Annotated in this window: 45 protein-coding genes, 10 tRNA genes, 1 pseudogene and 1 other annotated feature (1 of these 57 running past the window's edge); of the genes and pseudogenes, 16 read left to right on the forward strand and 40 right to left on the reverse strand. The window is 40.1% G+C overall.

The window, feature by feature from the left end:
• Nucleotides 1–94: 94 nt before the first annotated feature.
• From JOC76_RS24915 to JOC76_RS24965, 11 genes are all read right to left on the reverse strand, one after another.
• Nucleotides 95–168, reverse strand: a tRNA-Gly gene (locus tag JOC76_RS24915).
• A gap of 19 nt (nucleotides 169–187) precedes the next feature.
• Nucleotides 188–264 (reverse strand) — tRNA-Pro (locus tag JOC76_RS24920).
• A gap of 7 nt (nucleotides 265–271) precedes the next feature.
• Nucleotides 272–348: transfer RNA gene (locus JOC76_RS24925), tRNA-Arg, on the reverse strand.
• Nucleotides 349–406: 58 nt separating this feature from the next.
• Nucleotides 407–492: transfer RNA gene (locus tag JOC76_RS24930), tRNA-Leu, on the reverse strand.
• A 60-nt stretch (nucleotides 493–552) separates the two neighbouring features.
• Nucleotides 553–637 (reverse strand) — tRNA-Leu (locus JOC76_RS24935).
• Nucleotides 638–651: 14 nt separating this feature from the next.
• Nucleotides 652–727, reverse strand: a tRNA-Lys gene (locus JOC76_RS24940).
• A gap of 153 nt (nucleotides 728–880) precedes the next feature.
• Nucleotides 881–955 (reverse strand) — tRNA-Gln (locus JOC76_RS24945).
• Nucleotides 956–1,012: 57 nt separating this feature from the next.
• Nucleotides 1,013–1,084: transfer RNA gene (locus tag JOC76_RS24950), tRNA-Glu, on the reverse strand.
• 11 nt (nucleotides 1,085–1,095) lie between these two features.
• Nucleotides 1,096–1,186: transfer RNA gene (locus JOC76_RS24955), tRNA-Ser, on the reverse strand.
• 7 nt (nucleotides 1,187–1,193) lie between these two features.
• Nucleotides 1,194–1,268 (reverse strand) — tRNA-Asn (locus JOC76_RS24960).
• A 122-nt stretch (nucleotides 1,269–1,390) separates the two neighbouring features.
• A complete protein-coding gene (locus JOC76_RS24965) occupies nucleotides 1,391–1,861 on the reverse strand; it encodes a SprT family protein (RefSeq protein WP_205181516.1) in 471 nt (156 codons plus the stop codon).
• Nucleotides 1,862–1,959: 98 nt separating this feature from the next.
• Here JOC76_RS24965 and cmpA point away from each other — a divergent pair, with 98 nt between their 5' ends.
• Nucleotides 1,960–2,073, forward strand: coding sequence for a cortex morphogenetic protein CmpA (cmpA, locus tag JOC76_RS24970; protein ID WP_007083554.1), 114 nt, complete (start codon nucleotides 1,960–1,962; stop codon nucleotides 2,071–2,073).
• Between the two features lie 65 nt (nucleotides 2,074–2,138).
• Here cmpA and JOC76_RS24975 read toward each other — a convergent pair whose 3' ends face one another.
• The 6 genes from JOC76_RS24975 to acpS all read right to left on the reverse strand — a co-directional run bounded on the left by JOC76_RS24975 (nucleotide 2,139) and on the right by acpS (nucleotide 8,871).
• A complete protein-coding gene (locus JOC76_RS24975) occupies nucleotides 2,139–4,310 on the reverse strand; it encodes a Tex family protein (protein WP_307784771.1) in 2,172 nt (723 codons plus the stop codon).
• Between the two features lie 350 nt (nucleotides 4,311–4,660).
• The gene (gene ndoA / locus JOC76_RS24980) at nucleotides 4,661–5,011 is read right to left on the reverse strand and encodes a type II toxin-antitoxin system endoribonuclease NdoA (protein ID WP_007083556.1); all 351 of its coding nucleotides are present in this window, start codon (nucleotides 5,009–5,011) and stop codon (nucleotides 4,661–4,663) included.
• A 4-nt stretch (nucleotides 5,012–5,015) separates the two neighbouring features.
• The gene (locus JOC76_RS24985) at nucleotides 5,016–5,297 is read right to left on the reverse strand and encodes a CopG family ribbon-helix-helix protein (protein WP_098531723.1); all 282 of its coding nucleotides are present in this window, start codon (nucleotides 5,295–5,297) and stop codon (nucleotides 5,016–5,018) included.
• Nucleotides 5,298–5,567: 270 nt separating this feature from the next.
• Nucleotides 5,568–6,731 (reverse strand): alanine racemase, encoded by a 1,164-nt coding sequence (alr, locus tag JOC76_RS24990; protein WP_205181519.1) that lies wholly within the window; start codon nucleotides 6,729–6,731, stop codon nucleotides 5,568–5,570.
• A gap of 157 nt (nucleotides 6,732–6,888) precedes the next feature.
• Nucleotides 6,889–7,908: a LolA family protein gene (locus tag JOC76_RS24995; RefSeq protein ID WP_205181521.1), complete on the reverse strand. Its 1,020-nt coding sequence runs from the start codon at nucleotides 7,906–7,908 to the stop codon at nucleotides 6,889–6,891.
• 615 nt (nucleotides 7,909–8,523) lie between these two features.
• Nucleotides 8,524–8,871: a holo-ACP synthase gene (gene acpS, locus JOC76_RS25000; RefSeq protein WP_205181523.1), complete on the reverse strand. Its 348-nt coding sequence runs from the start codon at nucleotides 8,869–8,871 to the stop codon at nucleotides 8,524–8,526.
• Nucleotides 8,872–9,161: 290 nt separating this feature from the next.
• Between acpS and JOC76_RS25005 the strand changes: the two genes are divergently transcribed.
• The 6 genes from JOC76_RS25005 to menC all read left to right on the forward strand — a co-directional run bounded on the left by JOC76_RS25005 (nucleotide 9,162) and on the right by menC (nucleotide 15,690).
• Nucleotides 9,162–9,686, forward strand: a complete 525-nt coding sequence (locus tag JOC76_RS25005) for a rhomboid family intramembrane serine protease (RefSeq protein WP_239557961.1) — start codon at nucleotides 9,162–9,164, stop codon at nucleotides 9,684–9,686.
• A gap of 248 nt (nucleotides 9,687–9,934) precedes the next feature.
• Nucleotides 9,935–10,759, forward strand: coding sequence for a MurR/RpiR family transcriptional regulator (locus tag JOC76_RS25010; protein WP_239557962.1), 825 nt, complete (start codon nucleotides 9,935–9,937; stop codon nucleotides 10,757–10,759).
• 26 nt (nucleotides 10,760–10,785) lie between these two features.
• Complete coding sequence (locus JOC76_RS25015; RefSeq protein ID WP_205181527.1) at nucleotides 10,786–11,919, forward strand: amidohydrolase; 1,134 nt, start codon at nucleotides 10,786–10,788, stop codon at nucleotides 11,917–11,919.
• 25 nt (nucleotides 11,920–11,944) lie between these two features.
• Nucleotides 11,945–13,426, forward strand: coding sequence for an amino acid permease (locus JOC76_RS25020; protein WP_205181528.1), 1,482 nt, complete (start codon nucleotides 11,945–11,947; stop codon nucleotides 13,424–13,426).
• Nucleotides 13,427–13,733: 307 nt separating this feature from the next.
• Nucleotides 13,734–14,588 carry a GNAT family N-acetyltransferase gene (locus JOC76_RS25025; protein WP_205181573.1) on the forward strand — a complete coding sequence of 285 codons (855 nt, stop codon included), beginning with the start codon at nucleotides 13,734–13,736 and terminating at the stop codon, nucleotides 14,586–14,588.
• Nucleotides 14,578–15,690, forward strand: coding sequence for an o-succinylbenzoate synthase (menC, locus tag JOC76_RS25030; RefSeq protein ID WP_205181530.1), 1,113 nt, complete (start codon nucleotides 14,578–14,580; stop codon nucleotides 15,688–15,690). Before JOC76_RS25025 ends, menC begins: the two co-directional genes overlap by 11 nt.
• Before the next feature lie 1,350 nt (nucleotides 15,691–17,040).
• Here the strand turns inward: menC and uvsE are convergent.
• On the reverse strand, nucleotides 17,041–18,003 hold the full coding sequence (uvsE, locus tag JOC76_RS25035; RefSeq protein WP_205181574.1) for a UV DNA damage repair endonuclease UvsE: 963 nt from the start codon (nucleotides 18,001–18,003) through the stop codon (nucleotides 17,041–17,043).
• A gap of 122 nt (nucleotides 18,004–18,125) precedes the next feature.
• On the opposite strand from uvsE, the gene JOC76_RS30620 reads away from it, so the two are divergent.
• Nucleotides 18,126–18,257 carry a hypothetical protein gene (locus tag JOC76_RS30620; RefSeq protein WP_275591412.1) on the forward strand — a complete coding sequence of 44 codons (132 nt, stop codon included), beginning with the start codon at nucleotides 18,126–18,128 and terminating at the stop codon, nucleotides 18,255–18,257.
• 94 nt (nucleotides 18,258–18,351) lie between these two features.
• Here JOC76_RS30620 and cshA read toward each other — a convergent pair whose 3' ends face one another.
• From cshA to JOC76_RS25060, 5 genes are all read right to left on the reverse strand, one after another.
• Nucleotides 18,352–19,848 carry a degradosome RNA helicase CshA gene (gene cshA, locus JOC76_RS25040; protein WP_205181532.1) on the reverse strand — a complete coding sequence of 499 codons (1,497 nt, stop codon included), beginning with the start codon at nucleotides 19,846–19,848 and terminating at the stop codon, nucleotides 18,352–18,354.
• 218 nt (nucleotides 19,849–20,066) lie between these two features.
• On the reverse strand, nucleotides 20,067–20,765 hold the full coding sequence (locus tag JOC76_RS25045; RefSeq protein ID WP_205181533.1) for an alpha/beta hydrolase: 699 nt from the start codon (nucleotides 20,763–20,765) through the stop codon (nucleotides 20,067–20,069).
• A 21-nt stretch (nucleotides 20,766–20,786) separates the two neighbouring features.
• Nucleotides 20,787–22,166, reverse strand: coding sequence for a UDP-N-acetylmuramoyl-tripeptide--D-alanyl-D-alanine ligase (locus JOC76_RS25050; protein ID WP_205181535.1), 1,380 nt, complete (start codon nucleotides 22,164–22,166; stop codon nucleotides 20,787–20,789).
• A gap of 91 nt (nucleotides 22,167–22,257) precedes the next feature.
• Complete coding sequence (locus JOC76_RS25055) at nucleotides 22,258–23,337, reverse strand: D-alanine--D-alanine ligase (protein WP_205181537.1); 1,080 nt, start codon at nucleotides 23,335–23,337, stop codon at nucleotides 22,258–22,260.
• A 261-nt stretch (nucleotides 23,338–23,598) separates the two neighbouring features.
• Nucleotides 23,599–24,375 (reverse strand): hypothetical protein, encoded by a 777-nt coding sequence (locus tag JOC76_RS25060; protein WP_205181539.1) that lies wholly within the window; start codon nucleotides 24,373–24,375, stop codon nucleotides 23,599–23,601.
• 232 nt (nucleotides 24,376–24,607) lie between these two features.
• Here JOC76_RS25060 and mgtE point away from each other — a divergent pair, with 232 nt between their 5' ends.
• Both mgtE and uptA read left to right on the forward strand, forming a co-directional pair.
• Entirely contained in the window at nucleotides 24,608–25,966 is a 1,359-nt protein-coding gene (gene mgtE, locus JOC76_RS25065; protein WP_205181547.1) for a magnesium transporter, read from the forward strand.
• Nucleotides 25,967–26,177: 211 nt separating this feature from the next.
• Nucleotides 26,178–26,774, forward strand: coding sequence for an undecaprenyl phosphate transporter UptA (uptA, locus tag JOC76_RS25070; RefSeq protein ID WP_205181575.1), 597 nt, complete (start codon nucleotides 26,178–26,180; stop codon nucleotides 26,772–26,774).
• A 28-nt stretch (nucleotides 26,775–26,802) separates the two neighbouring features.
• Here the strand turns inward: uptA and kimA are convergent, their stop codons facing one another.
• The 3 genes from kimA to argS all read right to left on the reverse strand — a co-directional run bounded on the left by kimA (nucleotide 26,803) and on the right by argS (nucleotide 31,214).
• Nucleotides 26,803–28,629, reverse strand: coding sequence for a potassium transporter KimA (gene kimA / locus JOC76_RS25075; protein WP_205181548.1), 1,827 nt, complete (start codon nucleotides 28,627–28,629; stop codon nucleotides 26,803–26,805).
• A gap of 348 nt (nucleotides 28,630–28,977) precedes the next feature.
• Nucleotides 28,978–29,445: a DinB family protein gene (locus tag JOC76_RS25080; protein WP_205181549.1), complete on the reverse strand. Its 468-nt coding sequence runs from the start codon at nucleotides 29,443–29,445 to the stop codon at nucleotides 28,978–28,980.
• Between the two features lie 74 nt (nucleotides 29,446–29,519).
• Nucleotides 29,520–31,214, reverse strand: a complete 1,695-nt coding sequence (argS, locus tag JOC76_RS25085) for an arginine--tRNA ligase (protein ID WP_205181550.1) — start codon at nucleotides 31,212–31,214, stop codon at nucleotides 29,520–29,522.
• Between the two features lie 243 nt (nucleotides 31,215–31,457).
• Nucleotides 31,458–31,671, reverse strand: a binding site (T-box leader).
• A gap of 100 nt (nucleotides 31,672–31,771) precedes the next feature.
• Between argS and JOC76_RS25090 the strand changes: the two genes are divergently transcribed.
• Nucleotides 31,772–32,026, forward strand: coding sequence for an alpha/beta-type small acid-soluble spore protein (locus tag JOC76_RS25090; protein ID WP_205181551.1), 255 nt, complete (start codon nucleotides 31,772–31,774; stop codon nucleotides 32,024–32,026).
• A gap of 101 nt (nucleotides 32,027–32,127) precedes the next feature.
• Nucleotides 32,128–32,436, forward strand: a complete 309-nt coding sequence (locus tag JOC76_RS25095; protein WP_205181552.1) for a hypothetical protein — start codon at nucleotides 32,128–32,130, stop codon at nucleotides 32,434–32,436.
• Between the two features lie 67 nt (nucleotides 32,437–32,503).
• On the opposite strand, the gene JOC76_RS25100 is transcribed toward JOC76_RS25095, so the two are convergent.
• Nucleotides 32,504–33,067, reverse strand: coding sequence for a TetR/AcrR family transcriptional regulator (locus tag JOC76_RS25100; RefSeq protein WP_205181553.1), 564 nt, complete (start codon nucleotides 33,065–33,067; stop codon nucleotides 32,504–32,506).
• Nucleotides 33,068–33,327: 260 nt separating this feature from the next.
• On the opposite strand from JOC76_RS25100, the gene JOC76_RS25105 reads away from it, so the two are divergent.
• Nucleotides 33,328–34,179 carry a nuclease-related domain-containing protein gene (locus JOC76_RS25105; RefSeq protein ID WP_307784772.1) on the forward strand — a complete coding sequence of 284 codons (852 nt, stop codon included), beginning with the start codon at nucleotides 33,328–33,330 and terminating at the stop codon, nucleotides 34,177–34,179.
• A gap of 289 nt (nucleotides 34,180–34,468) precedes the next feature.
• On the opposite strand, the pseudogene JOC76_RS25110 reads toward JOC76_RS25105, so the two are convergent.
• Nucleotides 34,469–35,627 (reverse strand): annotated as a pseudogene (locus JOC76_RS25110) (IS3 family transposase).
• 645 nt (nucleotides 35,628–36,272) lie between these two features.
• On the opposite strand from JOC76_RS25110, the gene JOC76_RS25120 reads away from it, so the two are divergent.
• Entirely contained in the window at nucleotides 36,273–37,514 is a 1,242-nt protein-coding gene (locus JOC76_RS25120; protein WP_205181556.1) for an aminopeptidase, read from the forward strand.
• Nucleotides 37,515–37,706: 192 nt separating this feature from the next.
• Here the strand turns inward: JOC76_RS25120 and JOC76_RS25125 are convergent, their stop codons facing one another.
• From JOC76_RS25125 to JOC76_RS25150, 6 genes are all read right to left on the reverse strand, one after another.
• Nucleotides 37,707–38,849 (reverse strand): mannitol-1-phosphate 5-dehydrogenase, encoded by a 1,143-nt coding sequence (locus JOC76_RS25125; RefSeq protein ID WP_205181557.1) that lies wholly within the window; start codon nucleotides 38,847–38,849, stop codon nucleotides 37,707–37,709.
• Between the two features lie 5 nt (nucleotides 38,850–38,854).
• A complete protein-coding gene (locus JOC76_RS25130) occupies nucleotides 38,855–40,948 on the reverse strand; it encodes a BglG family transcription antiterminator (protein ID WP_205181558.1) in 2,094 nt (697 codons plus the stop codon).
• A gap of 133 nt (nucleotides 40,949–41,081) precedes the next feature.
• Nucleotides 41,082–43,004: a PTS mannitol transporter subunit IICBA gene (locus JOC76_RS25135; RefSeq protein ID WP_205181559.1), complete on the reverse strand. Its 1,923-nt coding sequence runs from the start codon at nucleotides 43,002–43,004 to the stop codon at nucleotides 41,082–41,084.
• Nucleotides 43,005–43,221: 217 nt separating this feature from the next.
• Entirely contained in the window at nucleotides 43,222–43,659 is a 438-nt protein-coding gene (locus JOC76_RS25140; RefSeq protein WP_205181560.1) for a PTS mannitol transporter subunit IIA, read from the reverse strand.
• Nucleotides 43,660–43,661: 2 nt separating this feature from the next.
• Complete coding sequence (locus JOC76_RS25145; protein ID WP_205181561.1) at nucleotides 43,662–45,782, reverse strand: BglG family transcription antiterminator; 2,121 nt, start codon at nucleotides 45,780–45,782, stop codon at nucleotides 43,662–43,664.
• 523 nt (nucleotides 45,783–46,305) lie between these two features.
• Nucleotides 46,306–47,760, reverse strand: coding sequence for a PTS mannitol transporter subunit IIBC (locus JOC76_RS25150; protein ID WP_275591413.1), 1,455 nt, complete (start codon nucleotides 47,758–47,760; stop codon nucleotides 46,306–46,308).
• Nucleotides 47,761–48,060: 300 nt separating this feature from the next.
• Between JOC76_RS25150 and JOC76_RS25155 the strand changes: the two genes are divergently transcribed.
• Together JOC76_RS25155 and JOC76_RS25160 are read left to right on the forward strand one after the other, a co-directional pair.
• The gene (locus JOC76_RS25155) at nucleotides 48,061–48,636 is read left to right on the forward strand and encodes a TetR/AcrR family transcriptional regulator (protein ID WP_205181562.1); all 576 of its coding nucleotides are present in this window, start codon (nucleotides 48,061–48,063) and stop codon (nucleotides 48,634–48,636) included.
• 107 nt (nucleotides 48,637–48,743) lie between these two features.
• Nucleotides 48,744–50,852 (forward strand): MMPL family transporter, encoded by a 2,109-nt coding sequence (locus JOC76_RS25160; protein ID WP_205181563.1) that lies wholly within the window; start codon nucleotides 48,744–48,746, stop codon nucleotides 50,850–50,852.
• A gap of 77 nt (nucleotides 50,853–50,929) precedes the next feature.
• Here JOC76_RS25160 and glmS read toward each other — a convergent pair whose 3' ends face one another.
• The 6 genes from glmS to sigW all read right to left on the reverse strand — a co-directional run.
• Nucleotides 50,930–52,732: a glutamine--fructose-6-phosphate transaminase (isomerizing) gene (gene glmS / locus JOC76_RS25165; RefSeq protein WP_205181564.1), complete on the reverse strand. Its 1,803-nt coding sequence runs from the start codon at nucleotides 52,730–52,732 to the stop codon at nucleotides 50,930–50,932.
• A gap of 456 nt (nucleotides 52,733–53,188) precedes the next feature.
• Nucleotides 53,189–54,538: a phosphoglucosamine mutase gene (glmM, locus tag JOC76_RS25170; protein WP_205181565.1), complete on the reverse strand. Its 1,350-nt coding sequence runs from the start codon at nucleotides 54,536–54,538 to the stop codon at nucleotides 53,189–53,191.
• A gap of 39 nt (nucleotides 54,539–54,577) precedes the next feature.
• Nucleotides 54,578–55,837 carry a CdaR family protein gene (locus JOC76_RS25175; protein ID WP_205181566.1) on the reverse strand — a complete coding sequence of 420 codons (1,260 nt, stop codon included), beginning with the start codon at nucleotides 55,835–55,837 and terminating at the stop codon, nucleotides 54,578–54,580.
• On the reverse strand, nucleotides 55,830–56,657 hold the full coding sequence (cdaA, locus tag JOC76_RS25180) for a diadenylate cyclase CdaA (protein ID WP_205181567.1): 828 nt from the start codon (nucleotides 56,655–56,657) through the stop codon (nucleotides 55,830–55,832). The genes JOC76_RS25175 and cdaA overlap by 8 nt, the downstream gene beginning before the upstream one ends.
• Before the next feature lie 145 nt (nucleotides 56,658–56,802).
• Entirely contained in the window at nucleotides 56,803–57,411 is a 609-nt protein-coding gene (locus tag JOC76_RS25185) for an anti-sigma factor family protein (protein ID WP_205181568.1), read from the reverse strand.
• Nucleotides 57,412–57,427: 16 nt separating this feature from the next.
• Nucleotides 57,428–57,671, reverse strand: the 3' end of a protein-coding gene (gene sigW / locus JOC76_RS25190; RefSeq protein WP_205181569.1) for an RNA polymerase sigma factor SigW. The gene runs 320 nt beyond the window's last position; 244 of the gene's 564 nt are visible here — the last part of the coding sequence; the start codon falls outside the window, past its right edge; the stop codon is at nucleotides 57,428–57,430.

Here is a 57,671-nt window from a genome sequence, read left to right on the forward strand (position 1 = left end):
TGATTAGCTCATTTTGTTACGTTGGCTTCATTTCATAAGAAATGAATATTATTGTTTGTTGACGTTTTTGTTTGTTTAGTTTTCAAAGAACAATTGGAGCGGGTGATGGGAATCGAACCCACTACATCAGCTTGGAAGGCTGAGGTTTTACCAGTAAACTACACCCGCATAATATATGAAATTGAAATGGTCGGGAAGACAGGATTCGAACCTGCGACCCCTTGGTCCCAAACCAAGTGCTCTACCAAGCTGAGCTACTTCCCGTTATATATGGCGCGCCCGAAAGGAGTCGAACCCATAACCTTCTGATCCGTAGTCAGACGCTCTATCCAATTGAGCTACGGGCGCTTATCGAATGCAACTTTTAAAGTATATCAAAACCATTTTGGTTTGTCAAGAACTTTTTTGGTGCGGCCGAGAGGACTTGAACCTCCACGGGGTTGCCCCCACTAGGCCCTCAACCTAGCGCGTCTGCCATTCCGCCACGACCGCATGAATTAACAACAAAATTAATAATAACATCTTACATCGTTTGAATCAAGAGGAATTTATTGGTGCGGGTGAAGGGAGTCGAACCCCCACGCCTTGCGGCGCCAGATCCTAAGTCTGGTGCGTCTGCCAATTCCGCCACACCCGCATATTATAATCGAATGGTGAGCCATGAAGGACTCGAACCTTCGACCCTCTGATTAAAAGTCAGATGCTCTACCGACTGAGCTAATGGCTCGTAAGAGAATTGTTACCTAAACTTTATGTTTCGCCGGATGCCCACACCTCAGTAAGCTTATTCAAGCAGCAGCTCGGCGTGTGCCCTGACGCTGTTTCGTTGAAGCTTATTCGTTCGTGCTCTACCGACTGAGCTAATGGCTCATTTAAAAAATGGCTGGGCTAGCTGGATTTGAACCAACGCATGTCGCAGTCAAAGTGCGATGCCTTACCGCTTGGCTATAGCCCAATGTGATTTATTAGAGTAAGAAACAGGAAATGAATCAACGTCACTCCCCGTCCCTGATGACCCCTACGGGATTCGAACCCGTGTTACCGCCGTGAAAGGGCGGTGTCTTAACCGCTTGACCAAGGGGCCAAATATTTATATGGCGGAGAAGGAGGGATTTGAACCCTCGCGCCGGTCACCCGACCTACACCCTTAGCAGGGGCGCCTCTTCAGCCTCTTGAGTACTTCCCCATATAAATGGCTCCGCAGGTAGGACTCGAACCTACGACCGATCGGTTAACAGCCGATAGCTCTACCACTGAGCTACTGCGGAATAATCATTAATAATGCTTGTCTCTAAGACGTTTGCCCTGTCGACTCTTTACATTATAAAGACTTACAACTATAAAGTCAACATTATTTTTACATAAAAATTATAACCAAATTATGACTCCTTTATAATTCAATCTCTTTTATTTTTTTTAGTCTTCCCCTGCACTTCCCGCACACATACCTAGAAGTATTAATACTCCTCTTTCTTTGATAGGTCTGCTGACAGTCTGTGCATTGATATAGAAGAATTCTTGCCACTTTTCTTTTTGCTTTTCTTTCAGGCAGCTGATTGCAAAAACGGGGAGCGCCTACTCTCTTCAATAAAAGTTTAAAGTCCTGATCCTTGTGTTGATATCCTTTACCTTCTAGATGCAGATGATAATGGCAGAGTTCATGCTTAATGATGCCGATTAATTCTGTTTCACCAAGTTGTTCTAAATATTTTTTATTGATTTCAATATTATGGGTGCCTAAAAGATATCTTCCCCCTGTTGACCTTAGTCTGGGATTAAACACAGCTGTATGTTTAAACGGCCTACCAAAGAATTCAACAGAGATCTTTTCTACTAAAAATTGAAGTTCACGCTGCTCCATTTTTACTATTCCCCACTTTCTAACGAACGTGACAACCTATTATAGCATATATTGTATATACCTTTATTGATTGATGTACTTTTCGGGAGGTTTTCACTATGCCAACTTGGTTGCAAAACCAAATGAAAAGGGCTTTCTATGAGAAGGACCGCTATCAGATTAAGCTGTTAAACCAGTGCTGGTTTTTTTACAGAAAAAAACACTGCTCCTAAAAGCAGTGTCCCCTATTATTTTAGCGTCTCGCCCGAGTCCTCCTCGGGCAAGGTGCTTCCAATTCCTAGGATGGGGGCAGCATGGTCAAGGCTACACGGCCCTTTTTCATATCAACAGAGTCCACCCAAACGGTCACAACATCCCCTACGGAGACAATGTCCAATGGATGTTTCACAAAACGATTGCTAAGCTTAGAAATATGAACAAGCCCATCTTGCTTCACGCCAATATCCACAAATGCACCAAAGTCAACTACATTTCGGACTGTTCCTTGGAGTTCCATTCCAGCCTTTAAATCTTCTAACTTTAAGACATCTTTTTTCAAAAGGGGGCGAGGCAAATCGTCACGCGGATCTCTTTCAGGTCTTACTAGGGCATCAATAATATCCTTTAAGGTTAATTCCCCAATGGAGAGTTCCTCAGAAACAGATTTTAAATTAAGTCCTCCTAGCGCCGTTTTCAATTCTTCGGATCCTAAATCATTCACCGTCAAACCAAGACTTGTTAATAGCTTTTTCACTTCATCATAGTTTTCCGGATGAATCCCGGTCCGATCAAGAGGCTGCTTACCATCTAGCACACGTAGGAAACCGATGGCTTGTTCAAAGGTTTTTGCTCCCAGACGCGGAACCTTCTTTAATTCAGCTCTGCTCGTAAACTTTCCTTCTTCCTCTCGTTTTTTAACAATGTTATTGGCAGCTGTTTTGTTTAATCCTGCGACATACTGAAGCAGCGAAGAAGAGGCGGTATTCACATTAACCCCTACTCGGTTAACAGCTGTTTCTACTACGAAATGCAGTGATTCTGAAAGCTGCTTCTGGGAAACGTCATGCTGATATTGACCCACCCCTACTGATTTTGGATCGATTTTCACCAATTCAGCTAACGGATCCTGTAGGCGTCGCGCAATCGAAACGGCACTTCTTTCTTCCACCTGGAAATTTGGAAACTCTTCTCTAGCGAGGTCCGAAGCAGAGTAGACACTAGCACCTGCCTCATTGACGATTAAGTAAAAGATTTCTTCCTTCATTTCTTTTAGAATATCGGCGACAAATTGTTCGGTTTCCCTTGAAGCCGTCCCATTTCCGATTGCCGCCATTTCCACTTTATACTCACGCAGGATGTTAATAAACTTCTCACGTGCTTCCTTCGTTTTAGAAACAGGCGGGTGCGGATAAATGACATCAATCTTTAATACCTTCCCTGTTTCGTCAACGACTGCCAATTTACAGCCTGTCCGATATGCCGGGTCCACACCAATAACCACTTTCCCTTTTAACGGGGGCTGCAAAAGCAAATTACGCAGGTTTTCTGAAAATATATGTATCGCCTGCTCTTCCGCCTTCTCGGTTAACTCAGCACGAATTTCCCGCTCAATCGAAGGCTGAATCAATCGTTTATAACCGTCCTCAATCGCCTCTTGTACGAATGGGGCTGCCGGGGAATGCTGCGCACGTATCCATTTCCTTGATAGATAAGCCGTTATTAAATCAGCGTTCATCTTAATCGAAACACGTAATATATCTTCTTTTTCACCTCGGTTTAAAGCAAGAATCCGATGGGGAACTATTTTATTTACAGGCTCTTCATATTCATAGTACATTTCATAAACATTTTTCTCATCTTTTTCTGCATCTTTTACCGCTGATCCAACCGTGCCAGATTTAAACGTTTCTTTACGAATCCATTTGCGTCCCTCGGCATCATCAGATACCATTTCAGCGATGATGTCCTTGGCACCTGCAATAGCATCCTCAATGGTAAGGACTTGTTTTTCTTCCGATAGGAATTCTTTTGCCTTTTGTTCGATAGAATCTTTCGGAAAAGTCATCAACCAATCTGCAAAGGGTTCTAAACCTTTTTCTTTCGCCACAGTGGCCTTGGTTCTTCTTTTCTGTTTATACGGTCGGTAGAGGTCTTCTACCTCTTGGAGTTTTTCAGCCTTCGTAATAGCTTTACTTAGGTCATCGGTTAATTTCCCTTGTTCTTCTATGATACGGAGTACTTCTTCTTTCCTTTGCTCAAGGTTTTGGATGTACTGCCATCTTTCTAAGATCGACCGAATCTGAACTTCATCAAGGGCACCCGTCATTTCTTTTCGATAGCGGGCAATAAACGGAACCGTGTTTCCCTCATCCAGTAATGAAATAACACTTTTTACTTGTTTATAGGCGATTGAAAGCTCTGCTGCAATTTTGCCTAAGAGCTGATCATCTTTTACAGCTGTATCATTCACTAAGCAATCCTCCATCCTTTTTTCATTTCATTTTATCAAATTAAACTAAAGGTTTCATCCAAAGACCCTGTTATACTTGAATGTTGATTTCCGCTGCAGTCGCTCAGCAAACCCGCGGGCGTGCCGGGGAGCCTCCTCGACGCTGAAGCGTCTGCGAGGTCTCCCCTGCCCCGTACTCCCGCAGGAGTCGAGCGCCTTCCGCTCCAATCAACATTCTTAGAAAATCAACAATTACCTTTATCACAGTAATACAAAAAGAAAAGCAAGCTAGGAATAGCTTGCTTTTTAGCAGAAAATGAAGAGGCAGGATATGTATGAAAAAACGCTCTTTTAAAAGAGCGTGCTTTAAACTAGAATTCGATGAGACCTAAACTTACCTGTAGGGCTTCATCCACTTTTTCCATCATTTCGTCATCGAGATGGGTGATTTTATCGGTTAACCGCTGCTTATCTATTGTACGAATTTGCTCTAGCAGAATGACCGAGTCACGTTCAAATCCGTAGCGCTTCGCATCAATTTCGACATGAGTAGGAAGCTTTGCTTTTTGAATTTGAGCTGTAATCGCTGCAACAATCACGGTGGGACTAAACCGATTCCCGATGTCGTTTTGGATGACAAGTACAGGTCGGACGCCGCCTTGTTCAGAACCAACAACTGGGGATAGGTCCGCAAAATAAACGTCACCACGCTTGACAATCAAAGGATTATCCTCCGCTTACAAGACGTTCAACTGTGTGTTCTGCCTCATATTCTGCTAAAAATGCTTCTGATGCAATCCTAAGATTAATCTTTGCCATTTCCATGTATCCACGTCTCATCGACTCGCGAATTTGTCTCTTTTTCCGTTCGCGTAAATACATTTTTGTTGCTTGGTAAATGAACTCACTCCGGTTTACATTTTCCTGTTTAACGAAGCCATCTAACTCCGTTAAAAGATGTTGCGGTAACTTTACTAAGATTTCCGTAGTTGCGCCAGTTTCAGACACAAACATACACCTCCACCATCACTACACACCATTTTTATCTAACCAGAATTACATTCTGATGCTTAAATTTAACTGCACTTCTGTTTACGCCCCTCGTATTCATCCGCGAGTTTTAAATTTAATATCTGTACCATATTTAATAATAACACTAATCAAGCCCAATTCATAGACTAAATATAATTCTACTGTATTATAAGCCAATAAAAGATGCTTTTATGCACAATTTACCGCAATATCATAAATATGTGCAAATTTCTTTATTTACTCCTGTTAATTGTGAAGAAGGCCATTTTTTACTTCGACAATTTTACCATCTTTTTTATAAATGCGTGGAACACGATTGGCAATCATACAGGGAACTTCATAATTGATCGTTTCAAGTTTTGCCGCTACCTCATTAACAGAAATGAATTGATCTCCTTGCCCGCCCATTAACGTGACAATGGTTCCCACGGGTAAATTAGAAGGTAAACGTACCATACACTGGTCCATACAAATCCTTCCGACGATTGGTGCACGTTGTCCATCCACTAACACTTCTTGACCCTGGAGCTTCCGAATCCATCCATCAGCATAGCCAATTGGAAGAGTGCCAATCCATTCACCCTCTTTGCCTTCATAGGTCGCTCCATAGCTAACCTTATCCCCTTTATTTAGCTGCTTCACATGGACAAGCCTTGTTTTTAGTGAAATAGCCTCTTTCAAAGGAAATGGAATTTCTTTTTCCATTGCAAGAGAAGGTGTTAATCCATACATGGCGATACCAAGCCTGACAGCATTAAAATAGGCATTAGGAAATCTAATGGCAGCAGCACTGTTACTCGTATGGATATATTTAGGCCGTTTGGTTAAAACCTTTAATAAATCCTCAAATAAGGCTAATTGCTGTTGGAAGTAACGAATATCTAATTCGTCAGCCGTAGCAAAATGAGTAAAGATTCCTTCAAAAATAAACCGTGGATCGGCTAAAATAAATTGTTCCACGGTTGATAATTCCTCGCCGCTGCGAACACCAATTCTCCCCATCCCCGTATCAACTTTGATGTGAAGGGGAACTTTGTCACCTTCTGCTAGATGTGTTTGGGCTTCTTGAAGCCATTCCTTCTGAAAGACTGTTAGGGTTATCTTAAACTTGGCGGCAATTTGAACATCTTCAGGCCTTGTTGCGCCTAAAACCAAAATAGGAGCTTGAATTCCTTTTTGCCTTAACGCTATCGCTTCATCCATAAAAGCTACCGCAAGATAGCTTGCTCCAGCTGATAGAGCCGTTTGGGCCACTTCCACATCCCCATGACCGTAAGCATTCGCTTTGACGACCGCCATAATCTCGACGTGTTCTGATAAATGTTTTTTTACAGCCGCAACATTTTCAGCAATACAATCCAAATCCACTTCTGCCCAAGTATCTCGATAAAAAGAACCTTGCATTACCATCGTTCCACTTCCTAATTAAATTACATTTTTATATTGTACCACAAAATTATATTATGATTTTTTTACGTCCGGCGAACCCTATACAAAAATATGATACTACTTTTTCCGCTTACATACCAAAAAAACAGGCACAGGGCCTGTTTTTTAAATTTCATTATTATTTTACAGAATCACCTTGAACGGATTTGGCTATTTCAACCATTTCATTCTTAGTCAGTTTTTTTGAGGCAATCATATAATCAATACCGCCTTGTGACCAAGACAATGAATGATCATTAAGCGCCCCAATCGTTGCACCTAAATCCACGATATCCCCTTCCATAAGGGCTGGAGTGGCCGAAGCAACTTTAGCCGCTACTTTTTCCTGAACAAGTGTAAAAGGTTTTTTACCGTCATAAGTAAGAACAACTCGCTTACCATCTTCAATCTTTACCGTCTTTTCTTCCAGCAGCTTGGTTCCTTTTAACTCATATGTTGGGTACATGACGGAGAAAGATTGATCTTTGCTCTTTCCTTCGGCCATTGCAGGCAGGTTTAGCTGAGCCCGAGTCATATTCTTTTTCATATCAAAATCAGCGTTATTTAAATCAGCATTAAACTTCACCTTCGAAAACTCAACGGTCACAAGGGTGTTACGATCTGGATCCATCACTTTTACTACAGCAGGCGATAAATCACTTTTATTCAACTTAATTTCTTGAAATGGAAGCATACTATTGTTTTGATACCGTGTCTTCGTTTCAAAAATATAATAGTCTTTTGTGGATGTAAACTTAGCTTCTTTATCCGCCACAATATCCTTTATTAAGGATTCATACAAATAAGCCTGGCTGCTATTTTGCGGCCAATCACTTTGGAAGCGGAAGCTCTTATTTAATGCCGGTGTAAGAACAAAGACGCCTTCTTTATTTCTTAAGATCATCTGGCTTTGGTCTTTTTCAGCATTTTTTAAATTAACGCGGTAAAACGTAGGATCTTTATGCCAGATTTCAACGTTGTAAACCTGCGAATCCGAACCCATTTTTAGCGTCATTTTCGCATTCACTTTATAGCTTGTTAAATCGCTCTGCTTACTCCTTAATTCTTTTACCACATCATCTTGTGATTTAGAACCACAGGCAGCTAGTACGAAAATAACCATTAGCCCAGTCAGTAGCAAGAAAAACTTTTTCCTCATTCCTTCAACCCCTTCTTGTCTCATTTCATATGATTATCAAAGAAGAGAAAGGCAGGAATCAGGCCTTATAAACCATAGCTGACCTTGTCTCTCCTATTTCCCTATGAATATATGAGACAACCATGGGGATTATTCTTCCAAAGAGCAAAATTGAAAATGAAGCACATTAACTAAGAGTTGCAACTAAAAAATTAAAATGTGTCAGAAAGTATCCAACCCTTTCGTGACTTTTCTTGCCTTATCCGAGAGTAGCGCATTCTCATCCACGAGTATTCGCACCTCATCCGCGAGTTACCAACCCTTTCGTGACTTTTCTTGCCTTATCCGAGAGTAGCTCATTCTCATCCGCGAGTATCCGCACCCCATCCGAGAGTTACCAACCCTTTCGTGACTTTTCTCGCCTTATCCGAGAGTAGCTCATTCTCATCCGCGAGTATCCGCACCTCATCCGCGAGTTACCAACCCTTTCGTGACTTTTCTCACCTTATCCGAGAGTAGCTCATTCTCATCCGAGAGTATCCGCACCTCATTCGAGAGTACCGCATATTCATCCGTGAATATCCACACCTCATCCGAGAGTAACTTCTCCTTAAGATTCTTAATTCAAGCCAGCATCTAATACTCAATCACTACCTGTGCAACAGCGTATTCCCTACTATGAGAGATAGACAAATGTGCTTGAACATCAGGTTTTGTAAAGAAGGGTTTTCCAGACAGATCGATTTCAATTTCAATATCTAAAAAGGATAGCTCTGTTCCAATTCCAGTACCAAATGCCTTGGAAAAGGCTTCTTTTGCAGCAAATCTCCCCGCTAAAAACTCCACTTTTCTCGCATCCGATAAATCTTCAAACATGTTCTTTTCATTTTCAGTTAAAATTCGGTCAACTAACTTTCTTTGCCTGCTGATGATTTCCCGAACTCTTTTCAGCTCTATAATATCAATGCCAATTCCTTTAATCATGGTTTATCATCCTTCTATTTAATTTACAATTTGCATAATAGTGTACAAGACCACAAAACGGTTTAAGCTATAACGGAAAGGGGGTTTTGTCCATTTTTACAAGAACGGAAAGCTTTCGTGAATTTATCTTCTACTATCCGATGGTCTCTCTGATCGTATCGATACACATCATATTATATCTTTTAACCATTCTTCCCATATTCCCAAACAACTGGTTCTTCGTCAATTTTTCGGGAGTTAATCTTTATATAATGGAAGGAGAAGTTTGGAGACTGATTACCCCAACATTTATGCATAGCGGTTTTTCTCATATGCTGTTTAATAGTTTTTCCCTCATTCTATTTGGTCCAGCGCTGGAACGGATGCTCGGAAGCGGCAAATTTTTATTCGTTTACCTCTTCTCTGGTATTATTGCCAATCTGGCCACATTACTGTTAGAGCCGTTAACCTATACACATGTTGGATCAAGCGGGGCGATCTTTGGGCTTTTTGGCTATTATATTGCGATTATTATTTTTAGGAAGAAAATGATGTCGCAGCAAAATGCGCAAATTATTCTTATTCTCAGTGCAGTCAGCATCATCATGACCTTCCTGCAGCCAAATATCAATATTATCGCCCATTTGTTTGGGTTACTAGGAGGCTTACTATTAGGAGCGATCCCCTATTTTACTAAAAAGGATCTATCTGATTCAATCCACACCACCGCCTCTTGGGCCAGCAGCCAAAGGAAAAATATCTCCTTCCAATCCCCGGTTAAGGTGCTGATTTGGGCGATGATTATTATCTTGGCTATTCTAGGTTTTTGGAAATAAGTTAAGTGACAGGGAGTAAACCACTTCATTCGGGCTGCTCCCTGTTTTTCTATTAGGAAAAAAGTTTCTTTACCTACAATATATCCCATCCTAGGCATAAAAAAATATCGATAAATCATCTTTAAATTCATATTTATTTATGATAATGTATAAAAATGAAAAGTATTCACTGCACCATTTGAACAAAGTGAAGGATTTCCTTCTTTTTCGGAAGGGTTGATTATATGGAACATCTTCCTTTTAAACAATTGGTTAAGGATCAATTTAAAGGACTATCGACGGGGCAAAAAAAGGTTGCGAACTACCTCATGGAAAACTTAGATAAGGCAGCCTTCCAAACGGCCTTTCAAATTGGAAAGCAGGCATCAGTCAGCGAAACAACTGTTATTCGCCTTTCCTATGCATTAGGTTTTCAAAGCTTTAGTCAAATGCAGGAGCGTATTCAACGGCAAATGTTATTACAGAACCAAGCCGCCGCATCATCTGCTGATTTGCTTCCATCCAGTGACCAACATGTTTTTAAAAAGGTAATAGAAAACCAGGTTGATATCCTAAGAAATTTATTAGATTCTGCTAACATCCAAGAGATTTGGAAGGCTGTTGATGTATTAATCCAAGCAGACCAAATCTTAATTTCCGGTCATCGGATTTCACATGCAGCAGCTTATTGGTTTTCTTACATGCTGAGTACGATCCGAAACCAAGTAAATCTAAGTTCTACATCAGGTGATTTTTTCGAAAAGTTTTGTAATCTGACGAAACAATCTGTCGTGGTTGTTTTCTCTTTTCCCCGTTATTCCCATGAAACAATAAAGATTGCGGAATGTGCTGTGGAAAATGGGATTACCTTGATTTCCATAACCGACCGTCTTCTCTCTCCTGTTGGCAGGATTTCTGACATTGTCCTTACGACAGAGGAAAATGCTGAAACCGGCACAAATTCCATTGCATCGGTGATTAGTTTATTAGACTTAGTTATCGAAGGAATTCAACAGAAAGATAAGGAACGCATATCAGCATACCAACAAAAACTTGAACAGCTTTATTCAACCTTTCAAGTTTTTAATGAATAGATTTGTAGTTTAAGAGGTGAACATGGATGAATCCACTAGAATTCATCGATCAACATAAAGATGACTTACTAAAAACCTACCAAGACCTTCACGCCCTGGCAGAGCCAAGCTGGGAGGAAGAAAAAACATCCGGCTACATAGCAGAAAAGCTACAAACAGCTGGTTTCAAAGTTAAAAGGTATAAGGGCCATTATGGGATAACGGCAGAAATCCCTGGAATTTCCGATCAAATCATAGCACTGCGGGCGGATATGGATGCATTGGTCCAAGAAGTGAACGGTGTGGTTAGACCTAATCATTCATGTGGTCATGATGGACACAGTACGATGGTCCTTTATACAGCACTGGCATTAGCTGAAAGTGGTCTAAAGCCAAAGCATACATTGAGATTTATTTTTCAGCCTGCTGAAGAAAAAGGAGAAGGCGCGCTAAAAATGATGGAGGATGGTGCACTGGAGAATGTCAGCTTGTTGTTTGGCACTCATGTACGGCCAGTTAGTGAACTTCCATATATGAAAGCCTCTCCTGTAATTATCCATGGGGCAGCTGGGACGATTCGGGGCATCATAAAAGGACGACAAGCACATGCAGCCCGGCCAAACGAGGGAATCAATGTGATTGAGGCAGCATCCCTTTTGGTACAAGCTTTAAAAGAAATTGAATTGCAAACAGAAGTTCCCTACTCGATTAAGATGACACAACTGACAACAGAAAACGATTCAACAAATGTCATTCCTGAAACAGCGCATTTTGCTCTCGATGTAAGGGCACAATCTAATGAAGTAATGAACGAGCTAAAAACTAGCGCTATGGCCGCAATGAACTTGGCCGCGGAACAAACAGGAGCATCCTTCACCTGGTCTATGGAGGCATTTGTTCCTGCCGCAGTACAAAACGAACGTGCGATGGAAATGGCACAAAGGGCGATTTGTGAGATCCTCGGCAAAGAAAATGCCGTTCCGGTCTGTATCTCTCAAGGCGCTGAAGATTTCCATTTTTACACCGCTAAAAATCCAGGTCTAGCCGCTACCATGATTGGTTTGGGCTGTGGATTAACGCCCGGATTACATCATCCGGAAATGAAGTTCAAACTAGATGCGTTGATTTATGGAACAAAAATTTTAACTCAAACCTTGTTAACAGCATTGCAAGATATATAAAAAACAATTAGGAGAGTTGTTTGTAATGGAAAATACAGCACGTAAAATAGATACCACCATTGAGCAGACTAAAGCCCAAGAACCATTAGAAAGAAAGCTAAAGACAAGACACTTATCAATGATTGCCATAGGCGGAACAATCGGTACTGGATTATTTTTAGCAAGTGGCGCCACCATTGCGGATGCGGGCCCTGGCGGAGCTCTTGCTGCCTACTTAATCGCAGGTATTATGGTTTATTTTATTATGACAAGCTTAGGTGAAATGTCAGCATTTATTCCTATCACAGGCTCGTTCAGCACGTACTCTGACCGATTTGTCGATCCTGCTTTAGGTTTCGCGGTTGGCTGGAATTACTGGTATAACAACGCCATTATTGTCGCGCTTGAGCTATCAGCTTCCTCCTTGATTATGAAATATTGGTTTCCGCATGTTCCAGGAATAATCTGGAGTGCAATTTTCCTTGTCTTAATTTTCGCCTTAAATATTTTATCGGTAAAAGGCTATGGAGAATCGGAATTTTGGTTTTCCATTATTAAAGTAGCTACAATCATTATTTTTATTGTATTAGGTCTTTTAATGATTTTCGGAATTATGAAGGGTCATACAGGTGGATTCGACAACTTTACAAAGGGTGAAGCACCATTTAAAGGCGGCTTCTTGTCGATCTTGAGTGTCTTTATGATTGTAGGATTTGCATTCCAAGGTACGGAACTTGTCGGGGTTGCCGCCGGTGAAAGTGAAAATCCTGAAAAAAATATGCCTAAAGCCATTAAACAAATCTTCTGGAGAATTTTATTATTCTACGTTTTAGCGATTTTTGTCATTGGCTGTTTAGTAAGTTATAAAGATCCATTATTATTAAGCACAGATGTGAAAGATGTAGCCGTAAGTCCATTTACACTTGTTTTTAAAAATGCTGGTCTTGCTTTTGCAGCAGCCTTAATGAATACCGTTATTCTTACAGCTGTACTCTCTGCAGGAAACTCTGCCCTATATGCTGCTTCCCGTGTGTTATGGGTACTTGCTAAAGAAGGAAAAGCTCCTGCTTTCTTAAAGAAAGTAAGTAAAAAAGGTCTGCCAACGAATGCTTTGTTATTATCAACCTTGATTGGTATGTTATGCTTCTTAACCTCCCTGTTTGGTGATGGTACCGTTTATGGCTGGTTATTAAATGCTTCCGGTTTAGCAGGATTTTTATCATGGTTAGGTATTTCTATTTCTCACTACCGCTTCCGTAAGGCGTATGTTGCACAAGGAAGAAGTTTAGCGGACCTACCATACGTTGCAAAATGGTTCCCACTAGGACCAATCATTGCAATTGTTTTATGCTTAGTAGCTGTCTTTGGACAAAATTTTGGCGCCTTCTTTGGTCCAAAAATTGATTGGTATGGTGCATTGGTTTCCTATATCGGCCTGCCACTCTTCCTATTAGCTTATTTTGGCTACAAGGTTGTGAAAAAGACCAAACTGGTTGCCTTACAAGACGTGGATTTCAGCCGCGAATAGTATAAGAAAAGCGCAAGGTGCTTAGATTTCGGCGACAAGCACAAGACGAGCCCGCCGAAAGGTTGTTCTTTAACCTTTTGGTCGGATTGACTTAAATGTGGAGGCGACTGCCCTGGGACTCTAGACTAAGACGTACTCTGCAAGAAGGCGCTCTTTGCCTTCTTCAGGGGGTGGCTTAGGCTTTGAGTCCCAAGGAGCCGCAACTGGATACGCTTGTGACCTCGAGCCGATGGCGCCTGGAGCTGGACAATTCTCGAAGTCGAAATTTATACTTTCTTATTTCTTAAAAAAGGGGGAATTGACATTGATGACAAAAGAAATTGAAATTCGTTCCCTATATACGATTGAAGAGCTAGAAGATGTACGCAGACTCGAAAGTAAAATTTGGGGTGAGTCTGACTCCATCCCCACACACCAAACCATTACCGCCGTCAAAAACGGCGGTTTAGTGCTTGGTGCCTTTTACGAGGGACAGCTAATTGCGTTTCAATATAGCTTCCCTGGTTTTAACGGTCAGTCCGTCTACCTATGCTCTCATATATTAGGAACAGATGAACAATATCGCAATAAAGGGATCGGCGAAAAGCTAAAACAGGCTCAGCGCGACGAGGCGCTAAAGCTTGGTTACTCCCTTATTACTTGGACATATGATCCACTTGAAAGTATTAATGGCTATTTAAATATTGGGAAACTTGGGGGTGTAGTCTCCACTTATCTTCCAAACTGTTACGGGGAGATGGAAGACTTATTAAACAGCGGACTCCCTACAGATCGCTTTCTTGTGGAATGGCATATTCGTCATGGACAGCCTAGTGATCCTTTTGGAAACAAATATGATGAAGACTTTTGTTTAGCAAACTCACTTTTACAGTGGTCTATCAATGATAAAGGGCTTCCTGTTGTATTGCCTCTTACATATGAAGGTTTACAAAATGATAACCGTATTTTTGTACCGATTCCTAAAAACTTCCGGACGATTCGAGAAACGAATTTGGAATTGGCCACTGACTGGCGCATGCAAACACGGCAAGTTTTTACAGAAAAGTTTGCGGAAGGATGGCAGGTCGGCGGTTTTAAAAAAATCAGCAATCCGGATATTCCGGTAAATTTCTATATTCTTACTAGATGTGCACTTAAGGGAGATTTTTGTAATGAAGATTAAACAAGTCATTTTAAGGCATCTGAAGCTTGATTTACTCCATCCTTTTACAACAAGCTTTGGAACCGAATATGATAAGGACTTTATTTTGGTAGAAGTAAAAAATGAGGACGGGCTTTCTGGATGGGCAGAATCGGTTGCGATGCTCGACCCCCTTTATAATGAAGAAACAGTTAAAACCAATTGGCATATCCTAGAGGACTATTTAATTCCGATTGTCTTAAAAAATGAAATCCAGCATCCTGATGAACTTTTTGAAAAATTCTTTGCCCATTTGCGCGGAAATTATATGGCGAAAGCAGCCATTGAAGGTGCGGTTTGGGACTTATATGCCAAAGAACATAATCTCTCTCTATCTGCTGCTCTTGGCGGCGAACGGTCTAAAATTGATGTTGGCGTCAGCATTGGAATTAAGGACTCCATAGAAGAAACGGTGGAAACGATTGGCGAACGCCTTTCGGAGGGCTATAAGCGGGTTAAATTGAAAATCAGGCCGGGCTGGGATGTCGAGTTAATTGACCGCGTTCGGCAGGCATATCCTGATATCCCGTTGATGGCTGATGCTAATTCAGCCTATACCCTCGATGACATGGACCGATTGGTCGCTTTAGATGATTATAATTTGATGATGATTGAACAGCCTTTAGCTCATAACGATATTATTGATCACGCTGACTTGCAGGCTAGGATGAAAACGGCTATTTGTTTAGATGAGAGTATCCATTCTGTTGAGGATGCACGCAAGGCACTAAAGCTTGGCAGCTGTAAAATCATTAATATCAAGATTGGTCGTGTTGGCGGGTTAACGGAAGCGCGGAAACTGCATGACTTTTGCCAGGCTAATGATATCCCTGTTTGGTGTGGGGGGATGCTTGAATCTGGCGTCGGTCGTGCCCACAATATTGCGATTACCTCTCTGCCAAACTTTACTCTGCCAGGTGACACGGCTGCTTCTTCGCTTTATTGGGCGGAGGATATTATTGAGCCAGCGGTAACAGTTGAGAACGGGATGATTACGATTCCGACTACGCCAGGGATTGGTTATGAGGTTAGTTTAGAAAAGGTTAATAAGTATACGATTTATAGTCGGACTTATCGTGGTTAAGTTTAGCGCCCTTCATAATGTTATGGAGGGCGCTTTTTTTTGAGTTGTGTCTGCCAGGGGTGCCTCTCTTAGAGCTTATTGAGGACAGTTTGATTCAAGATTTTGATGGAAGTGTCTTCTATTGGGCTTCTTGAAGACAAAATTCTGCTAGATTCCGGTGAAACTGTCTTCTATTGAGCTTCTTGAAGACAAGATTCAACGAGTTTCCAGGCAAACTGTCCTCTATCAGGCTTCTTGAAGACAAAATTCTGCTAGATTCCGGTGAAACTGTCTTCTATTGAAGTCAAGTCCACTAAATTGTGTAAAAGTGTCTACAATGATTATCAACTATTAAGAACAACTTAGTGTAGTGAACTATAATTTACTTTGGAAAGCTCTGCGTGATTTTTGGCTTGAGCTGTCCGAACCTGGCTTAACTTTGGAAAGCTCTGCGTGATTTTTGGCTTGAGCTGTCCGAACTTGGCTAGACTTCGGACTACTCCGCGTGATCTCTAGCTTGAGCTGTCCGAACTTGGCTAGACTTCGGACTACTCCGCGTGATCTCTAGCTTGAGCTGTCCGAACTTGGCTAGACTTCGGACTACTCCGCGTGATTTTTGGCCTGAGCTGTCCGAACTCGGCTTAACTTCGAACAGTTCCACGTGATTGTTGGCTTGAGCTGTCCGAACCTGGCTTAACTTCGGACAGCTCTACTTAATTTCTGCCTTGAGCTGTCCGAACTTGGCTAGACTTCGGACTACTCCGCGTGATCTCTAGCTTGAGCTGTCCGAACTTGGCTAGACTTCGGACAGTTCCGCGTGATTTTTGGCTTGAGCTGTCCGAACTCGGCTTAACTTCGGACAGTTCCACGTGATTGTTGGCTTGAGCTGTCCGAACCTGGCTTAACTTCGGACAGCTCTGCGTAATTTCTGCCTTGAGCTGTCCGAACTTGGTTTAACTTCGGACAGTTCCGCGTGATTTTTGGCTTGAGCTGTCCGAACCTGGCTTAACTTTGGACAGCTCTGCGTAATTTCTGCCTTGAGCTGTCCGAACTTGGCTAGACTTCGGACTACTCCGCGTGATCTCTAGCTTGAGCTGTCCGAACTTGGCTAGACTTCGGACTACTCCGCGTGATCTCTAGCTTGAGCTGTCCGAACTTGGCTAGACTTCGGACTACTCCGTGTGATTTCTGCCTTGAGCTGTCCGAACCTCTATTGAGCTTATTGAAGACAAAATTCACCGAGTTTCCAGGCAAACTGTCCTCTATCAGGTTTCTTGAGGACAAAATTCAGCTAGTATCCAGACAATCCGTCCTCTATAAAGCCTCCTGAGGACATCTCCATTTCAGATACAGATGAAACTGTCTTCCCCCCTACTCCACTAAAAAATTAGTCCGATCCAGCCACTTCAATCCACTCCGCCCCTTCAAATCCGCAACCAACTGAAAAAGCGCTGCGTCCTTTTGCTTTGCTTCAATCATGCAATGAATTTCCGGCACGGTCCCCTTAACTTCATTTAAAAACCTGATAAACATCTCGGGATCAACATTATCAGCATGTGCCCGAAACTCCTTCTCCGAACGAGGACTAGAAATATGCATTTTTACAGGAAGGGAAGAATGACTCCAAGTAGCCACAACCCGCTCCCATTCAGCTACCCAATCTTCTTCTTCATGGTTCGCCAAATGGTGATGATAATCAAACACCATCGGAATCCCCAACTTCTCACAAAGATACAACGCCTCCTTAACTGTAAAGGTCGTATCATCGTTTTCCAGCATAATCATTTTTTGAATATCCGGCTTAATAAAACCCCAATTGTGAATAAACTGTTCCAATGCTTTTTCCTTATCATCATATCCCCCGCCCACATGCAGAACACAGCGATGCTCGGGATTGACCTCCATCCCCTTCAAAAGAGCCTCATGCATTGCAAGGGTCTTAAGGGAGTTTTTTAAAATATCCTTATCCAATGAATTCAACACCACAAAGTGGTCTGGATGGAAATCAACTCGCATTGGATGGTCCTTTAAAAATTCAGCCAGCTTCCCAAGTCCTTCCCTTAGCGGTTTGATATAGTTCCAATCCTGTAACTCCTCGTGATTGGCAAGGGGGATTAGTCGCGAGCTAAATCGAAAAAATTGAATATCATTGCCCACATTATGCTTTAATAGCCGCAAACAATTCTCTATATTAGATTGGGCAATTCTCTCTAATTTACGAATGGCTGCTTCACGGTCTTTAATCTTTGAAAATTGGGCATATGTCATGGTTTGAGAGGGAGATGCCTGCTGCAGTTCGACACTCATAGCCACATATCCGAGTTTCACAATCATATCTTCCACCCCTGCTTTAGTCGATATGATTATTTTCACCCTCTCCGTACTAATCCACTACAACTTATTTTCACTTTTATGGGTAAATCTAATAAAAAGTGCTGTGAAGGGAGTGAAACACCATGCCCTTTTTCTCAAAGGAAAAAAAGCAAAACAATGATGCTGCTGCACAGGTTTTTATAGGAGGAGATTTTGATGCTCGCTATAAATGGCTTAAGCAATCTGCAGAAGGCTGTAGACCATCGAGGGGCTAGGCATCGAGCTAGACAATTCTCAAAGTTAAAATTTTTATACTTTCTTATCTCATGAGAAAAAAGAGCAAGGACCAGGTCCTTGCTCTTCTTACATTTATTGATGATTATAACTTCTTGGCTTAGACGTCTTACCGCCGCCAGTTCTCTTTTCACCGCTTCTAGGCTTTACAGGCGCCTTTTTACGGTTGCGGTCGTATGACCCTCTTGAGTCATCTCTTCTTCTGCGTTCGCCACGGTCAAATTGTTTTCTCTCACGTTTTTGTGGCAGTGGAGCCTCTTCCGTTAATTTAACAGGAGTAGTATCTGGCTCTTTCGTTAACATCTTTAACACTGCAGCTACAACCGTTGAAGCATCATTGGCTTCAAGTAATTCCTCTGCCGCAGCTTTATAATAATGAAGGTTGTTGGATTCAATTGTTTGAGTAATTTTATCTACTACCGCACGTTGTTGACCTTCCAAAGCCTCATCTAATGTAGGAGCTTTCATGCGTTCCATCTTCCGTTTGGTTGTTTTTTCAACAACAGCAAGATAAGATTTTTCACGTGGTGTAATGAACGTCATCGCTACACCCGTTTTTCCAGCACGACCTGTACGGCCGATACGGTGAACATAGCTCTCTGGATCTTGCGGAATATCAAAGTTATACACATGTGTTACACCAGAAATATCAAGGCCCCTTGCCGCAACGTCCGTTGCAACAAGCACATCAATGGTACCTTCTTTAAATTTGCGAAGGACTTGAAGACGTTTCGCTTGGCTTAAATCGCCATGAATACCCTCTGCTGTATAGCCTCTTAAGTTTAACGCCTCAGATAATTCATCCACACGGCGCTTTGTCCGGCCAAAAATAATCGCAAGTTCTGGCGATTGAATATCCAGTAGTCTTGTTAAGACATCAAATTTATTTCTTTCTTGTACTTCAAGGTAATATTGTTCAATCAAAGGAACGGTCATTTCTTTCGCTTTTACACGAACAATTTGCGGTTCCTTCATGAACTTTTCAGCCATTCTTTGAATAGGTGCCGGCATTGTCGCTGAGAACAATAACGTCTGACGCTCAGCAGGTGTAGAAGCAAGAATGGATTCAATATCTTCAATGAATCCCATGTTCAACATTTCATCCGCTTCATCTAGAATTACCGTATTAACGGTATCAAGGCGCATCGTTCTGCGATTAATATGGTCTAGAACACGTCCAGGCGTACCAACAATAATATGTGGAGCTTTCTTTAATGAGCGAATTTGGCGGCTAATATCTTGACCACCATAAATTGGCAGCACGCGAACTCTTTTTCCCGCCCCAATTTTGTATAGTTCTTCCGAAACCTGAATCGCTAATTCACGGGTTGGAGCAATAATAATCCCTTGGATAGCATCCACTTTTGTATCAACTTTTTCCACCAATGGAATTCCAAAGGCAGCTGTTTTACCAGTTCCTGTTTGAGCTTGCCCGATCAAATCAATACCTTTTAGCCCTAACGGAATTGTTTCTGATTGAATTGGTGTAGCTTCCTCAAATCCCATTTTGAGGACAGCTTTTAAAGTGGCCGAACTAAGGCCTAAGTCTTCAAACTTTGTCAATGTGTTCATTCTCCTTCATTTATATAAAAATATTTGGCAGATAAGTGCTGAATATACCAACATACGCATCAAAAATGCTGTAATTACTACTTCTTTATTTTACCAAAAAAAAGACATTCTCCAAAAGAGTATGCCTTCAATCATCGTTCTTTAGACACGTTGATGAATATCATACCACTGTTACTAGTATTTTGCAATAAGGACGTCTTTTAAACCGTTGAAAAGCCTTAAACCTGCTTTTTCTCATTTAAAAAGGCCAACACTTGAGAAAATAATGTGTCTCGTTCCTCACAGTGGCAAATAAGATGCTTGGAGTGTTTGAAAAGGGCGAGTTTTTTTTGTTTGGCACTTATGGTATGGAATAGATATTCAGCGCTCTTAAGCGGCACAATCCCGTCACATTCCCCTTGTGCAATGAAGGTTGGCACGTTTACCTGATGCAAGAGAGGTTTAATAAAAGTAACTAGTCTACGGAACTGTAATGTAGCCGCAAAAGGTGTTTCTTTTATTTTTCTTTTATAACGGAGAAATAATTCATTATCCTGTAAGTTTCCTCGGAGGGAATCTTTAATCATTTCTTTTATATCTATTGTTAATTGTTTCGGATTTAGATAAAAAGCCGCTGCACTTAAGAGTATCAGCTTCTCTACCGGATAATTGGCGGCAAGGTAGCTGGCAATCATACCGCCCATTGAAAAACCAACTACATATACCTTATCACAGGTAGTGATTAGATGTGTTAATTCAGCTTCGGCATGATCAATCCACTCTTGATACTGCACTCCCTTTAAGGAGCCGGGAACACCATGTCCCGGCAATGTTGGAACACGAATGCTCCAGTCCGTTCGTTCTTTTAGATACTTGGCGAGTGGCTCTACTTCATAAGGGGCACCCGTGAAGCCATGGATAAGTAAGCAGCCAATCATTTTCTCACCTGCCCAGTTTCATTACTTTTTTTGCAACGATTGCACAATTTCTTCTAATCTCATGCCGCGTGAAGCTTTAACCAGAACAAGCGTCGATTTATCTACATATTTCTTTAAATGGTCAATTAATTGGAGTTTATCTTTAAAAGCAAACACTTTATGACTGCCTAAAGCCTGATTCGCTCCTCTAGCAATATGTTCGCCCAGCTCTCCATATGTGAACAAATAATCAATTTTTTCTGGATTAAGCGCTGTTCCTATCTGCAAATGGTATTGTTCTTCCTCTGGACCAAGTTCAAGCATGTCCCCAAGCACGAGAATCTTTCGTTTATATCCTTGCAGATTGGACACCAACTCAATGGCCGCCATCATGGACGTAGGGCTGGCATTATAAGCATCATTGATGATTTTTTCACCCTGTTTTCCTTCCACAAGCTCCATTCTCATATTCGTAAGCTTAACTTGAGCCAGACCGGCATTCATTTGTTCATATGGAATTGAGAAATAATGGGCAATCAGCATCGCTGCCAGGGCATTTAAAATATTATGGGTTCCAAGGACGGGCAATTCAAATACCGTTTCGGAAGCATTAATTTTAAACGAGTTTCCTTGCTCAATTTGAGTAATATCTTTAGGATAAAGATGATTCGTGTTCGTTCGCCCAAAAGTTTGGATATTTATATTTCCTTTATATTCATATATCCGCTCCATTAATAACGGCTCATCACCGTGAAGAACAGCAAGTCCTCCTTCTCGAAGCCCCTGAAGAATCTCTAGTTTGGCTTCCGCTATCCCTTCCCTCGAACCGAGGTCAAGTAAGTGGGACTCCCCGATATTGGTAATCACAACAGCATCTGGACAGGCTAATTTTGTTAAAAAGGCAATTTCCCCTCGTCCGCTCATTCCCATCTCAAGCACGGCGATTTGTGTGTCTTCACTTAACCCTAATACAGTCAATGGAAGTCCGAGATGGTTGTTATAATTCCCTTCGGTTTTTTGAACCTTATATTGAGTGGATAATAATCCAGCCGTCATATCTTTTGTCGTAGTCTTGCCGTTACTTCCGGTAATCCCCACCACTTTAACCGATAATTCTTGGCGATATTTGCGAGCCAACTCCTGCAAGGCAACAAGGCAGTCCTCGACAATTATAATCGGTAAGCCTTCGGGCGGGTTTGGAACATCCTTTTGCCATAGAGAAGCTGCTGCTCCTTTTTTGATGGCATCTTCCACATATTTATGTCCATCAACTTGTTCACCTTTAAAGGGTACAAATAAGTTTCCTGGCTGAATCTTCCTTGAGTCAATGGTCACCCCTTCAATGACAACATCCGCAAAAGGGGTAATGTCATTTATGGCGGAGGCCATATCTGAAATCTGTTTCAAAGAGCGCTTGATCAATTAAAATACCCTCCTTTTTCTCTTTATAAATCTACCCACTTTTCTTAAATAGAAACGGACACGGCTTTAAGCCGTGTCTTAAGGTCTTTTATTAAAACGTATACTTAATTTGCTGTTTCTCGGCATGTCTTTCTTGTGCAAGCTGAACAAGACGTTCAATCAGCTGTGGATACTCCAAGCCAGAATGCTTCCATAATAATGGGAACATACTGAAAGGGGTGAAACCAGGCATTGTATTGACTTCATTGATTAATAGCTTGCCATCCTTTGTTAAAAAGAAGTCAGCACGGACAAGACCCGAACAGTCCAGCGCCTTAAAGGCATCTACAGCCATTTCCTTCATTTCCGCATATTCCTCTTCCGAAATATCTGCTGGGATAATCAGTCCTGTATCCCCATCTTCATATTTCGCTTTGTAGTCATAAAAATCCTTCTTTGGAACGATTTCACCTACTACCGAACATTCCGGCTCATCATTACCAAGGACGGCAATTTCAACCTCACGGGCAACCACACCTTCTTCAATAATCACTTTGCGGTCAAATTGGAAGGCTTCCACAAAAGCGGCATCTAGTTCCGCGCGATTCGAACATTTGCTAATCCCGACACTGGAGCCAAGGTTAGCCGGTTTCACAAAGCACGGGTAGCCAAGTTGCTCTTCAACACGGGTATAGGCCTCTTCCTTTGCCTTTGCCCACTCGCTCTTAATAAAAGAAACATAGTTTACCTGTGACAGACCTGCTTGTGCAAAAATATTTTTCATCAGCACTTTATCCATTCCTGCGGCTGAAGCCAATACACCATTCCCAACATACGGCAAATTCAGCAGCTCTAATAAGCCTTGGACGGTTCCATCTTCACCGTTTGGTCCGTGTAATAATGGAAAAATTACATCAAGCGGAGCAGATTCTTGCTGGCCGCTCTGAAAAAGTGCAGGTGCCAATGATAACGGAGATAAGGCTTCTGCATTGGTAAATTCAAGTGCTTGAACATTTTCAACTGGCTCGAGTAACTGCGGTCCCTTAATCCATTGTCCTTCAACATTTATGTAAATAGGATAGATTTCAAATTTTTCAAGGTCTAAAGCTCGGATAACAGCAAGAGCTGTTTGTAAGGAAACTTTGTGCTCAGCTGACTTTCCCCCATATAATAAACCTAATTTTGTTTTCATTTATATTCCTCCAAATTCTCTTTCACGTTTTATTTTAACATTTTATTAATTAAGAAAGGAAATGTAGCAGACATGTTTTTAAATGTTTTTTCTCATTCCTTATTTTATGATACCTAATGCTTGCTTCAATACCATCTACTCTTATTTTGTTACAATTTCTATCTACCCGGCTATTTAGAAGTATATACGGAACAAATATGTAAACAATGGTCTTTTTTTCCTAATAAAAAACAGTCCTTGAGTTAGGACTGTTTTTCTAGCTTATATGACATTGAGTTTCCACTCTTTGGTTCTTTTATCAAAGATTAGTTTTGCATGGTAGGGCTTGTTGGAGATTTGTTCGTATTCTTCGTACATATCATCCATATTATCAAAATCGCCCATCACCCAGATCGGAATATCCAGTCGTGTCCGTTGATGCTCGGCATCCCTTAATGAAATACAAATTCCCTCTTTAATAAACGGTGTCAATGAGAGTAAGATCTCTTTATTAACCTGCGGATAGGCCCTTTTTTTCCTAAGTCCAAGGATGGATTTTTCGAGTTTCAATTCTCCTAACTTGACGGCGATCGCTTCGCTTAACAAATGAAAAAAATCCTTAAAGCTTCGATAATAAATTTTGTTATACCAGCCATCATCATGGGCTAAATAGACAAAACGATTGCTAAGTTTATTATAAAAAGGCAGTCTTAAATGCTGTTTCTGATGACCTAGGTATAATAATTCTGCCAGTTCTTGACCGGAAAGTTCATTCAATACTTCTTCCTCTGTAAAATCAATCCAGCAAAAGTTTCCGTAACTATATACATCCTCTGCCGCCAGCTTATCAATCTGGTCATCCGGGCAATATTCGAGCAGTGTATGCATATTAAAATCAGCATCATCAAAACGGTGCTTTAGCAAAAGCAAATGATTTAATGAACCTGAAAAAGCAGCAGCAAATTCGCTGAATTCGATACCGTAGGATAGTACATACTGATCTGATTGATTTAGATGTACATAGATGAGATCCCGTATGTCTTGATGATGCTTTTTCAAAGCCAAACTCCTCCGATCAACCGCATGGTATATGTTTAACGGACAGTTTCCAAGAAACTTCCAAATCACCTTTTAAATACTTCCTTATTTTATCAAATAATAGGACAAATAGCATATTTCATTTCGTTTACAAAAAATTTTCATCAATTACACATACTAATTGATAGAACTTACCTTTATTATTTGTTCATCTATCATTTTTAATCGGCACCCAAGAAAGGGGCATTTTATTATGATAAAAAATATGACTGCAGATGAAATTAACCTTTATATCATTAAAACGTTAAAAGAAAACAAAAAAGCGGAGTTTGAAATCATTCTTGAAGAGCTTCAACCCTATGATGTCGCTAAAATCTATGAGGACTTACCTGAAAAACATAAGGGAAGATTTTTATTATTTCTAAATACAGATGCATTAGCCGATTTAATGGAAGAGTTGGATAAAGAGGAACAGCTTGAGTTACTAAATATTCTTGGATTTGAAAAGTCCAGCAAAGTCTTGGATTTAATGGATAATGATGATTTGGCCCTTCTCTTAAATGAATTGTCTCCTGAAAAGAAGGATTCGCTGCTTTCTGGAATGAAACAAGAGGAATCTAATGCTGTTCGGGGCATTATGAACTATCCTCCTGAAACTGCCGGGCGGGTTATGACCAACCGCTTCGTTTGGATTCGTGACTATTTTACGGTCAGGGAAGCCGTAGACAAGTTTAAAATTTTTGCTGAATTTGCCGAATCGATTAATTATTTATATGTCATTGATGAAGCTAGGAAGCTCGTTGGCGTCGTATCTTATCGAGACTTATTGCTAGCAGAGCCGGATGAAAAAATCCGTGAAATTATGTATGAACGAGTTATCTCCGTTTCGGTTACGACAGACCAAGAGGAAGTCGCCCGGACCGCCGAACGGTATGATTTCTTAGCAGTCCCTGTTGTCGATCACGATCATGTCCTAGTCGGGATTGTTACCGTCGATGACATCATTGATATTGTTATTCAGGAAGCAAATGAGGATATCGAAAAATTATCAGCATCGGGGAAAGCCATTGATTTTGAAACAAAGACCTTGGTGGCAGCCGCTAGGCGTTTACCATGGCTGATTTTATTATTATTTATCGGTGTGATTTCAGGAAGGATTATCTCAAGTTTTGAAGATACCCTGCAGCGTGTCGTAGCGCTTGCCTTTTTTATGCCAATGATTGCCGGAATGACAGGAAACACCGGTACTCAATCACTGGCCGTGGTGGTCAGGGGACTGATAACACAAGATATTAACAGAAGGGTGATCACTCGATTAATCGCACGGGAACTTGGAGTTGGGATAACAATTGGTGTAATCTGTGCCATTATTATTGCCATCATCGCCTTTATTTGGCAAGGTAATCTAATCTTAGGAGCGGTTGTTGGTTCCTCCCTCTTTTTTACCCTAATTATCGGCACACTAGCGGGCACTATTATTCCATTGATCTTATACCGTTTAAAAATTGACCCTGCAGTAGCATCCGGACCACTGATTACGACCTTAAATGATATTTTTTCATTAATGACGTACTTTGGGATTGCGACCATTTTTTTGAAGCATTTGATGTAAGAAATGCGTTAGGCGCCTAAAGCTGGACAATTCTCGAAGTCGCAACTTATATATTTTATCTTTCAAATGAAACCTTTCGTTTTGTTAATCGTTATTAAAGAGGCTTGCCGCGAGGAGATTCTGTTATTTCCACCATATTAATTTCCATATGAGGCAAACTGGTATAAAATAAAACACATAATTTGTTTTAGAAGAAAATAAGCGAAGGTGAATTATGTCAGACTATATTAGTTCGATTTTGGAATTTTTATCACAGTTAGGCTACCTTGGGATTGCCCTAGGACTGATGATTGAGGTCATTCCAAGTGAAATTGTTTTAGGCTATGGCGGCTATATGATTTCACAGGGACATCTAAATTTTATCGGGGCAGTAATATCAGGTACCATTGGCGGGACGATTGCCCAGCTCTTCTTATATTGGGCAGGCTATTATGGAGGAAGACCTTTTTTGGAGAAATACGGAAAATATGTGCTAATTAAGAAAAAGCATATTGATGTGGCTGAAAGTTGGTTTGAAAAGTATGGAGCAGGAGTCATCTTCTCCGCCAGGTTTATTCCGGTTGTAAGACATGCCATCTCCATACCAGCGGGGATTGCCAAGATGCCAGCAAGCAAATTTACTCTTTACACGGTAGCAGCTGTATTACCTTGGTCCATTCTTTTCATCTACCTAGGAAAGATATTAGGCAGCAACTGGTCACATGTTAAAGAATTTGCACAGCCTTATGTAATGCCGCTCATAATTGCTGCGATTGTCCTTGGGGCTATCTACTATTTAGTCAAAAGAACAAAGAAAACCACCGATTAAATCGGTGGTTTTTTTGTGAGGCTAAGCCTTATTTTTTAAAATGATATGGAAGGGTTGCGACAATTACCTTCTTTTTAAAGATGAGATAAGCACGAATTAAAAAACTTGATTGATTGTGCAAGATATTATGCCAGCTCTTTTTCGTAATAAACTGCGGAATCAACACCGTAACCCGGTAATTGTTTTCACTTGCCTTATGTTCGACCGTATCAATAAACTTTGATAACGGATGAAGGATGCTGCGGTAGTGGGAATGCAATGTGACAAGCCTAACATCAGGCTGCCATTTCTCCCATTTTTCTTCGAAACGCTTTTCATCCTCGCGATCAAACGAAACATAAACCGCAAAGATTTGGTCTGTTAAGGATTTGGCATAATTAATCGAGTTTTCCACAACCTTTGTAATACCTGCAACCGGAACAATAATCACATTTCCTTGAACCTGAGCCGCTACATCATCCGGATAGATGCGTAACTGCTCCCCAACCGCATCATAATGTGAATGGATTCTGCGGAACATGATGACAATCAACGGTAAGAAAATAAAGACAAACCATACCTGGCTGAGCTTTGTAACAAAGAAAATAATTAAAACCGTTAACGTAATAAGAGCACCAATTAAATTAGCACTTAATTTTGCGACATAGCCAGCCGGTTTTTCGCGCAGCCATTTAATAATCATCCCCGTTTGCGATAGGGTGAAAGGAATGAATACCCCAACAGCATAAAGTGGGATTAAGTGCTCCGTCTGACCACCGGAAGCAATGATTAAAATGATTGAAGCGACTCCTAAAGACACAATCCCATTGGAATAACCAAGACGGTCTCCACGAATCGTAAACATTCTTGGCATATACTTATCCTTTGCAAGGGCAAAGGATAATAATGGAAATGCAGAGTAACCTGTATTAGCCGCTAATACTAAAATTAATGCTGTAGTACCTTGAACGAAGAAGTAGAGATAGTTGCGCCCAAATGTTTCTCTCGCAATTTGAGAAACAACCGTTTCATCCGCTTTTGGCGCTATCCCGTAATAATAAGCTAAGAATGTAATACCGGAAAATAATAAGGCCAAAAGTGAACCCATTAATACTAATGTTTTCGCAGCATTTTTAGGTGCAGGGTCTTTAAAGGTTGGAATCGCATTAGAAATAGCTTCAACCCCTGTCAATGCTGAACATCCTGATGCAAAGGCACGAAGAAGTAGAAATAAGGTAATTCCTTGAACCGGTGCTCCAATCGGTGCGTGGGGAGCAACAGGAGAAATATTACCAGTTAAAATTCTAAAAATACCCACTCCAATCAGTAGGAAAAGAGCTATAACAAACAAATAGACTGGATAAGCCAAAATGGAAGCAGATTCAGTCAGCCCGCGCAAATTTAGGATCGTAATCAATATGACTAGTACACAGGCAATGGAAACAGAGTGTGCATGCAATGTGGGAAAAGCAGATGTAATCGCGTCGGTACCTGCTGTCACACTTACCGCCACCGTTAATATGTAGTCAACTAAAAGGGAGCCGCCGGCAATTAACCCCGCCTTTTCGCCAATATTCTCTTTTGATACAACATACGCTCCTCCACCGTGTGGATACGAAAAAATAATTTGCCGATAAGATAAGATAAGTGCTGCCAAAAGGAATAATACCCCTATAGCAATAGGGACCGAATACCAGAATGCAACAACGCTAATCGTTGCGAGGACAATCAAGATCTGTTCTGTACCATATGCTACTGAAGACAAGGCATCGGAAGAAAGAATGGCTAACGCCTTTAATATCCCTAACTTTTGTTCGCCTAATGCCGTAGACTTTAAAGGACGTCCAATTAAAACTCGTTTAAAAGAAGAAAGCACGTGATTTCACCTACCACTTTTTTAAGTAGAATTACCGATTGATTTTATCACAACAAGGTTAAGAATACGAAGCATTTCTATAAAAAAATGGACAAAATATAACATTTTCATGAACGCTTTCCATGTAAGCGCCAATCATTAAACAAATGGATAGCTAATTATACTGTCTCCTTTTTCACACTGAATCATCCATATTTACAAAATGACAAAGGTATGAAACCATTCCAAATACTTAAAAGAGATACATCCCCGTTAAAGTCAACCCTAGAGATGGCCCCAAGTCTCCTTCTGATATATGTATGAAAAGTCGTCCCTAAGGTTAGTAGAAACGACTTTTTTAGAGAAAAATTATTTTGTTCTTCCGGCTTCAACAACCCGTTTCATCGCTTGGATTTGACCTAGATGGGTTGCCTCATGAAAAATCGCAAAGTTGGCAAGCTCACCGAAGGTTTCTTGACCAAGAAAGGGACTTTTTAGCCTTTCGTTAAAGCTTTCTGATGGAATTTCTTTTATCCTTTTGATTTGTTCTTTTAATTGCTCTGTTAATTCTTTGACTGAAGGTACCTCCCCATTCCAGTCAGCTGGTTTCGTACCTGTTGCAAAGAATTCCAAATATTGAGCTGGAAGGTAAGTGGTCTTCTTAGGGAACCCAAACATAAATTGCTCGGCAACGGTTAAGACATGACCTACATGCCAATGAATGGTATTGTTAAATCCCTCGGGCTTCACATCTACAGAAGCCTCGTCAAGCGCCTCCACATTTTTCAAAAAGAAATTCCTAGTTAGTTCAAAGCTCTTCAATAATATTTCACTCATTGTATTGCCTCCTCTCTAGCATTCAACCCTTCTATTTTATACCATTGATGGATAAATATTAAATCAGAATGCATCTACATTTCCTCTGGTGCTTCAATTCCTAACAAGCGCAAGCCCTCTTTTAGAACCACCGTTACGGAGAAGATCAGCGCTAAACGAGCCTCAAGATTCTTGTTCTCCTCTAGAATTTTCACTTCAGCGTAATATTTATTAAAAGCCTGTGCTAAATCAATAATGTATTTGGCGACGATTGATGGGTCATGGTTCTCACATGCCCGTTTAATCACCGGTGCAAAATCCATTAAGAGGCTTGCCGTCTTCCATTCTTTTTCCCATGTATTCGGTCCGTTTTCTGGGAGAACCTTTGCTTGATAGTTCGCTTTTCTTAAAATGGAGCGGCCCCGTGCATAGGTATATTGAAGATACGGTCCAGTTTCTCCTTCAAAACGAAGCATCTCCTCAAGGGAAAATTCGATATCATTCATGCGATGATTTTTTAAATCATGAAAAATAACCGCTCCCACGCCGACTTGTTTGGACACTTGGTCTTTATGGATCAAATGTGGATTCTTTTCCTCCATATTCTGTCTTGCCATTGCAATCGATTCGTTTAATACTTCCTCTAATAACACAACCTTGCCTTTACGGGTGGACATTTTTTTTCCGTCTTTTAACATCATTCCAAACGGCACGTGAACCATTTTCTCAGCCCAGTCATAACCCATTTTTCCTAATACAGCGATTAACTGTTTAAAATGGAGGCTTTGCTCATGACCCACCACATATAAAGACTGAGCAAAATCGTAATTTTCTTTACGATAGAGGGCAGCGGCCAGATCACGTGTGGCGTACAGTGTCGCCCCATCCGATTTTTTAATTAAGCATGGAGGCAGCTGTTCTTGCTTTAAATCCACCACCATTGCTTGATCCGATTCGACCAGTAACTGTCCTTCCTCCAGAAGATGGACAATTCGATCCATTTTATCATTGTAAAAGGCTTCGCCCGCAAAGGAATCGAACTCGACATTCATTAATTGATAAATACGCGAGAACTCTTTCAGTGACTCTTCCCGGAACCACTGCCATAGGGAATTAGCCTCCTCGTTGCCGTCTTCTAGTTTTTTAAACCAGCTGCGCCCTTGTGCTTCTAGGGAAGAATCCCGTTCTGCTTCCTCATGAAACTTAATATAAAGAGCTAAGAGTTCTTTAATCGGATTTTGTCTAACCTTCTCAGCGTCACCCCACCGTTTATAGGCGGTAATTAATTTTCCAAACTGTGTCCCCCAGTCGCCCAAGTGGTTTATTTTAATCGGTTTGAAGCCGCATTTCTCTGTAATCAAGGCAAGTGAATTTCCAATCACAGTCGAACGCAGATGGCCCATGGAGAAAGGTTTAGCGATATTCGGTGAGGACATATCAATCGTGATCGTGCCGCCCTTCCCGAAATCCTGGTCAGCAAACTGACCCACTTCAGCGATCACTTTATTGAGTAATTTCTCAGAAACCAGTTTTTTATTTAAAAAGACATTGATATATCCGCCTACCACCTCAACCTTTTCGAATGATAATGACTGAATCTGCACGCTTAGTTCTTGTGCAATTGCTTGAGGCGATTTTCTTTTCAGTTTAGCCAGTGTAAAGCATGGGAATGCCAAATCACCATGTTCGGGGAATTTTGGCTTTTCAATTAAAAGTTCTAATTGTGCTTCCGGGATTTCTTGATTAAGCAGCCCGTAGAGAATGGCTGCTAGCTCCTTTTTAAAGTTCATGTCGATAACCTCCTTCTTTTTATAATACTGTGTTAAACTTGAATGTTGATTTCCGCTACAGGCGCTCAGCAAACCCGCAGGCGTGCCGGGGAGCCTCCTCGACGCTGAAAGCGTCTGCGGGGTCTCCCCTGCCCCGTACTCCCGCAGGAGTCGAGCGCCTTCCGCTCCAATCAACATTGTTACAAAATCACCAATTGCCTTTAACACAGCCTTTTTTAAAAAATAAAAAACCCCCGTCTCTATAAAAGAGACGAGAGTTTGAATTTCCCGCGGTACCACTCTAATTGTTCTGAAAGAACCAGCTTTTCTTTTATAACGGAGGGACCTCCGGCGCACCCTACACATTTCAGGTCCGCATCTCAAAAGTGCGCTTCATCATCTGCTCCATATCAGGCTCTCACCATCCCTGACTCGCTGGGACTTCCCAGATAACTACTCTCTTTCGCACTGATTTTTTCAAGTTAATTAAAAGTTATTATACTGGAAATAATAGGATTTATCCAGTCACGGTGATTATTTTTTGCATTAGGGAATCTTATTGATAAGGAGGGATTAGAATGGCCAGACGTAATAAAATACTCGTTCCAGAAGCCCGCAACGGGTTAGATCAGTTGAAGGCGAAGGTTGTACACTCTGGTAGTCCTGAAGAAGCCAAATTTGAGGCTGCCGAAGAGGTAGGCGTACCGCTGAAAAGGGGCTATAATGGCAAGCTGACATCCGAACAGGCTGGAAAAGTTGGGGGAAGACTCGGGGGCAGCATGGTTCGCGAACTAGTTAAGATGGCACAGGAAAATCTAACGAAAAAACAGTAATTATCAGGAGCCATTTGTCAAGGCTCCTAACATTATTTTAAAAAAAGTTTGACAATTCTGTGACAATTGGTAGAATATTCAGTATAAGGGGGTTGGTAGATATGCATGAAAAACAAGTAAAGAGTTTAAGACCCATTAAACTAGCAGCAGCATACGGTGGGGGCTTTGGATTTATCTTTCTTTTATTCGGCATTATTGAAAGCGATTTCAATCTTTTGATGGGATTGGGTGTCGGATTAACCGCTTCTTCTGTTGTTCTTTTCCTATTTGGCGTTTTTTTATCTATACTGGATGAGTACAGTCTTTCAGGTCAACGAACAGGATCAACGGCACAGCCATCCCCTCAATTTTATTATTGGAAAAATGAGAATAGTGCTAGTGCCCGTCTTGTAAAATATCCTAGTCGCTAGGTGTGCTGGAACTGGCGATTCTCTATCAAAAAAGACTCGTGTCCTGACACAAGTCTTTTTATTTTTCCTACCCTCTTATTAGAAAAACTTTCATGACCTCGGCGATTTGCTCGGAACTCAATGGTTCATGACTTCTTTCCCAATCGGATACAAGGGCAATGTACATTTTTAATAAAAGGAAGCTGATTAATTCCGTATTTCCAGGCGGAATGGCTCCCTTGGCAATTCCTGCTTCCATTTTTTCACTTAGGTAAGCAATGATTTCATCCTCAACATGCTGGAGCATTTCAGAAACAGCTATAGTTCTCATTTCCTTTTCTTCTTGGATAAGCTTAATCATCAGCTGGTGCTGGGAACGAAAGGCTAATAATCGAGAAAGAGCGCGATGGACATTTTCTGCCACCGGAAGCCCAGGCTCAATTACCGAATCCGCTTCGGCGATCATTTCTTTTACGAGTTTAGAGATAATTTCTTCAAAGAGTTCTTCTTTATTTTTAAAAAAGGTATAAATGGTTCCTTTTCCAACATTGGCGAGCCTTGCAACCTGGTCCATCGTAGTCGCTTTATAACCAAATAACGAAAAGGACTTTGTTGCGGCTTCTACAATCATTGTTCGTCTGTCTGGAGCCATGCGATAAACCCCCTTTTTTTGACTATTTTAGTTCTCTAGTCATAACTTCGTTTTACTATATCATAGGTTGAGGTTCCATACAAATGGATGGAGGATTTAAAGTTTAACAAAAGGTTCAAGATTAAGGACTAGGTTGGCTTGTTATTTTTTATAAAATAAATTTGAATGGTCAATGATCCTTAGAAGGGTAGTGACATATGATTTATAAGGCCCGGTTTGAATCAGCGGAATTAAAGATCCTTAGGTTTCTAAACAAACGAATGACTTTATCTGATAAGGATAAAAGGCACTATTTAACGCTTAGAAAAAGCTATGAAGGAGAGGTACTGTTTGATAGAAAGACGGAGAAACTAACCTGTGACTGCTTAATTTTGAACGATTTGTTATTCAAAGTAAACAATACCACGTTTCAAATAGACTCATTAATTATCACTGGAAACTTGCTTTTTCTCAACGAAGTAAAAAATTTTGAGGGAGATTATTATTATAATAACGAGTTAGATCGATTATACAAACGACCCAAAGATGATGAATATCTCAATCCCCTGAACCAACTCAGCCGTAGTGAATCCCTGCTCCGCCAATTACTCCAGTATATTGGATACCATTTCACCATTGAAGCTTGGGTAATCTTTATCAATCCTGAGTTTACTCTTTACCAAGCCCCCCTTGACAAGCCCTTTATTCTCCCAACCCAGGTTAATAGCTATATAAAAAAATTAGATATAATTCCTCAAGGCTTATCTGGTAAACATAAAATGTTAGCTGATAAACTACTTTCACTTCATAAAGAAAAAAATCCTTATACCACACTCCCTCCCTATGCATATGATCAGCTAAAGAAAGGACAGACATGTGCTATTTGTGATTCTTTTGCTTTGTCTGTTCGAGGGAATAAATGTGTTTGTGAGGATTGTGGTCACGAGGAATTGGTTGCTTCGGCTGTTTTAAGGAGTGTTGACGAATTGAGGCTGCTTTTTCCTGACCGGAAGATAACCACAAATTTGGTTTTTGAGTGGTGTGTGATTTTTGAGTTTAAAAAGAGAATTGCGCGGATATTAGAGAAGAATTTTAAGATTGTTGGGTATGGTCAATGGGCATACTACGAGTGATTTTTTGTTTGCTTTATTTAATTTAGTATCATTATGAGGATATTTTTCTCTAATCCGTGGAGAGGGATTTTGTCCTCTATACCCTTTATTGAGGACACTTTCTCTTCTTTCTTAAATGGCTTTGTCCTTAAGAACGCTCCTTGAAGACAGTTTGGTACTACGTCAAGAAAACGGACAAAATAAATTGAGAATTTTTTATTCAAAAACCCTACCGCGCTTCGCTTGCTGACCTGTTGGAGTAGTGAGTCTTTTCAAAGACTCACTACTCCAACAGGAAAATGTCCAAAAATTAAGCCTTACTTGATTTTAATAAATACTGTTTTTCAAATTCATTAGGTGATATATATCCTAAGGTAGAATGAATACGTCTCGAATTATAAAATCCTACCAAATAATTAAAAATACTCATTTTTGCCTCATCACGAGTTTTATATTTCTTTTGATAAATTAATTCTTTCTTTATCGAACTATGAAACGATTCTATACAAGCATTATCGTAACAGTTACCCTTCCGACTCATACTGATGATTATTTCGGCTTCCTTAAGCTTATTCGTATAATCAATTGAGGCATATTGACTTCCCCGATCAGAATGATGAATTAGTCCCTTACTAGGCGGCTGATTTATCATAGCCCTTTCTAAGGCTCTAATAGCCAATTCCTTCGTCAAACGACTCCCCATATTAAATCCAATAATCTTTCGTGAAAACAAATCCATTACCGAAGCTAAGTATAACCAACCTTCCTTAGTCCACACATAAGTAATATCAGCTACCCAGACTTCACCTGGTGCTGTAGTAGTAAAATCCTGATTAATTATGTTAGGGTAAATTGGATCATCATGATCTGAATTTGTAGTTGCTTTATATTTTCTTACGGTCTTAGACCGTATAGATTCGACTGACATAATTCGTTGAACGGTTCTTTCGGAAATCTTGATTCCTTCATTATTTAACTGTTTATGAATTTTAGGACTTCCATAGATTTGATTTGACTCATCATAAATACGTTTTACTTCTATAGTCAGCTTTTGTCGATGTTGAGCACGTTCACTCAAGGGGCGATTTCGCCATCCATAATAACCACTTTTTGAAATACCTAAGACCTTGCACATCTTCACCACTCGAAACATTTTTTCGTGATTCAAAATAAAACGATAAATTACTTCGGGTTTTTGGTGAAGATGTGCATCGCCTTTTTTAAAATGGCATTCTCCTCTTCAAGGTCCTTAATTTTCTTTTCTAAATCTCTCTGTAACTTCATATCCGGATGAACATTTCCACTTCCAACAAACCCATTTTCCTTCTGATCCCTATAAACCCTAACCCATCTCCCAAGTGTTTTAGACGAAATATTCAACTCGTCCGCTAACTGAGTCGCGACTTTGCCTTCCTCCACAACTAATCGAGCAGCTTGAGTTTTAACTCCTTATCATAATGAACTCCCATATCGACACGTCCTTTATAAATTGGTTAATTTTACTATTATACCCAATTTATCGTGTCCGTATTTTAGTCTAACATCAGTTTTCTTTCTTTCCTTTGCTGCCTTGTCCTCAAGGACCCTTATTGAAGACACTTCCTTCTTTTTTTAAATCGTTTTGTCCTTAAGAACGCTCCTTGAAGACAGTTTTCTTTCTTTCCTTTGCTGCTTTGTCCTCAAGAACCCTTATTGAAGACACTTCCTTCTTTTTTTTAAATCATTTTGTCTTCAAGCCCCTCCTTAAAGAAAACAATTCTAACTAAACGTTTGATTAGTTTTCCTAATCTATAAAAGATCCCCTACACCATCACCCCACTGGCATGTAAACAAACGTTTAATTAGTTTTTTTTTGACCCCACTGATTTATTTAAACAAACGTTTAATTAGTTTTTTCTTGACCCTACTGATTTATTTAAACAAACGTTTAATTAGTTTTTTTGATACCACTTATTTAGGCATCTTCTTCCGGGCTTGATTGTTTTATTAATTTGGATCAGTCTTTTAAGTAATTGAAGGACTCCTTTCTTACAATGCGAAAGACTTAGTTAAAGGAAAAATTGGTATACTATGCTAGTATAGTTAATGAAAGTAAATGAATGGAGGTAAACAATATGCTGCCTAACTTTGAGGAAAATCTACATAAGTATGCCAGACTCCTTGTTGCGAAAGGAATCAACGTACAATCGGGAGACTGGGTGAAACTAACCATCACGGTAGACCAAGCACCGTTAGCACGTTATATTACCAAAGAAGCCTATGCACTAGGAGCTGAAAAGGTGATTGTTAAATGGTCCGATGATGAAATCAGCAAACTACATTACATACACCAACCACAAGACGTTCTCACTAACATCCCTGATTACGAAATTCAGGAATCCGAAGACCATGTATTAAATCACCGGGTAAGCCGACTATCCATTGTTTCAAGTGATCCAGGCTTATTAAATGAAGTCGACCCTGGTAAAATTGCTGCCTATCAAAATATAGCCGGTAAAGCATTCAAAGCCCAACGAGTGGCCACACAAAATGACGACTTAAAGTGGACCGTTGCTGCTGCAGCTGGAGCAGGCTGGGCTGCCAAAGTGTTCCCTGACTTGAAAACTTCCGAGGAACAAGTTGATGCACTATGGGATCAAATCTTTAAAACGTGTCGAGTGTATGAAGATGACCCTGTTGCTGCATGGGATGCTCATAAACAAACCTTGAATGAAAAAGCCGCAAAATTAAATGAATTGCAGTTTGATGCCTTGCATTATACTGCACCTGGGACTGATTTAACCTTAGGCTTACCAAAGAATCATATATGGATGAGTGCGGAAAGTCATAATCCAAAAGGGGAAGAGTTCATTGCTAACATGCCGACAGAAGAGGTCTACACCGCTCCTGATACCCATCGAATGGATGGCGTTGTTCGCAGCACGAAGCCACTTAGCTATGCAGGCACATTAATAGAGGGCATCGAGGTTCACTTTAAAGATGGCAAGATTGTTGATATTTCGGCTGAAAAAGGGGATGAAACCATCAAAAAGTTAGTTTTTGATAATGAAGGTGGAACGGGATTAGGTGAAGTGGCCTTAGTTCCAGACCCCTCACCGATTTCTCAATCAGGGATCACCTTCTTTACCACCCTTTATGACGAAAATGCTTCCAACCACTTAGCGATTGGGGCAGCCTATCCGACAACGATCCAAGGTGGTACAAAAATGAGTGAAGAAGAATTATTAAAAAATGGCATGAATACCTCAACTGTTCATGTCGACTTCATGATTGGTTCTGACAAAATGAATGTTGATGGCATTAAACAGGATGGTACTACTGTCCCAATCTTCCGCAATGGCGACTGGGCCATTTAAGAACAAAAGCGCAAGCGCCTTGAACAGCCCCGACAAGCATAAGACGCTCAGGGAAAGAAGGCGTTCTTTTCCTTCATTCCCTGAGTGGCTGTAGACCATCGAGGGGCTAGGCGCTGAAGCTGGACAATTCTCAATAACAAAGGGGTCCGTCCCCTACTGCCTTCGGAAGCAGCAGGGACGGACCCCTTTTTTTTATTTTTTCAACAGATCATAATATCTAATCACTTCTTTGGTGATGTCACTGTTTTCATCTAGCCCGCTGACTTCATTTAAGACTTTAACAAGTCCATTTTCCTTAATCATAGCTTGCAGTTTTACTGCCTCAGGATCTTCTTGACAATCAAATAGTAAAGCGGAAGCAATCGCCCTAGCAAGATTCGTGTAAGAAAGACCAGCTTTCTCGGCTTCAACAGCAGGACGGACGAGACGATCATTTGGACCCAGTTTGCGGATTGGTGAACGTCCTACCCTTGTCACATCATCATTTAAATAGGCATTTTCAAAGCGGTGAATGATTTTATCGATGTATTTACTATGTTCTTCAGGATTAAGATCATATCGATGGATTAAATAAGCACCTGTTTCGCCAAGAGTCGCTTGAACCTGTTTAACAATATCCTCATCTGCTAATGTTTGATCAATGGTCGACTTTTTCTCTAAATATCCCAAATACGCAATAACTGCATGGCCAGTGTTGACGGTAAATAACTTTCGTTCAATAAAAGGAGCTAGGTCAGCTACCTTTGTCATCCCTTCAACTGACGGGATGTCTTCACTTGTTTCAACTACCCACTCATAATAAGGTTCTACTAACACATCGAGTGAGCCTTGATTGTTTTGAAGAGGTACAATCCGGTCAACCGCTGAATTAAAGAAGTACACCTTATCTTCCAATTTTTCTCTTGTTTCACTATCTAAATGTTCAAATATATATCCCTTTAGTAGGTCGGTAGCCGAAATTTGATTCTCACAGGCGATGACATATAATTTCTCATCATTATTTTTTACTCGCTCTGTTAAGCCCTTCGCGATTAAAGGCGCAATATGAGGAAGAATATTCGGTCCGATCGCAGTTGTTAGGTAGACCGCCTGTTTGATGGCTTCCACTACTTCGCTTTCTTGTGTCTTATTATTTAATCCGGATACATGCTGGATTGTCATGCTTTCTTGTTCAACCGTGGCCAATTTTACTTGGTATTCTTTTTCCTCATTTAACTGATTGATAATGGCCTCAGCTATATCAACAAATGTTACATGATAGCCCGACTGTGAAAAAAGTGCCCCAATAAATCCTCTTCCAATATTCCCTGCTCCAAAATGAACTGCTAGTTTCATGCGTATCATTCCTTTATTATTTTTGTTTGAAGATAATGTAAAAAGATAGACTCTAATTTAGTGCGAATAAATTCTTCATTTCCTGATGAAAAAATCATCATAGCTTCATTGTTCTCAATGATACTTGTACTAATCAAGCTTACTATTTCCTGCTCTTTTACACTTAATTCCTCGGGAGCCAGCAACAATAGTACGTCCTTCATGTGCATGTCGCTGCCATCCATGCCTTTTACGATGATGGGTTCATGCAAATGAGAGATTTGAAAGATAAGTTTTTGAATATGCGGATCTCTGCAGTGAAAAAGGCCCATTCCCGTTCCCGGTATTCCGAGGCCTCCCTTTTTTTCTCGCTCCTTAAGCGTTGCTAGGACATCAATGCCCGAATTTAAAAGCTGTTTGCTTTGTGCCTTCATAACCATTTCTGCTAGCACTCGTTCATGGTTATTTATTTGGTGGAATTTATACACTTTAAAATTGGTTACTAAGTCCTCAATGCTTTTTTGGACAATCTTGAGTTGATTTAGCACTTCGGTAAGTGTTCCACTTGATGATATTCCCTCTCCAGGAACATCCTTATCAGACAAGGGGAGATAATCCCTTTTTTCTGTGAGAACCTTTAAGTTTTTTCTTAAAAAGTCCTTAATCGCGGTGATATTTTCCTCTGTTAAAAGCGGTGAAACCAATAGATAGTCCTTGTCTAAAAATGGAAGCTTGACAGTGGAGATGATTAAATCATAGTTTTTTACATTTGCTTGGTCTTGAATTTCTTTAATGGATTTAATTTCTATATGGTCAATTCCAGTGATTTCCTTTTTAATTCTGCTTGCTAACATCTTGGATGTCCCAATTCCAGTTGGACAGATAATCAGTGCATCAATAGATAAGTTTTCTTCCCTCATAACAAGAGCAGACCCAAAATGCAGGACAATAAAGGCAATCTCATCATCTGGAATGAATTCAATGTCCTTGAATTGCTTTTCAACACTATTCTTTACTGCCAAAAACAGAAAGGGATACTTCTGTTTGATTTCTTCTTTTAATGGATTAAACAATCCCATTTGTTGTTTAATTCGATACAGTGACGGTTCCATATGGGCAATCAGCCCCTGATACAAAGAAAAGTCATTGGTTAAATCAATATGCAGCTGGGAAGAAACATCTTGTATCAGCGCTTTTACCATTTTACTTAAAATAAGGCTGTCATACGGTACAATATTCACAGCCTGCAGCTTCGACCCTTTTAGAATAACAGCCAAATAAATCCGATCTTCCTCTGTAAATGTTACCGAAAAGGCGGCTTCAAGTTCCTTGCATATATCTTTAATTAGGGTATATTCATTTTTCAGATTATGAATCGGACCAGGCTCTTCTTCTAGCAGAAAGGAAGATTCTGTTCGCTGCATGGTAATCCCTATATGTACTATTAATCCGATATAATCATTATCGGCAAGCCGCTGCTGGGTACGATTAAAAATCGTATTAACTAAGCGATCGATTACGGCGATATACTCTGGAAGGAAGTAATATAAAATCAATTCCTGATTGAACTTCTGATTTTCTAACAAAAATAAACTCTCTATTAACTCTTCGTTAAAATGGTGCAAGAAGTAACTTGCTAGTGCATTTCGTTTAGCTGGTTCCGACCCGATCAGATCGACACCAACTCCCCTTTTTCTTGTAATCATGACGTTAAAATGGCTTAGCCATTCCGTCAATTCTTCTAAATAGGTTGTTAAGGTGGTGTTACTTACACCAAGTTCGACTGCTAGAGATTGTATTTTGAAGGCTTCCTCTTGCATCAAAGCAATAAGGAGCTGTAACTTCTTCTCTTCTGGAGTTTGATCGACTGGGATGATGCTCATGACGTTTTGAACTAAACGAAAGATTTTTTCATTTTTCCCGTCAATCCTTAATCCTGTCCCCAGATCCCGAACTAAGCGAAGATCAAACGACTGCAGAATTTTTTCTACCCCAGTTAAATCCCGATGGACCGTACGAGCACTTACATTTAAGTAGTTGGCAAGTGACGAGGCTGTATGTTTACCAGATGTTTTAACGAGTAACTCAATAATGGCCTTTTCTCTTGTAGTGATATACATGCTACCAACTCGTTTCTGTGAAGTAACATCAAGAGACCCGCCGTACGAAAAGTCCTGTAGCAAACGGAGCTGAAGATTAAATCCTATAATAAAAAGTGAATAAAAAAGCGGATTCACTCCGCTTTTCTATTCATTAAGAATGTACTAGTTCTTTATCGTTTAAGATGTCGACAATTTCTCTTGCTGATTTCGCTTCAACTAATTTCTCGATATTGGCCATATCTGAGCATGTGACCGCAATTCCAGACAAAATTTCAAGATGTGTGCCATCTTTCCCGGCAATACCGAAAATTAAACGAACCTTTTGCCCATCAAAATCAATACCGTTTGGTACTTGTACAACGGTGAATCCTGAATTTAAGACATCCTTTTTCGCATCTTCTGTACCATGTGGGATCGCTACATCGTTACCCATATAAGTAGATGTTAATTCATCTCTTGCAATCATCGCTTCAATATAGCTTTCTTTTACATACCCTGCATTGACTAATGCTCTTCCAGCAAAGCGAATCGCCTCTTCCTTTGTGGCAAAGGACTGATTTAAGAAAATATTCTCTTCTAGTAGCAAGGAATCTTCCGCATGACTGCCCCCATCAGGTACATTCGCTTCAGCATCTTCTACAATTTCATGTAGCCCAGCTGTTTCCGGATTTTTAAGTTGGTTGATTAATTTATCGTATTCCGGACTTGATAAGAAGTTATCGACTGAGATATGGTAAGCATTCGGCAATTTATTTTGTGCTCTAGGTGTTAACTCTTCCTGTGTTACCACAATCTGAGCATCCGCTGGTAAATTACTAATTGCCGTATTGGTAACTGAAATATTTAAACCAGCCTCTTTGACTTTTTTACGAAGCAAGGAAGCACCCATTGCGCTTGAACCCATTCCAGCATCACATGCAAAAACAATTTTGTTTACTTTTTCAGGAATTGTGCCTGAATTAGCTACTAATACATTGGATACGGAACTCTGCTTCCCTTTCATTTCCTGCATTTTTCTTGTTGCTTCTTCTATGTCCTCTGCTTGCTCTTTACCTGTTTTTAAAATAAATGATGAAACGACAAAAGATACGATTCCTGCTGCAAGTACTCCGGCAAGGTTGGCAAGGTATGTTCCAGCATGATGCGGGGTAACTGCCATAATCGCAAGGATACTACCAGGTGAGGCAGGAGCAAGTAATCCGCCGCCTAAAAGAACTAATGTAAACACGCCAGTCATTCCGCCTAGGATAACGGCTATGAATAACATTGGACGCATCAAGATGTATGGAAAGTAAATTTCATGGATACCACCAAAGAATTGAATAATAGCAGCCCCTGGAGCTGTTTTTTTGGCAGTTCCTTTTCCAAAGATACAGTACGCTAATAGCACACCAATACCAGGTCCTGGGTTTGCTTCTAAAAGGAACAACAATGATCTCCCGGCTGTTCTTGCTTGCTCTACACCGATTGGTGATAGAACACCTTGGTTAATCGCATTATTTAAGAACAAGACTTTCGCAGGTTCAATAATGATACTTGTTAACGGTAATAATCCTGTAGCGACAAGCCAGTCCACGCCTTTAACAAGCCAACCTGTAAACACTTCTACTGCTGGTCCAATCGCTAAAAATGACAGAATCGCCAACAATCCACCTAAGATACCTGCTGAGAAGTTATTCACAAGCATTTCAAAGCCTGCTTTAATTTTTCCTTCGATCAATCGGTCAAATTTCTTGATGACCCAGCCACCGAATGGCCCCATAATCATGGCGCCTAAAAACATTGGAACATTTGGTGCACCGACAATTACCCCCATTGTCGCAATGGCACCAACTACACCTCCACGTTGGTCGTGTACCAGCTTACCTCCTGTATAACCAATTAATAGCGGAAGTAGGTAACTAACCATTGGGCTAACCAACTTGGCAAGGTTTTCATTTGGAAAGAAACCCGTTGGAATAAATAAGGCCGTAATAAGTCCCCATGCAATAAATGCTGATATGTTCGGCAAAACCATTGAACTTAGGAAGTTACCGAATTTCTGAACAGCTACTTTTATATTCGATTGAGCCATTTGCTCTCATCCCTTCATTATTAAGTACTTATTTATAGTAATGTACTAAATCACTATAAACAATAAAGAGGAAAGTGATATTTGTCACATCAAAAATGACAAAACTATTGTTTCTCCAAAAATATAAACTATACATCTTTCCTATTTAGTATTTATGAAGGTTTAAAAGCTTCGGGCTAATCCTATCTAGCTGTCTCTTAATAAAATGACATTGCGATTAGTTCACTTCTTCGAAAATGGCTAAAATCTCTTCGGCTGATTGTGCGGTAACAAGTTTGTCGATGTTTTCTTCTTCCGAGCACACAATGGCAATCTTAGATAGAATATCTAGATGTTCATTATCTTTTCCAGCAATACCAATTAGCAGCTTCACCATATTTCCAGCCCCAAAGTCCACACCTTGTGGTACTTGAACAAATGATATGCCAGACTCCTTTACGAATGGCTTCGAGTCCTCTGTGCCATGCGGAATTGCAACAAAATTACCCATATAAGTCGAAGTTAATCGTTCTCTCTCAAGCATTTTTTCAATATAGTTGGGGTCTACATAGCCTTCTTTGACCAAAATTCCACCAGTCAATCTAATTGCTTCCTCTTTCGTACCAATAGATACATTTAATTGAATATTTTCTTTGTTAAAAATAGTTTTCTCCATCTCTATACACTCCATAATTCTGTTATTTTTTGTTTGAAATATTGATCAAATCTTTTGGTTAATAGGTCTAAAATTTTCGCCTCATCATTCGATTGAAACGCCGCGATATTTTCTTCACTTTCTATTAACAATGAACTTAAAAAACTTAAGATTTCTAAAGCTTGCTCCGAAGCATCTGCAGGCGATAATAGTAAGAGGAGGTATTTCATCCCCATCTGATGATCATCCATCCCAACAACTGTTAAGGGAGCATCAAGAGACATAATCATAAAACTTGGCTGTACGATATATGGCGAGCGGGCATGGTATAAGGCCATGGCTGTTTCAGGTATACCAATTCCGCCCAAGCACTCCCGTTCAAGGATGGCTTTCACCACTCTGTCCACATCATTTATCGTTTCCTGCTTTAACAGCCTTTGACAAGCATCTGTTAATAACTGATTAACCGTTTGATAACCATTTACTTCAATTAAACGAAATCCTTCAAGAATAGCGGCAATAGTAGCTGCGTACTCCTTTATCCTTCTCATTTCGTCAATCAACTGAGAGGAATGCCTCTGATGATTACTCGTCAATGAGACAGGAAGTTGTTTTTCTGAACTATTGACCATTTTGAACTCATTAATATAAGAACGGATTTTTTCAATTTCTTCCTTATTTAAAAAGGGATTTACAAGAATATAATCCGATTCATAATCTGGAATGGGAAGGGTTGATATCACTAGTTGATATTCTTCTTTATTCATTCTTTGGAATTCCATAACCGACACATTTTGAATGTGCTTTAGCTCAGGAAATTCCTTTTGTAATCTAGTTGCCAGCATTTTTGAGGTGCCAATTCCACTAGAACAAACCACTAATGTCTTAAAGCCTGCTAGGTCTTTTCCGCCCATCATCGCTGCCCCGAAATGCATCACTAAATATCCTATTTCTTCATCTGGAACAAAAAACTCAGGAAATACTTGATGAACGGCTTGTTTCACAAGTGCAAATAAATCGGCATAATCCGTTTTAATCTTTTCTAACAAAGGATTGCTTATGCCCATCTTTTCTTTTATTCGATAGATTGCCGGCTTTAAGTGAACCATGAGTCCTTCAAATAAAGAGGGATGAGTTGAGAGATTCATACCCACAAGCTTTCCAACTGTTTCGATTAGCTTTTTGGTTTTCATTGCCACCTGCAGACTGGCATCCTCTATTAGATGCTCATTTTCATGCCGCAGTTTCGCTCCCCTTAAATGCATCGTAATATAGGCAATTTCTGCCTCCGGAATGCTAATTTGGAAAACCTGCTCTAATTGTGAAACGATTCTTTCCGCAAATTTATATTCCTTGGTCATCTTTTGATCCTCTAAATAGGAGAGATTAATTTTAATCCCTTCGCCTTTTTGGATTCGTTCCACTGCCAATGTTAAATGCACCACTAGACCAATATACGCGCTGTCGGCCATTGAAAATGGAAGTTCCTGCACAATGGAATTGACAATTGTTTCAACAATAACCAGTTTCTTTTTTTCTACCAAGCCCATTAGTCTTTCAGAAATCGTATGAATGTGCTGGGTTGATCTCATTTGGATATTATCTCGTGTTAAGGAAAGAAGCTCCGATTCATCAAGGTACTCTGAAATTAGAAAGCTCATTGCCCTCCTTTTTGCGCTTTCTTCCCCCTCAATTTCAACACCGTAACCTCTTCTGCGGATCAAATCTAATCCGAAGGTCTTTAGCCTCTCTTCTAGTTTTGTTAGATCAGAGCTAACGGTTGCAATCGTAACATTTAAGTCTGAAGCAAGGGTTAGAAGCTTTACAGGCTCATTTGTTTCTAATAATTCACATAGCATAATCGTTTGTCGTTCCTCTGCCGTATATTCTGTATGTGACAGATTAAACAAATAGAGTTCCAAATCACGGATCCTATTATTTTCACCGTAAATTTGAACACCGACTCCTGACTTTTTTTGCAATGTCAGGTTATACTCGTTAAGAATATCTTCTACGTTTTTTAAATCTCTGTGAATCGTTCTTCCGCTAACACCCGTTTGATCTGCTAGGTCTTTCACGGTTGTTTCTTCTGTGGTCTTTAATAGGATTTCAAGGATTTGCCTTTCCCTCGCCGAAATATACAATAATTAACCTCCTTCAGCTAGACCTGAAACACGCTTATAATGTTGCCAAAATTAAAATTTGATTCTAACAATTTCATTGTAAACCCTTCAATTACCTTATACAATGAAAGCTATTTATGATTTCGTCCACTGCATTGTTGACATTATTAAACTAAGAAAAGCGCAAGCGCCTTGGTCAGCCCCGATATAGGGAGATTTATCGATGGCAAGCAAAGCGTAGCCAGTGATTAGTCTCCCTTAATGCGAACAGAAAACGTTAGTTTTCTGTAGCCAAGCACAAAACAAGCCGGCCGAAAGGTTACCTTTTAACCTTTTGGACGGATTGATCTAAATGTGGAGGCGACTGTTCTGGGACTTTAGGCTAAGACGCACCCTGCAAGAAGGCGTTCTTTGCCCTTCTTCAGGGGGTGGCTTATGACTTGAGTCCCAAGGAGCCACAACTGGATAAGCCTGTGACCTCGAGGGGCTAGGCGCTGGAGCTGGACAAAAAAAAGCCTAGGAAAACCCTAGACTCCAATCATTTTTAATTTTTCAAGCTATTGACTAATTCATCATATTTGGGGCTGTTTAAGAAGTTTTCAACTGAGATATGTTTGGCATTAGGTAATTTAGCTTTTGCTCGGTCTGTCAAATCCCTATGAGTAACAACCACATCAGCATCTGCAGGCAAATTATTAATGGCAGTGTTCGTAACCGTTATACCTAAACCTGCTTTTTGCACCTTATTTCTTAAAATCGATGCACCCATAGCACTTGAACCCATTCCAGCGTCACAAGCAAAGACAATTTTATTGACATTTTCAGCTTTGATTTCTTCTTGAACCGTTAGAACAGAACTTACTGAACTTTTCTTCCCTTTCATGGCTTCCATCTTAGCTGTTGCAGCGGATAAATCCTCTTCTTCTGCTGCTGCCTTACTTGTTTTTAGAATTAAGGAAGCAACCGCGAAGGACACAGCTGTTGCTACGATTACACCCGCTAATGTTGCAAAATACCCGCCTTTTGGTGTCATCGCAAGTAGCGCAAAGATACTTCCAGGTGATGGAGCAGCTACAAGTCCTGCATGAAGAACGCTAAATGTAAATACTCCACTTACACCACCGGCCATTGCGGCAAAAATTAACATTGGCTTCATTAAGATGTATGGGAAGTAAATTTCATGGATACCGCCTAAGAAGTGGATAATGACTGCACCTGGTGCCGTTTGTTTTGCTGTTCCTTTACCAAATAAACAATAAGCAAGTAAAATCCCTAACCCAGGACCAGGGTTTGTTTCTAATAAAAATAAAATTGATTTCCCTGCTTTTGTTGCCTGCTCAATAGCCATTGGGCTTAAAATACCATGGTTAATTGCGTTATTTAAGAATAGTACTTTTGCTGGTTCAATAAATACGTTAGCAAGTGGCAGCATGTTATGGTCAACGATAAATTGAACTCCAGATGCTAAAAATTTGCTTAATGCTTCAACAACAGGTCCAACACCTTTATAGGCTATTAGTGTTAAAGCGCCTCCAAGGATACCTGCTGAAAAGTTGTTGACTAACATTTCAAAACCAGATTTTACTTTTCCTTCTATTAATTTATCAAACTTTTTAATGACAAAACCGCCAAGTGGTCCCATAATCATTGCGCCTAAGAACATTGGGATATCGGTTCCGACAATTACCCCCATGGTTGCTGTTGCACCGACAACCCCACCACGGATATCGCCCACCATACGACCGCCGGTAAAACCGATTAATAATGGCAATAAGTAAGTAATCATTGGGCTTACGAGTGCAGCGAGATCCTTGTTAGGTATCCATCCAGTTGGGATAAATAATGCAGTAATTAGACCCCAAGCAATAATGGCACCAATATTCGGCATAACCATCCCGCTCAAATAACTACCAAACTTCTGTATTTTAACTTTTACATCTGAGTTAGCTTTTGTTGGTTCATTCGGTACATTTATATCTGTTTTAACCGCTTGACTCATTGATTTTTCCCCCTCATATTATTTTGTTTTTCTTTCTATTTATAGAATAAAGCGTTTTCAGCCCCTGTTCAATTGATACAAAATTTCAATTTGTCATGTTGAATGTTGACAACATTGATATTTAGATATAGGGTTCATAAATCTTCTAACTTGTTTTACTTATCCTGTTCACCATAATGTCAAACAGATTTAAACAAACGTTTGATTAAATTTTTCTCACAGCCCGAATTTAATTAATCAATCGTTTAATTAGTTTTTTCCTTACCTCCAAATAGATTATAATAACCATGAGGTGAGTATATGGCTCGTGAACGTAAATTCTCAACAGATGATTTATTTCAAGCTGCCAAACAAATGCTTTTATCACATGGTTATGAGGGATTTTCGTTTAGTGCTCTGGCAGAAGAGCTGGAAATCTCGAGAGGAGCCATCTATAAGTATTACGAAAATAAAGAAGAATTAATTACAGATTATATGCTTTATGAGATGGAGCATTTCCTTACAGAAATAAAAGAAATTGAACTGGTAGAGGGCTTTGATGCACAGTTTGAATTTTTAATAAATCTCATTTTTAAAAATTCAACCATTCCTCCTATGATTGAACTGGGGCGCCGTATTCCCGTTAATGGAAATAAAAAGGTCAAGGAAAACAATGAAAAGCTCGAAAAGCTCCATTTGAAAATGTACGACCATTTACAAGGTTTCATCTCCTTAGGCAGACAAGAATTAAAGTTAAAAGAGACACTGCCCGATCCGTTAATACTTGGATTTATTTTTCAAACAATTATGATACCAAACCACTTTGGAATTTCACATTCTCAATGGATTAGCTCCATTAAAGAAATGATCCGTCATGGAATGTTACGAAATGAATAATTGACACTACTGTCACTTTAACTCATAATGATGGTGTTAAGGTGTCATTTTCCCTCAAAGTGACATCAGTGTCACTTTGAACAATATGCATTAGAAAGGGGATTAACATGAAAACATTCATTCAAGGTATTACGGACCGTGTAACGACCAAAAAGGGGATGTGGACTACACTATCTGCATGGCTCATTATTACCATGTTATTAGCCGTATTTGCTCCAAGTGTAAGAGATTATGAGGTTTCTAATATTGCTTCGCTTCCTGATGACGCGAAATCTGTTATTGCTCAAAAAAAAGTGGATCATTATTTTAAGGATAGTGATGGAATTCCTGCTATCTTAGTCTTTCAAGCTCCTAATGATCAAGTTAGCCTTACAGAATTAACAAACCTCTTAGACCAGGTTCATAGTGCCAAGATTAATGGCGTTCAGCAAGTTGTATCTTTGTCATCATTGCCGCCTCAAGCAACAGCAGGCTTCTTCTCATCTGATCAATCGACAGCTTTAATACCATTGGCTTTTGACTCCTCATTAGAAACCAAGGATATTAAAAAGTCAATCGCGAAAATTACCGAAATTACTAAAGAAACAACAAAATTAAAACTATATGTCACAGGACCTGCAGGGATCGCAACAGATACTCTTGACCTATTCTCCCGGGCAGATTTGGTCCTAATCTTCTCTACAGTTGGATTAATCCTCATTCTATTAATTGTTATTTACCGTTCTCCGCTCTTAGCTCTCATTCCACTTCTTGCGGCAGCGTTTGTTTATGAGGTTGTTTCCCAAACGCTTGGATTGATGGGCAAAGCAGGACTCGTGATGACCAGCCAAACTGTTTCCATTATGTCCATTCTTCTCTTTGCTGCCGTCATCGATTATTCGCTATTCGTTTTTTCGCGTTACCGTGAAGAGCTTAAAACGTATGAAAATAAGTATGAAGCCATGAGAGAAGCTATGAGGGAAACAGGTATGCCCGTTTTCTTTTCAGGGGGGACAGTTTTAGCCGCGATGCTTGTGTTATTTTTTGCAAAGTCTGGCGACTATCATAATTTTGCCCCTACTTTTGCTACCACGATGTTAATTATTATGCTGGCATCCATCACACTTGTACCTGCTCTCTTTACCCTTTTTGGCAGAAAGTCCTTCTGGCCTAAAGTTCCAAAGGTTGGAGACGCAGCCGTTAATCATCATTCGCTCTGGAGTAAAGTTGGCCGCTTGGTTGCAAAAAAACCAGGTGTTTCTGTCGCTGTTATCGGTATATTTCTCCTATTAGCTGCAAGTAATATCTTAAATCTCAAATATGAATTTGACACCATGAAGTCCTTCCCTAAAGATATGCCATCGCGTCTTGGGTATGAAATCTTAGGGAAGAAGTTTGAGAGAGGGAATCTTGCGCCAACCACTGTCCTTTTTGAATCAAAAAACACCTTAACATTAGAGCAGCAAAACAAATTGCAAAGTATCCTTTCCGAGCAGCCGCTAGTTAGCAGTGTCCGTATAAATGGGAAGACAGCGGATCAAAAGGTCATAAATTACAGTCTTACATTTAAAGGAAATCCATATTCGACTACTACCATCGATGCACTGGAAAAGATTATCGAAGATGCAGGGAAAATAACCAAAGACAGCAGCCTTGACGGAAAGCTTTATTTTGCTGGCGAAACAGCTACTAAAGTGGATGACCGCTCAACAAATAATCGAGATGTAATAATCATAGTCCTATTAGAAACCCTTTTAATATTTACGATGTTAATTATTTTAACCCGTTCGTTTAAGATGCCTATTTATATGATGGGGACCATCTTAATCTCATTTCTAGCCGCACTTGGCTTAGGCATCTTTTTAACCAGTCTGTTCTTTGATATTAGTACAGTCAGTGACCGAGTGCCCCTATATGCATTTGTCTTCCTAGTAGCTCTCGGGATTGACTATAATATTATGCTAATCTCTAGATTCCAAGAAGAACAAAAGACTCATAGTATTAAGGAGGCAGTCGAGATTGCCGTTGCTAGCACGGGCGGGGTTATCTCCTCTGCAGGTGTCATCCTTGCAGCAACCTTTGCGGTATTGATGACCCAGCCCATTCAATTATTATTTGTGTTTGGATTTATTGTGGCTGTGGGGATATTACTTGATACCTTCCTAATTAGAGGGGTCCTTCTTCCAGGCTTAATTATGTTAATTGAAAAAAATAAAACCGTTATGGAGAGTAAATAAGAACTTTTACCAAACTAAAAACCCCCCAAGTTGGATTATTAGTCCAACTTAAGGGGGTCACTTCACTCTAGTGCCAATTACTCAACCGTTACAGACTTTGCAAGGTTACGTGGTTTGTCAACATCACAGTCACGGTGTAAAGCAGCGTAATAAGCAATTAATTGCATTGGAATAACAGAGATAAGCGGTGTTAATAACTCATGTACTTCTGGGATGACAAAACTATCTTCATCCATATTTAATCCATTCATGGAAATAATGCATGGGTTTGCTCCGCGTGCTGCCACTTCTTTTACATTTCCGCGGATACTTAGGTTTACACTCTCTTGCGTAGCAAGGGCAATAACAGGTGTACCTTCCTCAATTAAGGCAATGGTACCATGCTTTAACTCCCCGCCGGCAAAACCTTCTGCTTGAATATAAGAGATTTCCTTCAGCTTTAACGCACCTTCAAGAACAACATAATAATCGATTCCACGACCGATAAAGAAGGCATTGCGTGTAACAGATAAAAACTCTCTTGAAATATGCTCAATTAACTCTTTAGAATCACAAAGAACTTCCATTGCGTTTGCCACGATACCTAGCTCATGGATTAAGTCAAATGAAACTGGAATCCCTTGGCTTTTTGCTGTTACTTCCGCTAAAATAGCCAACACAGCCAGCTGTGCCGTATAGGCTTTTGAAGAGGCTACAGCAATTTCAGGACCTGCATGCAATAAAAGGGTATAATCTGCTTCACGTGACAAAGTTGAACCTGGGACATTCGTAATCGTTAAAGTACGATAGCCCATTTCTTTTACTTTGACAAGCACAGCACGGCTGTCAGCCGTTTCTCCACTTTGTGAAATAAAGATAAATAATGGCTTCTTCGTTAATAATGGCATATTGTACACAAATTCACTGGCAATATGAACTTCAACTGGAATTTTCGCAATACTTTCAATGAATTGCTTACCAACAAGACCCGCATGATAAGAAGTACCCGCCGCAATAATATACACGCGATCGGTATCATTCATCGCGCTAATAATCTCAGCGTCAATCGTTAATTCACCTTGCTCATTTTGATACGTTTGAATGATCTTACGCATAACAAGCGGCTGTTCATCGATCTCTTTTAACATGTAATGCGGGTACGTACCCTTTTCAATATCACTTGCATCGAGTTCAGCAGTATACGGCTTGCGGCTGATGACATCACCATTTAAATTTTGAATGGTTACTTCATCTTTAGTAACAAGCACAATTTCCTTATCCATTAATTCAAGATATTGATTTGTGACTTGAAGCATGGCCATGGCATCACTTGCTACCACATTAAAGCCATCCCCAAGCCCAACTAGTAATGGGCTTTTATTTTTAGCAACAAAGATGGTCTCATTGTTTTGTTCATCTAAAAGTGCAATCGCATATGAACCGTGCAAAAGAGCTAATGTCTTACGGAATGCATCGATAACTTCTAATCCTTCATTAACAAATAACTCAATTAGCTGAACAACGACTTCCGTGTCCGTTTCACTTCTAAAAGTAACATTTGTTAAATATTCACGTTTTAAAAGGTCATAGTTCTCGATAACACCATTATGCACAAGCGTAAAGCGACCTGATGCGCTCTGATGTGGGTGAGAATTCACTTTGCTTGGTACACCATGTGTCGCCCAGCGTGTATGGCCAATTCCCATATTCCCTTTTACATCCTTATCGACAATTTCACGTAAATCCGCAATGCGGCCTTTTTCTTTAAAAACATGAATTCCGTTCTCATTTTTTACAGCAATACCAGCTGAGTCATATCCTCTATATTCAAGCTTTTCTAAACCTTTTAACAGGATTTCTTTCGAATCATTATTTCCAATATAGCCAACAATTCCACACATTTTCTTATTCCTCCCTAGATATAGGGGGCAAGAATGCTTTTAGGGGCGAAACTTGCCCCCTTATCTCTGTTTTTGATTAGGTATCTGTCTATACCTTTTACACATTACAGTTAGTATGCGCATATTCTCCCCTTTGTGCACAGAGTTGCCTCTGTGTTTTAAAGAAGAATTTTTCGGTTGTGCACGCAACCGGGAGGTATCCGCCGAAACTTTCGATAAACCTCCTCCTCGTCAACTAATCAACTCTCTTTGATTAGTTCAGGCGCTTTTAAATTCCAATGTCAACCTCTATCCTCCTTCCAAAGATTCGCTATAAGAAACGAAGCACATTCATCTTACATCAATTGTCAGAGGTTCGTCAACTAAAAACCTAATACTTTAATTCTTATTTAATAACTACTCCATATAAAATATGCATAAGGGAGATAAACCGTTCCCTTATGCATATAAGAAAGACTATTCCTTTAATTCCATTTCGGATTTCACTACATTGACAATACGGCTCACAAAGGAATCACAAAGTTCTTCAGTTGCGGCCTCTGCCATTACACGTACAAGCGGTTCAGTTCCACTTGGACGGACAAGGATTCGTCCGTTACCAGCCATTTCAGTTTCCACTTGTTCAATCACTTCTTTTACTTTCTCGTTATCCGTCACATGGTTTTTATCAATTACCCGGACATTGACAAGTTTTTGCGGATACTTTTTCATTTCACCGGCTAACTCTGATAAAGGCTTTCCTGTTACCTTCATAATATTAACTAACTGTAATCCTGATAACAATCCATCACCGGTTGTATTGTAATCCAAGAAAATGATGTGTCCTGACTGTTCACCGCCAAGGTTAAAACCATTGGTCTTCATCTCTTCTACCACATACCGGTCCCCTACTGCCGTTAAGACACTATGAATTCCGTGTGTTTCAAGAGCTTTATAAAATCCAAGGTTGCTCATGACGGTTGAAACGATAGTCCCATGTTTTAAGCGACCTTGCTCTTTCATGTACTTACCACAAATGTACATGATCTGATCCCCATCGACGATATTCCCTTTCTCGTCAATAGCAATAAGCCTATCGCCATCTCCGTCAAAGGACAGACCCACGTCTGCTCCTTTTTCTTTCACAAGTGCTGCCAGTGCTTCTGGATGGGTGGAGCCAACACCGGCATTAATATTTAATCCATTAGGTGAAGCCCCCATGGTGGATAGGTCTGCATCAAGGTCGGCAAATAAATGACTTGCTAGGGCAGAAGTAGCTCCGTGTGCACAATCCAAGGCAATATGAATGCCGGAGAAGTCTTCATCTACTGTATTTTTCAAATATTGAAGGTACTTTTGACCGCCCTCAAAATAATCCATTACCTGGCCTAAATCAGCTCCTGTTGGACGTGGCAGTTGATCTTCCGGTAAATCAATGTAATTCTCTATTTCTAATTCCTGTTCATCTGATAGCTTAAAACCATCAGGACCAAAGAATTTAATTCCATTATCTTCAACCGGATTATGGGAAGCAGAAATCATTACACCTGCTTGAGCCCCTAACGCTTTAGTTAGATAGGCAACCCCTGGAGTGGAGATCACGCCTAAACGCATGACCTCTGCGCCAATGGAAAGTAACCCTGCTACAAGTGCTCCCTCTAACATATGACCAGAAACACGTGTATCACGACCTATAAGTATTTTCGGGCGATCTTTATCCTTTGTTAAAACATAACCGCCAAAGCGCCCCAACTTAAAGGCCATTTCCGGTGTTAATTCGCTGTTTGCTACTCCACGTACCCCATCGGTACCGAAATATTTACCCATTTTAAAAAATCTCTCCTTCAACATGTGTATTGCTAGATATTAAGCATTATTAGTTATGGTTATTTTTGCGGTTGCTTGATTAGTTGTCCACTTCACATCTGTCGGACCTGTGACTTGAATTTTAACATCATGAGTACCCTCTGTTAGTCCAGATAGGTCAATCACGGCAGAAAAATCATCAGGAGCTAGCCCCGTAACAGAATCACTTGGGCCGTTAACGACTAAATTAATCGTCTCACTTGTAGGATCATTTACTTCTGCTGTTAAATTATCACCTAGCCCTTGAATTTTGAGAGGGACACTAGAAACTGTTTTTTCTTGTTCTGCTTGTTCTGCTTGCTCTGCTTGCACCTCGGCTTTATTAACTACCACGGTTGCTTTGACAAGCTGAGGAGTCACCTTTGTAATACCGTCTGAGATTATAACTGGTAATGTCAGAGTTGTATTATCGGTAATTTTACTAATATCCACTTCCACTCGGACATTTTCAGTTTTATCAAGAACTTCCTTACTTCCAGTAATTTTGGCCTCTTTTTCATCCAATGTGATTGATTCAATTGTAACACCTGTAGGGGCCGTTCCTTTTTGAACGATATTGATTGGAACAGTTTTACTGTTACTTTTAATCGGAACAGTGACGTTAACGGTCTCTGGATCAACCGATACATTTAACTTATTAAAATCTTTATCAAGAACCTGTATGGGTGCTTCTTTAGAAATGGTTTCCTTTAGATTATCATTACTCTCAAGTGTTGCCTTGACATAAGAAATACGGTCAATATCACTTTTAGCGCCGGTAATTTTTACTTTATTTGGCTTAACCTCAGGTGTTCCTGCTGAATAGCCATCTTCTACATGATTAGTGTTAAATTCGGCCTCTACCTTAAATTCCTTTGTAATCTTTTCTTGTACGGTTACATTTACACTTGCCGGTTTCAAGGTTGCCGTTACTTTATCTGATAAATTTCTTATTTTAAGCTTTACTTTCTGTTTGCCAATCTCAGCATTGGTTAAATCCACATATACTTCAAAATTTCTTAATGCTTTTGCTGATTGGACATGTGTGATTGGGCCTTTTAGTGTAATATCTACCGTATTTGGGATACCAGATACAACCAAGTTCTCGGTATCATAATAAACCTTTACCGGTATATCATTTATGGTTTCGGTTGTTTGTTCACCAGGAACGTTGACATCTGTTAACTTTTTACTAGTACTCGGCACAGAGGAATATAATAGTACAGCCAATAACAAGGCAAGTATTTTTATAAACCACGGATTATCCATCAGTTTATCCATTTTGTTTCCCCCTCCAGTTCCAACGAGCTGAAGATGCCTGCTTTGTTTTAGTCTGAATCACCAATTCACTAGTAAGTAATTCTTTTAATTCCTCCAATTTTAAATCACGATGAAGTTCACCATTTTTTGTTAGCGAAATATTCCCTGTTTCTTCTGAAACAATAACGGTTAAGCTATCGGTGACCTCACTTATCCCCAAGGCAGCACGATGTCTTGTGCCAAGCTCTTTGGAAATAAATGGACTTTCCGATAAAGGGAGATAGCATGCTGCTGCTGAAACATTATTTTTTTGGATTATGACTGCCCCATCGTGAAGCGGTGTATTAGGAATAAAAATATTAATGAGTAATTCTGAAGAGATATTGGAATTTAATCGTATACCTGTTTCTATGTAATCACTCATGCCTGTTTCTCTTTCAATCGAAATTAACGCCCCAATCCGGCGTTTTGCCATATAATCAGTTGCCTTTATAATGGCTTCAACTGTTTTTTCCTGATTATCATCATCCTGGGTACTGCTCCGAGAGAAGAAACGGCCTCGCCCTAATTGTTCAAGTGCTCTTCTAAGCTCTGGCTGAAAGATAATGATAATTGCAAGGAATCCCCAATTTATGGCTTGTTGCATCATCCAGCTAAGAGTTGTTAAGCCTAGCCACTCACCGACCACCCTGACAAGAAGGATCACAAGAATTCCCTTTAATAATTGAACGGCCTTTGTGCCTTTTATCACATTGATCAGTTTGTAAATGACGTACCATACGAGGGCAATATCAACAATACTAGCTAGATACTTCCATATACTAAGATCTGCAAACTGCATTGTTTCTTCCTCCGTAACTTCTAGAAACATATAATTCATACAACTTATTTATTATAACATAAATCCACCATACAACTTAGTATACGTATGTAATGAAAAAAAACAAATCACCCGCCTTGGAGTGATTTGTTTTTTTCATAACCGTCTATCCAAAGATATGAAGGACATCTTGAGTTGTTTTTTTCATATGATACCAAATCCATTCGAAAACTTCATTTACTTCTTCTATCTGCCCTGTTACATGACCAGCTGAAGCTAAATACTTTTCTCCATTTATGACTGTTACATCGCCCTGAACTTCGCCTTCAATGCGCACATTCCCATTGTGGACCACGACATCTCCTTTAACCGTTTCCCCCTTTGGGATAATGACTGTATGATTTTTCACCACTAAATTCTTTTGATTTGAAACAGAAAAATCTCGATCCTGGCTCCAGGTTGAAAACACGCTTCCCATCATCAAAATGATAAAAACAGAGGCTGCTGTAAGCATTGGATGATTGGTAAACCATCTTTGCATCCACACCTTTTTCTTTTCCTTTGGCAGCCGGGCCAGCACATTAGCGGTAAAATCCTGCGGTGCCTGCAAATGTGAAATATTTTGAACAAATGCCACTGTTTTTTTCAATTCATTAAAGATAATTTCACAATCATGACAACTTTTGAGGTGATCTCTTAGGATTTGTTCTTTTTCCAAGTCTAGTTCTTCATCCAAATATTCGTGCATGAGTTCGATGATCTGTTCTGGACACATTTATGGTCTCACCTCTTTATACATATCGTAATTTCTGCCTTAATGCTTCACGGCCGCGATGAATTCTCGTTTTAACCGTACCAAGCGGGAGGTCAAGAATTTCACTTATTTCATTTAAAGATAAATCTTCAATATATTTAAGGATAATCGCAGAGCGGTATTTTTCAGGCAGCATTTGTATTTCTTTGTGAACGGTCTCCTGCAGTTCCTGACTTTCTACCTCTGTCTCCGGCAGCGGGGTATCAGAAGTGATGTGGGAA

Origin of the sequence: Neobacillus cucumis, assembly GCF_016908975.1 — a bacterium.
GTDB lineage: Bacteria > Bacillota > Bacilli > Bacillales > Cytobacillaceae > Neobacillus > Neobacillus cucumis.

Bases quoted from the DNA above. Each gene is read 5' to 3' on its own strand.
- JOC76_RS24965 (WP_205181516.1), bottom strand. From the start codon at position 1,861: ATGGAGCAGCGTGAACTTCAATTTTTAGTAGAAAAGATCTCTGTTGAA.
- cmpA (WP_007083554.1), top strand. From the start codon at position 1,960: ATGCCAACTTGGTTGCAAAACCAAATGAAAAGGGCTTTCTATGAGAAG.
- alr (WP_205181519.1), bottom strand. From the start codon at position 6,731: ATGGTAATGCAAGGTTCTTTTTATCGAGATACTTGGGCAGAAGTGGAT.
- JOC76_RS24995 (WP_205181521.1), bottom strand. From the start codon at position 7,908: ATGAGGAAAAAGTTTTTCTTGCTACTGACTGGGCTAATGGTTATTTTC.
- acpS (WP_205181523.1), bottom strand. From the start codon at position 8,871: ATGATTAAAGGAATTGGCATTGATATTATAGAGCTGAAAAGAGTTCGG.
- JOC76_RS25005 (WP_239557961.1), top strand. From the start codon at position 9,162: ATGCATAGCGGTTTTTCTCATATGCTGTTTAATAGTTTTTCCCTCATT.
- JOC76_RS25015 (WP_205181527.1), top strand. From the start codon at position 10,786: ATGAATCCACTAGAATTCATCGATCAACATAAAGATGACTTACTAAAA.
- JOC76_RS25020 (WP_205181528.1), top strand. From the start codon at position 11,945: ATGGAAAATACAGCACGTAAAATAGATACCACCATTGAGCAGACTAAA.
- JOC76_RS25025 (WP_205181573.1), top strand. From the start codon at position 13,734: ATGACAAAAGAAATTGAAATTCGTTCCCTATATACGATTGAAGAGCTA.
- menC (WP_205181530.1), top strand. From the start codon at position 14,578: ATGAAGATTAAACAAGTCATTTTAAGGCATCTGAAGCTTGATTTACTC.
- uvsE (WP_205181574.1), bottom strand. From the start codon at position 18,003: ATGATTGTGAAACTCGGATATGTGGCTATGAGTGTCGAACTGCAGCAG.
- JOC76_RS30620 (WP_275591412.1), top strand. From the start codon at position 18,126: ATGCCCTTTTTCTCAAAGGAAAAAAAGCAAAACAATGATGCTGCTGCA.
- cshA (WP_205181532.1), bottom strand. From the start codon at position 19,848: ATGAACACATTGACAAAGTTTGAAGACTTAGGCCTTAGTTCGGCCACT.
- JOC76_RS25045 (WP_205181533.1), bottom strand. From the start codon at position 20,765: ATGATTGGCTGCTTACTTATCCATGGCTTCACGGGTGCCCCTTATGAA.
- JOC76_RS25055 (WP_205181537.1), bottom strand. From the start codon at position 23,337: ATGAAAACAAAATTAGGTTTATTATATGGGGGAAAGTCAGCTGAGCAC.
- mgtE (WP_205181547.1), top strand. From the start codon at position 24,608: ATGATAAAAAATATGACTGCAGATGAAATTAACCTTTATATCATTAAA.
- JOC76_RS25080 (WP_205181549.1), bottom strand. From the start codon at position 29,445: ATGAGTGAAATATTATTGAAGAGCTTTGAACTAACTAGGAATTTCTTT.
- argS (WP_205181550.1), bottom strand. From the start codon at position 31,214: ATGAACTTTAAAAAGGAGCTAGCAGCCATTCTCTACGGGCTGCTTAAT.
- JOC76_RS25090 (WP_205181551.1), top strand. From the start codon at position 31,772: ATGGCCAGACGTAATAAAATACTCGTTCCAGAAGCCCGCAACGGGTTA.
- JOC76_RS25095 (WP_205181552.1), top strand. From the start codon at position 32,128: ATGCATGAAAAACAAGTAAAGAGTTTAAGACCCATTAAACTAGCAGCA.
- JOC76_RS25100 (WP_205181553.1), bottom strand. From the start codon at position 33,067: ATGGCTCCAGACAGACGAACAATGATTGTAGAAGCCGCAACAAAGTCC.
- JOC76_RS25105 (WP_307784772.1), top strand. From the start codon at position 33,328: ATGACTTTATCTGATAAGGATAAAAGGCACTATTTAACGCTTAGAAAA.
- JOC76_RS25120 (WP_205181556.1), top strand. From the start codon at position 36,273: ATGCTGCCTAACTTTGAGGAAAATCTACATAAGTATGCCAGACTCCTT.
- JOC76_RS25125 (WP_205181557.1), bottom strand. From the start codon at position 38,849: ATGAAACTAGCAGTTCATTTTGGAGCAGGGAATATTGGAAGAGGATTT.
- JOC76_RS25130 (WP_205181558.1), bottom strand. From the start codon at position 40,948: ATGTATATCACTACAAGAGAAAAGGCCATTATTGAGTTACTCGTTAAA.
- JOC76_RS25135 (WP_205181559.1), bottom strand. From the start codon at position 43,004: ATGGCTCAATCGAATATAAAAGTAGCTGTTCAGAAATTCGGTAACTTC.
- JOC76_RS25140 (WP_205181560.1), bottom strand. From the start codon at position 43,659: ATGGAGAAAACTATTTTTAACAAAGAAAATATTCAATTAAATGTATCT.
- JOC76_RS25150 (WP_275591413.1), bottom strand. From the start codon at position 47,760: ATGAGTCAAGCGGTTAAAACAGATATAAATGTACCGAATGAACCAACA.
- JOC76_RS25155 (WP_205181562.1), top strand. From the start codon at position 48,061: ATGGCTCGTGAACGTAAATTCTCAACAGATGATTTATTTCAAGCTGCC.
- JOC76_RS25160 (WP_205181563.1), top strand. From the start codon at position 48,744: ATGAAAACATTCATTCAAGGTATTACGGACCGTGTAACGACCAAAAAG.
- glmS (WP_205181564.1), bottom strand. From the start codon at position 52,732: ATGTGTGGAATTGTTGGCTATATTGGAAATAATGATTCGAAAGAAATC.
- glmM (WP_205181565.1), bottom strand. From the start codon at position 54,538: ATGGGTAAATATTTCGGTACCGATGGGGTACGTGGAGTAGCAAACAGC.
- JOC76_RS25175 (WP_205181566.1), bottom strand. From the start codon at position 55,837: ATGGATAAACTGATGGATAATCCGTGGTTTATAAAAATACTTGCCTTG.
- cdaA (WP_205181567.1), bottom strand. From the start codon at position 56,657: ATGCAGTTTGCAGATCTTAGTATATGGAAGTATCTAGCTAGTATTGTT.
- JOC76_RS25185 (WP_205181568.1), bottom strand. From the start codon at position 57,411: ATGTGTCCAGAACAGATCATCGAACTCATGCACGAATATTTGGATGAA.